Here is a 41357-nt window from a genome sequence, read left to right on the forward strand (position 1 = left end):
TAGTTCAAAAAAAATCCCCAAGCGTGGCTTAGGGATTTGTGTATAAGAGACAGGCCTCTGTGCAGCCTTTTTTGTATCTAAGTTACAGTGACGAGTAATCGAGATTCGAAGAGCAGAGAAATCATATGCTGTGTGATGCTTTATGTTACTCGTATACTCTCAACGCGCATTGGCTCTTTCTCTTCGATACTCGCTTACACGAATCCCGTATCTGCTCTTAAAAAGAAAAAGCCCGCAACCTAGGAGGTAGCGGGCTTTGCTATAAGCGATGTTTATTTTGCTATTAAGCGGTAAGAGCTAACACGCTACCAGGCAGTACAAGGAATACCGCAACAAGGTAACCAGCCACTACAGCTTTGTTCTTCACAGCCATGTCTGAAATCATGTCTGCCGCTTTAACTGGAAGTTCACGTAGGAACGGGATACCGAAGATGAATACCGTTGACATGATGTTGAACACCAAGTGCACTAGAGCAATTTGTAGTGCGAATACTGCGAACTCACCAGACACTGCTGTAGCTGCAAGTAGAGCCGTAATACATGTACCGATGTTTGCACCCAGAGTGAATGGGTAAACGTCACGTACTTTAAGAACACCTGAACCTACTAGTGGAACCATCAAGCTTGTTGTCGTAGAAGAAGACTGAACAAGGATAGTCACGATAGAGCCAGAAGCGATACCGTGGATTGGACCACGACCGATTGCGTTCTTTAGAATCTCACGAGCACGACCAACCATTAGGCTCTTCATCAGCTTACCCATTACAGTAATAGCTACGAAGATAGTTGCGATACCTAGAGCGATAAGCATGATGCCGCCAACAGTGTCGCCAAACGTTGATAGTGGTTCTTTAATCGCACTTACAACAGGCTTAGTGATTGGCTTGATGAAGTTAAGACCACCCATGCTCATATCACCTGTTGCTAGCATCGGTGATACTAACCAGTGAGAAATTTTCTCTAGAATTCCAAACGCCATCTCTAGTGGTAGGAAGATAGCAACGGCTAATAGGTTAAAGAAGTCGTGGATTGTCGCACTTGCGAATGCACGTTTGAACTCTTCTTTACAACGAACGTGACCAAGGCTAACTAGCGTATTGGTTACCGTAGTACCAATGTTAGCACCCATGATCATAGGAATTGCTAGCTCAACAGGTAAACCACCTGCCACAAGGCCAACGATAATTGAAGTAACTGTACTTGATGATTGAATAAGCGCTGTTGCTACTAAACCAATCATTAAGCCTGCAACTGGGTGTGAAGCAAATTCGAAAAGAACCTTTGCTTGCTCGCCTGTTGCCCATTTGAAGCCTGTACCAACCATTGAAACTGAAAGTAATAGTAGGTAAAGCATGAATGCCAAGTTAGCCCAGCGTAGCCAACGAGTAGTGCTCGAGATAGGCGCTGCTGCAGTAGTAGCTTGGTTCATAATGTTTTCTCCATTGGACCGTTTAAGTCTGTGTTTGGTCTGTTTGTTTAATCTGAGCGTGATGTTAGAGGGTAAATATTTCAGTAATATTACATTTTGGTTTAGGTGCGACTTTTTTGTGATGATTTACTCTTTAAATATTCCAATTGCTAATGTGGTTGTTTTAAGTTGTTGTTTTAAATTGTTTTTTTAATGGAAATTCTATAGGTGATATAGATCTTAAAAGTTAGAAAAAAATTGAAAATAATCGATGAAATATTACATTATGAAATCATACACTTCGAAAAAATAAGTGGTAAATCTATGTTTGGTTAGGTTTTTCCGAGTTTGTTGAGTGGCGGTGTCATATTTGATATAAAAGGGTATCTACTCTTTTATTACGGCACATCTATGTCGCATCTCAACTACAACCATCTGTATTACTTCTGGATGGTTTGCAAGCAAGGCTCTGTTACTAAAGCTGCAGAAGCCCTATTCCTAACACCACAAACGGTAACGGGGCAGATAAAAGCCTTAGAAGAACGCATGGATGGCAAGTTGACCAAGCGTAATGGCCGAAGTGTTGAGCCTACAGAGCTTGGGCAACTGGTCTTTAAATATGCCGATCGTATGTTTGGCCTGAGTTACGAGATGCTGGACATCGTGAATTACAGCCAGCATTCCAATATTCTGTTTGATGTTGGCGTCGCGGATGCGCTCTCTAAAAGACTCGTCAGTAAGATACTGATGTCGACCATCCCTCCAGATAACAGCATTCACTTGCGCTGTTTTGAATCGACCCATGAAATGCTACTTGAGCAACTCTCTCAACATAAGCTCGATATGATTTTGTCTGACTGTCCGGTGGACTCTAGTCAAAGCCCGGGCCTGTTCAGTAAAAAGCTGGGTGAGAGTGGAATGAGCTTTTTTAGTTCAGGTCAGGTTGAAGGGGTTAATTTCCCTGCTGTATTGGAGCAAAGAAAGCTTTTGATCCCTGGCAGCCGAACCTCAATGGGTCGTAAAGTGCTGCAATGGTTTGATAGACAAGGGCTTAAGCCAGATATTTTAGGTGAGTTTGATGATGCCGCATTGATGAAGGCTTTTGCTCGTTACCATCATGACGCAATATTTTTAGCACCGACGCTTTATATGTCTGAAGTGGAAGACGACACATCACTGCAACTATTAGGCGGTATTGAAGAGTTAAAAGAGGAGTACTACGTCATATTTGCTGAGAGGATGATCCAACATCCAGCAGTTAAAAACGTATGTGACGCAGATTTTAGCAAATTGTTCGAGTGAGATAGTTTGTTAATGAATTGATATCGATTATCATAACTCCGCAATATGCCGGAAATACTGATAGCCCGTAGTTGGCGAAAAGGTTGTAGGGAGCCAAACTATGAACTTAAAAGATATGGAGAAGAACTCAGCACAAGCTGTGATTCTACTCAAAGCCATGGCCAACGAGCGTCGCTTACAGATCTTATGCCTATTACATGGTACTGAACTGTCGGTTGGGGAGTTGTGCGGCAAGTTGGAACTGAGTCAGTCTGCTTTATCTCAACATCTTGCTTGGTTGAGAAGAGATGGTTTGGTCGAAACTCGCAAAGAAGCTCAAACTGTGTATTACACATTGAGTAGTGAAGAAGTAAAAGCGATGATTAACCTACTGCATGGTATTTACTGCAAGTAGCTTATTGCTGGTGGGAGGGGGATTTCTTATCAGCGATAGAATGACACAAGGAAGTGTTAGCATTTCACATTGAACGTTAGTGTTTACCTATCTACCTACCTATCTACCTACCTATCTACGTACCAATTTGCTTCTCTATTTATTTTTCTGATTGTTTGTTTTATCTATCTGCTTAAATTGTTTATCGGTCAGAAAAACGGCTGTTAGCACGTAAAATAAAAGCGTTACTCAAAATTTAGATATAAAAAAACCGGCCTAGGCCGGTTTTTTTCGTTTTGCGTTGTAATCAAATTTCTATTAAAGAGCTTTGATTGCAGCAGCGAAACGAGACTTATGACGTGCAGCTTTATTCTTATGAATAAGGCCTTTAGTCGCCATACGGTCAAGAAGTGGTGTAACTTCTACAAGAGCAGCAGTTGCAGCTTCTTTATTGCCAGCTTCAATAGCTGCAATAGTTTTTTTCATGTAAGTGCGCATCATAGAACGACGGCTAGCATTGTGCTGGCGACGTTTCTCAGCTTGGATAGCGCGCTTCTTAGCAGATTTACTGTTTGCCAAGGGTCTAACTCCCAAAAACTTAGTTCGGTGACAATTTAAGGGCGAGGACTATCCCTCATTAGCGCTTAATTGTCAAATGATTTGTGCAAAAACCAATCGTAGCCAAACAAACTTTGGTATGGAAAGGTCATCGCGGTTAAGATGGCGGGGATTCTAACAGCATTTTTAGACCAATGCTAATAAATATGCTTCTTAGGATAGGATAGTATTTATCCTCGCTTGAAAGTAATCAACCAGTGTCAGAGGTTTCTGTGAGTAAACGACTATTAAAGTCAGGGCTGATTGTCAGTGTAATGACTTTTGTTTCCCGTGTCTTGGGGCTAGTACGTGATGTCGTAGTAGCAAACTTAATGGGGGCAGGAGCAAGTGCAGACGTATTTTTCTTCGCCAATAAAATTCCTAATTTTTTACGTCGGCTGTTTGCCGAAGGTGCTTTTTCTCAAGCCTTTGTACCAGTATTAACGGAATATCACGCCGCAGGTGATAAAGATAAAACTCGAGACTTGATAGCAAAGGTGTCCGGTACTCTTGGGGTGTTGGTTTCTATTGTTACGGTGCTTGGGGTATTAGGCTCTGGGGTTATCACCGCAATGTTCGGTGCGGGTTGGTTTATTGATTGGCTTAATGACGGCCCCTCGGCGCCTAAGTTTGAACTCGCCAGCCTAATGCTGAAAATTACTTTTCCTTATTTATGGTTCATTACGTTTGTCGCTTTATCAGGTGCAATCCTTAATACCATGGGCAAATTTGCGGTTTCGTCATTTACGCCTGTGTTCTTGAACGTAATGATCATAGGCGCTGCATGGTTTATCTCACCTAATTTAGAACAACCAGAAATTGGTTTGGCTATTGGTGTGTTTCTTGGTGGCTTAGTCCAATTCCTTTTCCAAATGCCTTTCTTGATTAAAGCGGGAGTACTGGTTAAGCCTAAGTGGGGGTGGAGAGATCCGGGCGTGGTTAAGATCCGCACGTTAATGATCCCTGCTTTGTTTGGTGTGTCAGTAAGTCAAATCAACTTGTTGTTCGATACTTTCATTGCCAGTTTTCTAGCGACGGGCTCGATCAGTTGGCTGTATTACTCGGATCGACTATTAGAATTTCCACTCGGTTTGTTTGGTATTGCCATTGCGACGGTTATTCTTCCTGCTTTATCTCGTAAGCACGTTGATGCTGAAGGAGAAGGGTTTGCTCACACCATGGATTGGGGTGTGCGCATGGTACTGCTGCTCGGTATTCCTGCGATGTTCGGTCTTATTGTGTTAGCAAAACCGATGTTGATGGTGCTGTTTATGCGTGGTGAGTTTTCTCCTCATGATGTTAATCAGGCTTCAATGTCTTTAGTGGCGTACGCTTCAGGCTTGCTGAATTTCATGCTTATTAAAGTATTGGCTCCCGGCTATTACTCTCGTCAAGACACCAAAACACCGGTTAAGTACGGCATCATTGCGATGGTGACTAACATGGTGTTCAACGCAATCTTCGCTTATTTCTATGGTTATGTTGGTTTGGCAATCGCAACGGCGTTGTCTGCGTTCGTGAACATGACTCTGCTTTATCGTGGTTTGCATCTAGCGGGTGTTTATCGTTTAACCAAGACTACATTGTTGTTTAGCCTTAAATTATTGATCTCAGGTACGGTAATGATTGGCGTGATTTTATGGCAGCTAGACAATATGCAATTGTGGCTTGATTGGGGCTTTAACCAAAGAGCGTTGACACTAACAGGGTTGATCGCACTTGGCGCCTTTGCTTATATTGTGTCGATACTGGTTTTAGGTATCCGAGTAAAACATTTAAAAGCAGCGACAGATTAATACTGATTAGTATATAATCCGTCGGTTTCACACAATAAATGATGTTAATAACAGGTTTTAGCTGATCACAATGGAACTGATCCGAGGTATACACAATATTAAAGCGCAGCATCATGGCTGTGTATTAACCATAGGTAACTTCGATGGTGTTCATTTAGGGCATCAAGAGGTTCTGAGTCAGGTTTCTAAACAAGCTGCAGCATTAGGGCTCCCTTCTGTTGTCATGACGTTTGAGCCGCAACCTATGGAGTTGTTTGCCAAAGGTAAAGCACCAGCACGTTTAACTCGCTTACGAGATAAATACGTGCAACTGAGTAAGCTAGATATCAGTCGTTTATTGTGTGTGAATTTTAATCAGTATTTTGCAAGCTTGTCGGCTGAAGCGTTCATTAAAGACCTTTTGGTTGATAAGCTTGGCGTGAAATTCTTGGTTGTCGGTGACGATTTTTGCTTCGGTAAGGGTCGTACTGGTAATTTCGCTATGCTCAAAGCGGCAGGCGAGAAGTATGGTTTTGAGGTGGTGAGCACCCAGAGCTATTGCTTAAACCAATTACGAGTAAGCAGTACTGAGATACGAAATGCGTTAGCGGCCAATGACTTGGCTTCTAGTGCTACCATGCTAGGGCGTGACTACAGTATCAGTGGTCGTGTTTCTCATGGTCGAAAACTAGGGAGAACTATCGGTTTCCCTACCGCTAATATTCCATTAAAGCGTTGTGTTTCTCCTGTATCGGGAGTGTATGTTGTTGAAGCTTTGGATATCGACGGTGTTCCTGTCGGTGGCGTTGCTAATATTGGACAACGACCAACAGTTAATGGGGTAAGGCAGCAATTAGAAGTGCACTTTTTTGACTTTAAAGCCAATTTATATGGTAAACAGTTAGAAGTACGACTTTTGCACAAACTGCGCGACGAGATAAAATTTGAATCGTTCGACGCACTAAAGAATCAAATAGAATTGGATGCTGAAGCCGCAAGGGTGTGGCTGCTTCAGCTAAAGAATTAATCGGATGATTCCACCGATTAACATAATGTCTAACTTCGCCCAATATAACGGAATTAAGAATCGATGAGTGATTATAAAGATACCCTGAACTTACCAGAAACAGGGTTCCCAATGCGCGGTAATCTGGCAAATCGTGAGCCAGAAATGCTGAAGCGTTGGTACAAAGAAGATCTTTACGGCGAAATCCGTAAGGCAAAGAAAGGTAAAAAATCTTTCGTACTGCATGATGGCCCTCCATACGCGAACGGCGACATTCACATTGGCCACGCGCTGAATAAGATTCTTAAAGACATTATTATCAAATCTAAGACCCTTTCTGGTTTTGATGCACCGTACATCCCAGGTTGGGACTGTCACGGTCTTCCAATCGAGCTAATGGTTGAGAAGAAGAAAGGTAAGCCTGGTCAGAAGATTTCGGCTGCTGAATTCCGCGAAGAGTGTCGTAAGTACGCTGCGGGCCAAGTTGAAGGTCAGAAAGAGAGCTTCAAACGTCTTGGTATCATGGGCGAGTGGGACAAACCTTACCGTACTATGGATTTCGGCACTGAAGCGAACATCATTCGTTCTCTAGGCAAAATCGCAGACAAAGGTCACCTTCTTAAAGGTTTCAAACCAGTTCACTGGTGTACTGACTGTGGTTCTGCTCTGGCTGAAGCTGAAGTTGAATATAAAGATAAAGTTTCTCCATCTATCGATGTGAAATTTACAGCAGCTGACGAAGCGGCGCTGCTAGAGAAATTTACTCTAGCTGAAGGTCATGCGGGTCAAGGCGAAATTTCTATCGTTATCTGGACGACAACACCATGGACTCTGCCGGCGAACCGCGCAGTATGTCTACGTGATGATCTTGAATACGTGCTTATCCAAGTTGAAGCGAATGGCGACCAACCAGCTCAACGTATCGTTGTTGCTTCTGATCTAGCAAAAGACGTAATGGACCGTGCAGGTATCGAGCATTTCCATAACCTTGGTTTTGCTACAGGTGCTGATCTTGAGCTTTCTCAGTTCAACCACCCGTTCTACGATTTTACTGTTCCTGCTGTTCTTGGCGACCACGTAACAACGGATTCAGGTACTGGTGTGGTTCACACTGCGCCTGGCCACGGTCAAGAGGATTTCGTGGTTGGTAAGAAGTACAACCTAGAAATCGCTAACCCAGTTGGTTCAAACGGCGTTTACCTGCCAGATACTGAGCTATTTGCTGGTCAGCACGTATTTAAAGCGAACGACTCTGTTTTAGAAGTTCTAAAAGATAAAGGTGCACTTCTGCATCACCACGCTTACGAGCACAGCTACCCACACTGTTGGAGACACAAAACTCCAATCATCTTCCGTGCAACACCACAATGGTTCATCTCTATGGATCAAGCTGGCCTACGTGCTAAAGCACTAGAGTCTATCAAGAGTGTTGAGTGGTTGCCTGAATGGGGTCAAAGCCGTATCGAAGGTATGGTTGAAGGTCGCCCTGAGTGGTGTATCTCTCGTCAACGTACTTGGGGTGTGCCAATTGCTCTGTTCGTTCATAAAGAAACAGCAGAACTTCACCCAGAAAGCCCAGCGCTTATTGAAAAAGTCGCGAAGTTAGTTGAAGAGAAAGGTATTCAAGCTTGGTGGGATGTAGACGCTGCTGAACTTATGGGCGCAGAAGACGCTGATAAGTACGAAAAAGTAATGGATACGCTAGACGTATGGTTCGACTCAGGTGTGACGCACTTCTCGGTTGTTGATTCTCGTGAAGAGTACAACTTCCCGAACGAAGAGCGTACTCACAGTGCTGATCTTTACCTTGAAGGTTCAGACCAACACCGTGGCTGGTTCCAGTCTTCTTTAATTTCATCTATTGCGATGAAAGACGAAGCACCATACAAGCAAGTACTAACTCACGGTTTCGTGGTTGACGGTAACGGCCGTAAGATGTCTAAATCTATCGGTAACGTTGTTGCACCTAAAGATGTAACCAACAAGCTAGGTGCAGATATCCTGCGTCTATGGGTTGCTTCTACAGACTACACGGGTGAAGTTGCGGTTTCTGATGAAATCCTGAAGCGTTCAGCTGATGCTTACCGTCGTATTCGTAACACAGCGCGTTTCTTCCTAGCGAACTTGAATGGTTTCAACCCTGAAACTGACCTAGTACCTGCTGAAGAGATGGTTGCACTTGATCGCTGGGCTGTTGGCCGTGCTCAAGCTGCACAAGAAGAGATTGTTAAAGCATACGGCGAGTACAACACTCACGGTGTGACTCAACGTCTAATGCAGTTCTGTTCTATCGAAATGGGTTCTTTCTACCTAGACGTAATTAAAGACCGTCAGTACACAGCGAAGCAGGGCAGCCATGCTCAACGTAGCTGTCAAACTGCGCTTTACTACATCGTAGAAGCTCTAGTTCGTTGGATGGCACCTATCATGTCGTTCACTGCAGATGAAATCTGGAACGAGATGCCGGGTGAGCGCGACAAGTTCGTGTTTACTGGCGAATGGTTCGAAGGCCTATTCGGTCTAGCTGAAGGCGAAGAGCTAAGCAACGAATTCTGGGCTGAAATCCAAACGGTTCGTGGCGCTGTGAACAAGCTTCTTGAAGATGCTCGTAAAGAGAAAACGATCGGTGGTGCACTGCAAGCTGAAGTGATTCTATACGCTGACGACGCACTAGCGGCGAAAATCAACAAGCTAGAAGATGAGCTACGTTTCGTACTTATCACTTCTGCAGCTGTTGTTAAGCCATTAAGCGAGAAGTCTGATGCAGCTCAAGAGACAGACGTTGCTGGTCTATTCGTTGAAGTTGCAGCTACTGAAGCTGAGAAGTGTGACCGTTGCTGGCACCACACTCCAGATGTAGGCACTATCGAAGGTCATGAGAAAGTTTGTGGTCGTTGTGTGTCGAACATCGACGGTGAAGGCGAAGTGCGTAAGTTCGCATAACAGCTCAGAGAAAGACTGAACTTTTTGTAAAAATCATAGCCCCAGTATCAACTGGGGTTATTTTTAATTATAGGAAATGTGTTTATACAAGTACGGTAATCAGGTCACTTAAATTGAGTAACAGTGAATACCAACTTCGTAAATACTAGGAATAGAAATGAGTGAAGTTTCGTTAAAACAATCTGGTGTGCGTTGGCTATGGTTGGCCCTAGTGGTCTTCCTTGCCGATATCGGCATTAAACTCTTTGTTATGGATAACATGGGTTATGGCTGGGCAAACCGTATTGAGGTTCTGCCATTCTTTAACTTTTTGTACGTGCATAACTATGGTGCAGCGTTTAGCTTCTTGAGTGATCAAAGTGGTTGGCAGCGTTGGTTATTTACCGGTATCGCATTTGCGGTAACAGGTATGCTGACGTACTGGATGAGCAAACTACCAGCTGCAGAGAAGTGGAATAACATTGCTTATGCGATCATCATTGGTGGCGCAGTAGGAAATGTGTTTGACCGAGTCGTACATGGCTTTGTTGTCGATTACTTAGACTTCTACTGGGGCACTTACCATTGGCCCGCATTTAACTTAGCCGATATGGGAATCTGTATCGGTGCTGCGATGATCATCCTAGATGGTTTCCGTAAGAAAGACGAAAGCAAATAGCTTGCCTCAAAGTCAGTCTATGACTCACAGAATAGAATAGCCCTAAGCGCTGTCGGTTGATTCCGACGGCGCTTTTTTTTATGCTTCAGTCAACAAGGAAGCAAAGCACAATGCATCCTCAAATAATAAAGAAATCTAAGGAAAGTAACGTGGCAGCAATTAAAAATGATTCAGCAGTAACTCTACATTTTACGATTAAAATGAAGGATGGTTCAGTTGCCGATAGCACCGAAAATATGGGCAAACCTGCAAAGTTCGTCATGGGCGATGGCAGCCTAAGTGAGAACTTTGAAGCGTGCTTACTTGGACTTGAAGCTGGAACTGAAAAGTCTATCGAACTGAAAGCGGAAGATGCGTTTGGTATGCCAAACCCTGATCATATTCATTATATGGATCGTGCTAAGTTTGTTGGTGATTCTGAAGTTGAAGTGGGTACTATCATGGCATTCTCTGGTCCTGATGGGATGGAAATTCCAGGTATTATTACTGAGATCGCAGGTGATTCAGTGACGGTTGATTTTAATCACCCACTCGCAGGTCAAGACGTTACGTTTGACGTCAATATCTTAACGGTAGAATAACTCTCTTAACGTTAGAATAAGATAGCCTTACTGCGGTGATGTCACCTAGAGCTTCACTGTCTAGACGCTTCACTGTAGAATGCGAACCTCGCTGACGGCGAACTCTATAGAAACAACCTTAGTACCGCGGTAAATGATGAGCAATGAAATGAAAATAATGTTAGCTAACCCTCGTGGCTTTTGTGCCGGTGTCGATCGTGCGATCAGCATCGTAGAGCGCGCACTTGAAATGTATCAGCCACCGATCTATGTTCGCCATGAAGTGGTACACAACCGCTTTGTTGTTGAGGGGCTCAAGCAACGTGGTGCTATTTTTGTCGAAGAACTGAGTGAAGTGCCTGACGACAATATCGTGATTTTCTCTGCTCACGGTGTTTCTCAAGCGGTTCGTAAAGAAGCGAAGGAGCGCGAGCTAACGGTATTCGATGCAACCTGTCCTTTGGTGACTAAAGTTCATATGGAGGTTGCTCGTGCGAGCCGTAAACATATGGAAGTAGTACTGATCGGTCACGCGGGTCACCCGGAAGTTGAAGGCACTATGGGTCAGTACGCGAGTCAAACAGGTGGTATGTACTTGGTTGAAAGACCAGAAGACGTACAAAAACTAGTGGTTAATGATCCAAGTAACTTACACTACGTGAGCCAAACTACGCTGTCTGTTGATGAAACGGCAGATGTAATTGAAGAGTTACGTCGTGTATTCCCTGAGATTCAAGGCCCTCGTAAAGACGACATCTGTTATGCGACTCAAAACCGTCAAGACGCGGTGCGTGAGATGGCGAATGACGTTGATGTGGTGATAGTGGTTGGTTCTAAGAACTCATCGAACTCTACACGCCTAAAAGAGCTAGCTGAGAAGCTAGGCACACCAGGCTACCTAACGGATTGCCCAGAAGATATTCAGACTGAATGGGTTGAAGGCAAGAAGAAAATCGGCGTAACGGCTGGTGCTTCTGCTCCTGAAGAGTTAGTTAACCAAATCTTAGATCGTATCCGCGAACTAGGTGCGACTGGCGTTGAAGAGATTCAAGGTCGCGAAGAGAACATGTTCTTCGAAGTACCTAAAGAGCTGCAGATCAAGCAAGTAGATTAATCTCTATTGATTCGAGACACTAGCGATTCGCAAACAGTTGATTCGCAAATACTATCGATTTGTAAACAGTAGGAAGCCAACGTTGATGCGTTGGCTTTTTTGATCGTGCTTTATGTCCCGTCCGAGATGTGTTTACTGAAGACCGAGCTGCTCTTTTAAAGTCTTGAGGTAACGACGGCTAACAGGGACTTCAAAGCCAGTCAGGGTAATGATCTCCGCTAATCCATTCTCTAACAGTTTGATCTCTTGGATCGACTTTATGTTGATCAAATACTGGCGATGACAGCGGATCAAATCGGTTTTTTCTTCCAAGATCTTTAGCGTTAACTGTGAAGTCGCGGTTTGCGATGAGCTACGTACATGCACCCCACTGATATCGGAATAGGCGCACTCGACCGTTTGGCTTGCCATGATCACAATGCGGTTATGACCAATACATGGAATCTGCTCTAAGTGACAGGGAGCAATCGCAGAGATGTCTTGTGCTGGCGCTTTCTGATTTTGTTTGATGACCTTATTCAGGCGACAAACGCTCTTGTTTAATCGACAAGGCTCGACTGGCTTAAGTAGGTAATCAAAAGCATTATCTTCAAAGGCTTGAATAGCATATTGGTCGTAGGCGGTGACAAATACCACGTAGGGCATGGTTTCCGGGTCAAGCATACTCAACAATTCAATACCGGTGACCTGAGGCATTTGAATGTCCAAATACACCACATCAGGCTTGAGAAGGTTGATCTGCTTAAGTCCTTCAATTGCGTTACTCGCTTGACCAATGACTTCGACTTCTCCGGTTTCGGTCAGAAGTTCAATCAGTTCTTCGCGAGCAAAAAGCTCATCATCGATAACTAATGCTTTTAACATCCTACAATCTTCATTTTTGTGCCATCCCTGCTTGATTCACGCTTATCTTTTTAATGTCTGCTAAATGTTACTACTGGGGGAGCTAACATCTATGAAAACATCATTATTTTAGTATAGGTATGATAAAGCTCATTCGAGTAAATTGCTGTGGTTGAGATTCTATTTTTAGTGCTGAATCTTGTCCAAAGAAATTAGTGAGTCGTTTATCAACAATCTCCATCCCTAATCCTACATGATCTTGAGATGGCTTCTGATAATTACCCGCGTTGTCTTCAACGGTTAACTTGAACCCACTCTCGAAAGCCTCGCTATAGATCTTCACTGTGCCACCTTCTAGCATGTTCGAAATGCCATGCTTGATGGCGTTTTCAACCAATGGTTGCAGGGTAAAGCTTGGTAGTTGTGACTCGTATAACTGTGGATCTATGTCCCATTCCACTTCTAACCGGTCGGTAAAACGTGCCTTTTCAATGGTGAGATACGCATTGACGTGTGCAAGCTCGTCTTTAAGTTTCACAGTGTTGATGTTCTGCTTAAGGTTGCTTCTAAAGAAGTGAGATAGGTGCTGAATGAGCTCTCGCGCTTTATCAGGGTCACGACGTGTTACTGCACTGATAGTATTAAGCGCATTAAACAAGAAGTGCGGGTTCACTTGAGCGTGCAGTAGTTTGATTTCCGCTTGTGTCAGTAGCGTCTGTTGTTGCTGATAGTTGCTGAACAGGATCTGACTCGACAATAGTTGAGCAATACCTTCAGCCATCGACATGTTGATGGTTGAAAATAGCTTTAGCTTAGGCTCATACAGTTTGATGGTACCGACGACTTCGTTACCGGCACGCAGTGGGATAATAAGCGCAGAACCTAACTTACAATCTTGCGAAAGAGAACATTGGTATGGGTTCTCTTTGCCATCAAGGTAGATGATGTCGTTCTGTTCCATCGAAGTGAGCGTGCTTTGCGATGAAATAGGGGTATTTGGAATATGGTGTTCATCGCCAATGCCAACGAACGCGAGGATTTTTTCTCGGTCGGTGATCGCTACCGCCCCAACATTGGTCTCTTCGTAAACGATACGTACGATTTTTTGCGCGTTATCTGAATTAAACCCGCCATGCAAAATACCTACCGAACGCTCGGCGATGGTGAGTGCGCGGCGCGAGAAGGTCGCTGAGTACTTCTCGAAGATAGTTTTCCTATCTTGAATGATGCTCATGAACAGTGCAGCGCCCACTGAGTTAGCAATGATCATCGGTGCTGCAATGTCGGAAACCAGCGCATAAGATTGTTCAAACGGTTTGGCGACCGCAAGCAGAATCAACATCTGAATGATCTCTGCAAATAGCGTCACAGAGAACACTACCATCGGATTAAACAACTGGCTGGCTTTGTTTTTTCTGACTAAGTACACATGCAGCAAGCCACCAATCAGGCCCTCTGCTGTCGTTGAGATAGCACAAGCTAAGTCCGTAAAACCACCTAATGAATAGCGATGTATCCCGCCAGTAAAGCCCACTGCAAAGCCAACCACAGGACCACCAAACAAACCGCCCATGACCGCACCCATTGCTCGCGTGTTAGCGATGGCATCATTGATTTGCAGTCCGAAATAGGTGCCCATAATACAGAACAGAGAGAATAGAACGTAACAGCTGATCTTATGGCTCAAGCGTGAAGAGATGCTCAACAAAGGGAGAATCAGTGGGGTTTTACTTAGCATGTAAGCGATCACTAAGTAGACACAGGTTTGTTGCAGCAGAGAGAGAATGAGTTCCATATTTTCACCTATTGAGACGCTTGTTAAGTGTAAAGCTCATTGTGTGGTAAGGGTAGTTTTGCTTGTGTTTGTAAGGCTTATATCGAGCGATTAGCGCTTCTCACTGTCTGTTGCTAACCAGTACAGATAACAAAGCCCATCACAGGGGATGGGCTTTAGTCTTAATATCCATGAATCACTGAGTGATTGCCGGAACAAGCGAAGTTGTGTTTGGCTGTTCTTGTCTTTCTATGAAGACTGGTCTTTTACAAAGAGTTTAAAGAACTAGGCTGTTTTAGTTTCACCTTTTGCTTCTTTTTCTTCATCAGCAAGGTCGGTTTCGCCTTTGCCTTTAGAAATCTTGATTACGTAAGCCGCAACACCCAGCGCACTAATCACACCAACGATAGTTGAGATTTGCATTGGTAGGCCGAAACCAAGTTGGCTGTTGTTCAGGATGAATGTGATACACACAGACGTCATGAAGATAGCTGGAACCGTTGTTATCCAGTGCAGTTTGTTGTGACGAAGTAGGTAAGCTGAAGCTGTCCATAACATCATTACTGCCGTTGATTGGTTAGCAAAACCGAAGTAGCGCCAGATGATACCGAAATCTACTTGAGTCAGGATGCCACCAAGAACGAACAATGGTAGAGCCATTAGTAGGCGGTTACGCAGAGTTTTCTGTTCCATGTTGAAGTATTCAGCAAGGATAAGACGGCTTGAACGGAATGCAGTGTCACCCGAAGTGATAGGTAGGATAACCACGCCAAGGAAAGCAAGGATACCGCCGAACACACCCAATAGACCAAATGAAGCGCTGTATACCACGTTACCTGGGCCGCCGTTTGCAATTGCATCAGATAGAGACTCAACTGAACCGAAGAATGACAGAGCAAGTGCACACCAAATTAGAGCGATGATGCCTTCACCAATCATTGCACCGTAGAATACGAAGCGACCGTTCTTCTCGTTTTCCATACAACGCGCCATCAAAGGAGACTGAGTTGCGTGGAAGCCAGAAATAGCACCACAAGCGATAGTGATGAATAGAGCAGGCCAAAGTGGTAGGTCATTCGGGTTCATGTTGGTGAACATGTCTTTCATCTCGAAGCCACCCATGATTTGGTGCTCGTCAGATAAACCAATCGCAGTGATTAGGCCAACAGACATAAAGATAAGCAGTGCACCAAACAGTGGGTAGAAGCGACCAATGATTTTATCGACAGGGACAATCGTTGCGATGATGTAGTAAGCAAAGATGATAACAACCATAGTGCTTGTAGACATTACGAAATCAGTTTGGTCGTTCACTAGGTTAGTGATCATGCCTGCAGGAGCAGAAACGAAAACCACACCAACAAGAAGCAGTAGAACAATGGCAAAGATGTTCATAAAGTGTTTTGCGCCATTGCCTAGGTAACGTCCCGTGATCGTTGGAACCGAAGCGCCACCATTGCGGATAGATAACATACCTGAGAAGTAGTCGTGTACTGCACCTGCGAAGATACAACCTAGCACGATCCAAAGCATTGCAGCTGGGCCGTAAAGGGCACCCATGATAGGGCCGAATATTGGACCTACACCCGCGATGTTAAGCAGTTGAACTAGGTAAACCTTTGGCGTCGACATTGGAACGTAGTCCACGCCATCTTGCTTAGTATGAGCTGGTGTTTGACGCTTTTCATTGATACCGAAAATTTTCTCGATAAAGGCACCGTAAATAAAGTAGCCACCAATGAGTGCTGCAACACAGGTAAGAAACCACATCATAATTTGTTATCCCTGAATGTATTAATTAAGTCAGGGTGTATATTAAAGAAGTCGAAGAGAATAAACTTCCGCTTCTTGAGTGAGTGGTCGAATAGCAAATTTAGTGGTGCTATGACTGATTGAATGGTTTGTTATTGGACGAAAGTGGCGAAGATTAGACTATGAGTGGACATCGACTGGTGTTCAGCGGAGAATCACAAACAAAGCAATGCTTCGTCAGGAAGTGGCTCTGTAAAAATAAAGGATTGAAATGAAAAAAATAATCGCACTATTCACTGTGGCATTTAGCCTTGCAGGATGCAGCGCTAATGTTCAAGATTTAGCCGCTGAAGGCAATTGGCAAGAGATCGGCTACCGTGATGGCATCAAAGGCCACACTCAGCGTTCGTATTCAGATATGACCGCGCTTGGTGCTGTTGATCAAGCCAGTTACACAGAAGGTTACCACCTAGGCGTTACTGAATACTGCAATCCGAACCATGCTTATCAGATTGGTTTATCTGGTCAGGTATATGAAGGTGTGTGTTCTGGTACGGAAGACGCTCAACGTTTCCGTATGGAATGGCAACGCGGCTGGGATGAGTTCTCAAACGACTATTAAGCCCAAGCTAGCAATAAGAAAATTAGATATAAAAAGACCAGTACTTTATGTGTGCTGGTCTTTTTATATGTAGCGAGAGTAACTCTCAACAGCATAAGCATAAGCCGATTATTGATTATTCTCGACGGCTTTTCTCAAGAAGCCATTTTGCTTATCAAGTTGAGCCTTGGCTAACTCTAAATCTAGCCCTGTTAGAATTATCAAAATAGATAACTTCACATCGTAATCAGTCGTTTTAAGTGTCGATACTGCCAGTGCTTTATCACACTCCGTTGCTTGGATAACGATACGAGCAGCGCGGGCAACCAACTTTTCATTGGTCGCTTTTACGTCGACCATCAGATTTTGGTAGCTTTTACCGATACGAATCATGCTGGCAGTCGTTAGCATATTAAGTACTAGCTTTTGTGCCGTACCTGACTTCAGTCGTGTTGATCCCGTTAAGGCTTCTGGGCCAACCACTGGGCTAATTGCGATTTGAGCAATCTCAGCAATTGGAGAACCTGGGTTACAAGACAGCGCAACTGTAACCGCGCCAAGCTGATTGGCATAGTTGAGTGCACCTATTACGTAAGGAGTGCGACCACTGGCTGCTATTCCAACCACAACATCATTTTCTGAAAACTGAATCGCTTTGAGATCTTCAATTCCGAGAGTCAGTGAATCTTCTGCTCCCTCTTTGGCTTTCAAAATTGCTTCTGGTCCGCCTGCAATTAGGCCGATAACCATTTTGTCTGAAACGCCGAAAGTCGGTGGGCATTCTGATGCGTCTAACACACCTAATCGACCACTGGTGCCTGCGCCCATATAAATCAGTCGGCCACCGTTTTGAAAGGCGTAAGCGATCTTATCAACCGCTTTCGCGATCTGTGGCAGTTCCGCCTCGATCGCCTGTGGTACCTGTTTGTCTTGTTGGTTAATCTTTTCAACCACTTCGAGAGAGGTGAGCAGATCAATATCCATAGTGTCAGGGTTTCTCCCCTCCGAAACGAGGTGCGAGAGCGCTGATATGAGAGCGTCGTTACTCATAATGATCCTTAAATGGTGATTCTAAAATGATGGTTCTAGATTTGTTTAGTCAGCACGATATAGAACGCCTAGAGAGGCCGCTCTGCTTGCGCCAGTCACTTCTGGTAAATTGCTTGGCAGTTGATGAACATGACGTTGAGCAAGCCACGCAAAGGCCATCGCTTCCATGTAATCAGCATCAACACCTTTACTGGTTGTCGACTCAACCTCCCAACTTGTAAGCAGTCCAGACAGTCTCTTCATCAACAATGGATTTCGTGTACCACCGCCACACACATACAGTGCAGCTTGGCTACCCAAGCGATAAGTCTCTACTTCATTGGCTATCGTCAATGCGGTGTATTCACAAAGCGTGCGCTGAACATCTTCTGCTGCAAGATCTTTAAATTCTGTTAATTGTTGCTCTAGCCACGGTAGATTAAACAGTTCTCTGCCAGTGCTTTTCGGTGGCATTTGAGATAGATAAGGTTCATTTAGCAACTGTTCGAGCAAGGCTTGATTAAGTTGGCCTTTAAGCGCGAATCGCGCATCACGGTCAAATTTCTCACCGATGTGTTTATCTACCCAAGCGTCCATTAACATATTGCCGGGGCCTGTATCATAACCAAAAGTTGGCTGATTCGGGCGCAGCACTGAAATATTCGAGATACCACCAATGTTCAACACCACAACCGAGCTGTCTTTTGGGTGAAAAATCGTATGGTGAAACGCTGGTACTAACGGCGCCCCTTGTCCGCCAAGCGCCATGTCTTTGCGTCGGAAATCTGCGACTGTTTGAATCTGTGTTTTAGCGGCAATGATATTGGCATCACCCAGCTGCATGGTAAATGGCGAATCACCGGTTGGCTGATGGAATACTGTTTGGCCATGGTTACCAATCGCAGTCACGGATGATGCAGGCGTATCTGACTTGTTGAGAAGTTGTAGAACCGCATCAGCAAATAGATGACCAAGCTGGTGGTCGAGTTCGCCAATGGCAATCAAATCGGTTTTCTGACCAATACAGACTTCAAGCAGACGCGCTTTGAGGTCATCAGGCATCGGGAACTCATCATGAGCAAGCAATGTAATGCTATCGTCTTCAATCGAGACTAACGCAGTATCAACACCGTCCATACTCGTCCCCGACATCACACCGATATACAGTTCTTTATGATCCATTCCTAAGCTCTTACCCTGCATTCTTAAAGTCTTCCACAGATTGTTTTAAAAACATTGTAAAGCAAATTTAAAGAGAATAATCTCGGGAAGTTTATGAAATTAGGTTTAATAAGGAATAAATATGGGACCGTTGTGGGTTGATGTTGCAGGCTACGAACTGACAGCTGAAGACAGAGAAATTTTAGAGCATCCAACCGTTGGTGGTCTCATCTTATTTACTCGAAACTACCACGATAGCAAACAGTTGTCGGCGTTAACTAAAGAGATCCGCAAGGTAGCGAAACGTCCTATTTTGATTGGTGTTGACCAAGAAGGTGGTCGAGTTCAACGCTTTCGCGACGGCTTTTCAATTATCCCTGCCGCTCAAGAATTCGCGACTAAGAATAATGGTGAGCAGTTAGCAGAACAAGCTGGTTGGTTGATGGCTGCGGAATTGATTGCCCATGATATCGATCTGAGCTTTGCGCCTGTATTAGACAAAGGCCATGAGTGTAAAGCGATTGGTAGCCGAGCGTTTGGTGAAGATATTGATACCATTGTTCGCCACAGTAGTGCTTTTATTAAGGGCATGAAATCGGTTGGAATGGCGACAACAGGGAAGCACTTCCCAGGACACGGCGGTGTGATTGCTGATTCGCACCTTGAAACGCCTTACGATCCTAGAGACGACATCTTTGAAACCGACATGGCCATCTTCAAGGCTCAAATTGAAGCTGGAATATTAGATGCGATGATGCCTGCGCACGTGGTTTTTTCGCACTATGATGATCAGCCAGCGAGTGGCTCTGAGTATTGGTTGCAGAAAGTATTGAAGCAGAAGCTTGGATTCAAAGGCTTGGTATTCTCTGATGACTTAACAATGGAAGGAGCTGCCATTATGGGGGGGCCGGCAGACAGAGCGAAAGCGGCCTTGAATGCAGGTTGTGACATGGTGTTGATGTGTAATAAACGAGATGCACAAATAGAGGCTCTGGACAACTTAACGATTCAAGAGGTGCCTTTAGCTAACTCATTGCTTAAAAAACACAGCTTCGATTTATCGACGCTTCACTCGGATAGTCGGTGGAAAGAGACCTCAGAGACGATTAAGCGAATGCTAGGCAGTGAGTGATAAATAAACACATAATAATTTTAGATAAGGCGATATGATAAATATCGCCTTTTTTGTATGTGTGATCCATGGTTTAAACCTATTTATCTCTTAGAGTGAGCTAAATTCAATGTGTAATATAAAATTTACAGTTAATGTTTTTTATTGTTTACACTTGCAATCGTTTTTTTAGATGTTATTGTGTTTTTAAAGATTGTTAGCCCAAATGGAAATGTTGGGTGTAAAAATAAATATACAGGTTGAGTTATGCAGAAAAGTGAATTAAGCAATGTCAATATCATCGACGAACAGGTACTGATTACTCCTGAGGAGTTAAAAGCAAAACTGCCTTTGAGTGATAATGCTCGTCGTTTCATTCAAGAGTCTCGTCAAACTATCGCAAACATCATTCATAAGAAAGATCATCGCATGCTTGTTGTATGTGGCCCATGTTCTATCCATGACATTGAAGCTGCGAAAGAGTACGCGAAACGCCTAAAAGCCTTATCTGAGCAACTTAGCGATCAACTGTATATTGTTATGCGTGTTTACTTTGAGAAACCTCGTACCACTGTCGGTTGGAAAGGTTTGATCAATGACCCACATCTAGACGGCACTTTCGATATTGAGCATGGTCTGCATGTTGGTCGTGAACTACTTGTTGAACTCGCTGAGATGGAAATCCCACTAGCGACTGAAGCATTAGACCCAATTAGCCCGCAATACCTAGCAGATACCTTCAGCTGGGCGGCTATTGGCGCTCGTACGACTGAATCTCAAACTCACCGTGAGATGGCAAGTGGTCTTTCAATGCCAATCGGTTTTAAAAACGGTACCGATGGCAACCTAGGCACTGCAATCAATGCAATGCAGGCGGCTTCTTCTAGCCACCGTTTCATGGGTATCAGCCGCGAAGGTCAAGTTGCACTACTAACAACGCAAGGTAACCCAAATGGTCACGTGATTTTACGTGGCGGTAAGCAGACGAACTACGATTCAGTATCGGTACACGAATGTGAGCAAGAGCTGGGTAAATCTGGCTTAGAGGCCGCGCTAATGGTCGACTGTAGCCACGCGAACTCTCGTAAAGATTTCCGTCGCCAACCTTTAGTTGCAGAAGATGTGATTCACCAAATTCGTGAAGGCAACAAATCGATTATCGGCCTTATGATTGAAAGCCATATTAACGAAGGAAACCAATCTTCGGATATACCTCTCAATGAGATGAAATACGGCGTTTCTATTACCGACGCGTGTATCAATTGGGATTCAACTGAGGCACTATTGAAACATGCACATACGGAATTAGTCCCGTTCTTAGAGAACCGCTTGAAAGGTTAGTCAGAGTTTTAAATTTAAGTGCCTCATCTAATGGGGCATTTTAAGATCTGTTGCTAGCGAACCTACGTGATTGTGGGCTGATAGATTGGCACGGGCTTATAGATTAGTAAGGAATAAAATGGCCGTTGAACTGAACGAATTACGCGACCAAATCGATGCTGTCGATAAACAAATGTTGGATTTACTGGCTCAACGCCTTGCTCTAGTAGAGAAAGTAGGCGAAGTAAAAAGTGAACATGGTTTACCTATTTATGTACCAGAGCGTGAAGCTGCGATGCTGGCATCTCGTCGTCAAGAAGCTGAGAAAATAGGGGTTCCACCACAGTTAATCGAAGATATTTTGCGTCGTACTATGCGTGAGTCTTATGCCAGCGAGAAAGATTCTGGCTTTAAGTGTCTTAACCCAGAGTTACGTTCAGTGGTTATCGTTGGTGGTAATGGTCAACTTGGTGGCTTGTTTGGTCGTATGTTCAAACTGTCTGGCTACGAAGTAAAAATCCTTGGCAGCCAAGATTGGGATAAGGCCGACGAAATCTTAGATAATGCTGGGCTTGTGGTTGTTACGGTTCCAATTCACCTAACGGAAGGTGTGATTGCGAAGCTAGGTAATCTACCAAGCGATTGTATTCTATGTGATTTGACGTCAATTAAATCTAAACCTCTACAAGCAATGATGAACATGCATCAAGGCCCAGTAGTTGGATTGCACCCAATGTTTGGTCCTGATGTTCCTAGCCTTGCTAAGCAGGTGATTGTTTACAGTGATGGTCGTGGTTCTGAAAGTTACCAATGGCTACTGAATCAATTTGGTATTTGGGGCGCGAGCCTTTGCCAGATGGATGCAGCTGAACACGATCACGGCATGACCTTGATTCAAGCACTTCGTCACTTCACCTCTTTTGCTTACGGCTTGCACCTGAGTAAAGAGAACCCGAACATTGATCAACTTCTGAAACTAAGCTCGCCAATCTACCGACTTGAGATTGCGATGGTTGGTCGTCTGTTTGCTCAAGACCCGAACTTGTACGGCGATATCATTCTTTCTTCGGATGAGAATATTGAGATGATTCGACGCTTCCATAGCTGTTTCGGAGAAGCGTTAGAAATCCTAGATGGCAAAGATAAGGCTAAGTTTGTTGAGAGCTTCAACCAAGTGAGTGATTGGTTTGGTGACTACTCACAACAATTCTTGCAAGAGAGCCAAAGTCTTCTAAAACAAGCACATGACTCGATTCATCGTGGTTAATACTGATTTGAAATCATAAAAAAGAGCGACCATCTGGTCGCTCTTTTTGTTTGTGCTGAACGCTATGAAAGCATTTTGCCTACAGTAGACTAAAAGCAATTAGATCATCATAGGCCAAATCAACAGGTCTTAGCTATTAACAACTAGTTAGCCATTAACAACTAGTTAGTCGTGATAGGTTTTTTGCTATCTTCACTCGATACGGTGTCGATGGTCGAGCTAATGTAAGGCACGTTAGTCAGGTTGATCTGCAAGCGAACCACATTATCAATCAGCTGAACTAGTGGGCCCCACTTAACCTTTTTCTCTTTCTCGAACACGTAGTTGAAGTTTTCCGGTGTCCAATCCATCAAGTATTGAGGGTTCAATGAACGACCAAGGAAGCGTACTTCATAATGCAAGTGTGGGCCGGTTGAGTTACCTGAGTTACCACAGCTCGCAATCACATCGCCTTTACTCACAAACTGACCGCTACGTACCTTGAACTTCTGTAGGTGCGCATAAGAACTCATGAAACCAAACGAGTGACGCATAGTAATAAAGTTGCCGAAGCCTTTTTTACTTGGGCGTACCGTTTCAATGACTCCATCTGCGGGCGCGACAATATCTTCACCACGCTTACACGTTAGATCGATACCAGTATGTACATGGCGTTTCCCTGAAATAGGGTTAGTGCGGCTACCATAAGAAGAAGATATACGTTGATAAGCCATCGGACTGTCGTTTGGAATCAAGCGGAACATTGTGGCTCTTACTGCTGAATCGACTGCAGCCGCATCAATGCGATCTTCTAAAGAAATATCATCGGTAAGCAGATCTTCATCAGCAAGACCCAGTACTGATTCCACATCGAATACACGCTTACCAAGTAGCTGAATCGTGCCTTCTTTCTCGGTCAGTGTTTGCGATAGCGAATGGTTGGTTTCTACTTGCTCAGCATAAAGAAATTCTGTTTGTTCTTTTTCAACAATCAGTGTTTCAATCAACTGTTGGGCATCACCCGCTTGCAGTGCGAGTTCTTGTTTACTCTCGAAGTGCATGTACGCCGCTCCGCCAATCAATAGCGGTACTGAAAAAATGGCAGTAGTGCAAATGAGCACGGCTTTACGGCCGAAGTAAAACGTCTGTTCCCCCTGACTAGAGGGAATAGTAATGGACACTTTTTTAGACATGGTTCTGTATTAACTAAATGCTTCTAATAGAAAAAGGGTAATGGAGATATTATTCCTTACCTAAGTCGGTAAGGTGTTCAATCTCTCTATAAAGCAGGTCATCGTCACCAACATTAAGCTCAACAAGGCGCTTAAGGTGGCTGATACTATCAATATCTAAATGCTCTATGCGTAAACGCATTGAGGTATTGATGGTAGAGACTATCGTTGCTTCTAACTGAATATTGATATCACTGTTTTCGAGTTTAAAGCTCACTTGAACAGGGACATCATGGCTAAGTTGTTTTGATTCATTGCATTGAATGAGTAAACCATGGAGTGATAAGTCTTGCACTGAGCCTGATACCTTTACTTGTCCTTGTGAGATCTCAGTCGGGACTTGATAAATAACTCGTGAAAATTGACGTCTTTCAACCATAAGTAATCTCTCTATATCGATGCATTACACGTAAGCCAGATATATCAAAGGCCGCTATTATCGCGGCCTTTGTTCAAAATACAAGCTTATTTACTTAGCTATACGCTTGTACTTGATACGGTGCGGCTCTGCCGCTTGTGCGCCTAGAGTCTGCTTAAGCCACTCAGTGTACTCAGTATAGTTACCTTCGTAGAAGTTAACTTGACCTTCATCACGGTAGTCTAAGATATGGGTCGCAATACGGTCAAGGAACCAACGGTCATGCGAGATAACCATTGCACAGCCCGGGAATTCAAGCAGTGCTTCTTCAAGAGCACGTAGCGTTTCAACGTCAAGGTCGTTGGTAGGCTCATCGAGTAGCAGTACGTTACCGCCCGCTTTTAGCAGTTTCGCTAAGTGAACACGGTTACGTTCACCACCAGAAAGCTCACCGATGATCTTCTGTTGGTCGTTGCCTTTAAAGTTGAAACGAGAACAGTAAGCACGCGCAGGGATTTCGAAGTTGTTGATCTTAATGATATCAGCGCCTTCAGAGATCTCTTGGAATACTGTCTTAGTGTCGTCCATGCTGTCACGGAACTGATCAACAGAAGCAAGCTTAACGGTTTCGCCTAGTTCAACTGTACCTGAATCTGGCTGTTCTGCACCGCTTAGCATCTTGAATAGTGTTGATTTACCTGCACCGTTGGCACCAACGATACCGACGATTGCGCCCTTAGGCATGCTGAACGATAGGTCGTCGATAAGAACGCGATCACCAAACGATTTAGTCAGGTTGTTCACTTCAAGAACTTTATCACCTAGACGCTCACCTGGCGGGATGAACAGTTCGTTGGTTTCGTTACGCTTCTGGTATTGGCCAGTTGTCAATTCTTCAAAACGAGCCATACGAGCTTTAGACTTAGCTTGACGGCCTTTAGGGTTTTGACGAACCCATTCAAGTTCTTTCTCGATTGTCTTTTGACGTGCGCTTTCGCCCGCTTTTTCTTGCTTAAGACGCTCGTCTTTTTGCTCTAGCCAAGACGTGTAGTTACCTTCCCATGGGATACCTTCACCACGGTCAAGTTCTAGAATCCAGCCAGCTGCGTTGTCTAGGAAGTAACGGTCGTGGGTAATCGCCACAACAGTACCACTGTAATCAACAAGGAAGTGCTCAAGCCATGCTACTGATTCTGCATCCAAGTGGTTGGTTGGTTCATCAAGAAGCAGCATGTCTGGCTTTTCAAGAAGTAGACGACAGATAGCAACACGACGACGCTCACCACCTGATAGGAATTCAATTTTCGCATCCCACTCAGGAAGACGAAGTGCATCAGCAGCACGCTCTAGAGCAGTCTCTAAGTTGTGACCGTCTTTTGCTTGAATCAGAGCTTCTAGTTCGCCTTGCTCTTTTGCCAGTGCATCGAAGTCTGCATCTGGTTCTGCGTAAGCTGCGTAAACCGCATCAATACGCTTAAGTGCGTCAGCAACGTCAGAAACCGCTTCTTCTACGATTTCACGAACAGTTTTTGATTCGTCTAGCACAGGCTCTTGTGGTAGATAACCTACTTTAAGGCCTTGTTGTGCACGTGCTTCACCATCAATATCAGTATCAATACCAGCCATGATACGTAGTAGGGTAGATTTACCTGAACCATTTAGACCCAAAACACCGATTTTAGCGCCAGGAAAAAAGCTAAGAGAAATGTCTTTAAGAATTTGACGCTTAGGTGGAACAGTTTTGCTCACCCGAGACATGGTATATACGTATTCAGCCATTGCCGATCGATCCTAATTATTGTTCAAAATTGTCTGCTATTTTATACCAATATCCTCAAAGATGTTACTCCTAGGGCAGAAAAGCCACTCTTGAACTAATCCTTACCTATTATTGTCACATTGGTCATTAAAACTATATTTAATGGGCTTCTGAGGCGAAGTGTTAAATATTAATAATATTTACACTCAAATCCTTTACATTTGATGTGATGTCGGGCGTAAATAGACTTCACGTATTCATACACGCACTAAGGAAAGAGCGAATGTTTTTCCGCATTGGTAATACGAAAATTGCTGTGGCTGCATCGGCAATTTTGTCTTCGGTTTCACTGGCTCCGGTCGCTATGGCTAGCAATGCATCCGAGCTTGAAATGCAGCGTGACGTTTATGACAAAGCGCAAGAGGTTTTAGACAGCCGTGATCTAAAAGCTTACTCCGCGCTGCGTAACAAAATTCAAACATACCCTTTAACACCTTACACCGATTATCGGGCCTTTCTGATTGGCTTAGGTGATCGCACACCTGCTGAGGTCGATGCTTTCATTGAAGAGAACAAGGCATTGCCTTTCTCCAATCGAATGCGCGCACCTTATTTGGACTCATTGGCTTCTCAAAAACAGTGGAAGACGATCCTTGAGTTTCAAACCAAAGAGCCTGTCGGTGAAAAATACCAATGTATTTATTATCGAGCGCATTACGAGCAAGGTAACCAAGAGCTTGCCTTTAAAGGAGCTAAACAACTTTGGTTGAGTGGTAGTGGTGTTGATGACGCTTGTGACCCTTTATTTAAAAGCTGGGATCAAGCTGGGCTAAGAACTGATGAGCTGATTCTGGATAGAATGCTGCTAGCGTTCGAGGGCCGTAACGGTAAGTTAATGAGCTATCTGATTAAGCAATTGGATCATGATGAGTCAATTGCTCAAGCGAAGCAGATGAAGGCGTTGTACAACAAGCCTGAAAATGTACTCGCGTTTGCTAAAAAACATCCAGCGAATGAATTCTACCAAGCTCAAACCGAGTTTGCTTTCGAGAAGCTAGCAAGGAAATCATCAAGCAGTGCTCAAAAGGTGTTTGATGATGTCATCAAGGCTCAGAAGTTTTCGAAAGAGAAATCTCAAGAGCTCGCTGATTACCTAACGTTTCGTCTGATCAACACCGACTCTGAAGAGTTAATGGTGTGGCGCGACAAAATGCTCGCGAGTTCATCAAAGCAAGTTCTGCTGGAACGACGTGCTCGCTTAGCAATTCAACATGCCGATTGGACGGGTTTGAAAGAGTGGATAGCGCGCTTGGATGATAAACATCAGGCTTCGCTTCGTTGGCAATATTGGCAGGGCAGAGCTGAAATCGCGACGGGCGATACTGACAAAGGCAATAAGCGACTGTCAGATATCTTGGGTCAGCGTAATTTCTACAGTGTGGCTGCGGCTAAGCAGTTAGGTAAGCCAGTTCAATATCCAACATCGACACTTAAATACAATGCTGAAACAGTGAAGCCATTCGACACCTCTTTGGTGCGTATTGGTGAACTGATTGACCGAGACAAAATTGCGGCAGCGAAAAGTGAATGGCGCTGGTTACTGACCAATGCAGATAAAGAGCAAAAAGAGATGCTTGCCGCTTACGCTGCGACACAGCGTTGGAATCACTTTACCGTAACAGCGAGTATCTCTGCGAAGATGTGGGATAACATTGCGCTGCGCTTCCCTGTTGCTCATAAGTGGTGGTTTAACTTCTACGCTGAAAAGCACGATCTCGATCCAATCACTTTGATGTCTTTAGCAAGACAAGAGAGTGCGATGGATTCAGAAGCTCGCTCTCCAGTTGGCGCGCGTGGCATTATGCAAATTATGCCCAAGACGGCGCAATACACAGCGAACAAACATAAGATTAAGTATCAGGGCAGCGATGATCTTTATGATGTCGGCAAAAACATTGAGATTGGCAGTCACTACTTAGATGGTTTACTCGCTCAATATGATGACAACCGTATCTTTGCGTTTGCGGCTTATAATGCTGGACCTAGCCGTGTGAAACAGTGGCGTTCACGCAGCGATGAAAAGCTCGATGCCTTTGCATTTATCGAAATGATCCCATTCAAAGAGACACGTGGCTACGTTCAGAATATCTTGATGTTTGAGACCTACTATCGAGATATCTTGGGTGAGAAAGGGACGTTTTTAGCGCCCCATGAGGCAAAAACGAAATACTAAGCCTTCGGCATTTGGCCCGAAACTGAGTAAGAATAAAGGCAGTGAGTGCTAACCATTTCCACTTACTGCCTTTTTACATTGGATCGCATCAAGTGTTTCGGTATAAAGTGTTAAACGCTTTCAATCGTTAAGCGACTCTTTAAAGTCAGAATTTAAAAGTAAGTGTAGAGATATGGCATCACAACCTGAATATGATAATTGGCAACAACTGATGGACTTGGTAAAGACGGCTGTCGAAAAAGATCAGCACGAGCTGTTGTTGACTATGATGATGACACCAGACGAGCGAGATGCTCTGGTTGCTCGAATTAATATCTTCTGTGAGCTGATGAAAGGCGATATGTCTCAACGACAGGTGAGTCAAATGCTGGGCGTAGGCGTAGCGACGATAACCAGAGGCTCAAATGAGCTAAAGGCCAAATCTGAGCAAGAGAAAATCGTGATCGCCGACCTGTTGCTAAAGTAATAATGGAATTAAGCTATCACGCGATAGTATGAATACGAATTCGATAAAAAACGCTAACTGGATGTTAGCGTTTTTTGTTTCTGAAGATTGTTCTCTGAGCTTCGAAATTTAACGAAGTACTAAATAGGAAAGTGCTCAGGATTCACAAATGGGATCAGAGCTAAAATTAAAGCTTGATGATAGACCGAACTGCGTGACAATTGGTTATGTGTCAGTAGGCCAATGGCACCACCTTTCTGTTTGATGTTATCGGTACCAAACACGTCATCCATCACATCCCCTAACTCGTTTGCATGCTCTAGTTTTTCTAGCACGGCTGGTGGCAGCATCAGGCTTGCTGAACGAGACTCGCCACGTTGACCATTCGCTTCGATCACCATCCAAGCAAAGGTAACGTTTGTTTCTATTCCCGCTTCTAGACCAACATAGAAGTCTGCATCAGGCTGAGCTTGAGTTGCGTTGTGAACTCGATTCACCGCACCTTGATAGGTTTCATCATTGCTCATCGGTTGATCGGCGACACCGCTAGGGACGCTGATGCCTTTGAAATCAAATTCAGTATCAGGAAAAGCAGATAAGAACGCACTTTTAACGGCGTTGATTTTAGCTGGGTTCAGCGATGCGATGATTACAGATTTCATGTGTCGGATTCTTTTTGTTGTCGATTAGATTGAGTTGATGTTGTCGGTACCATTCACTCAACTCTTCTAATGGCATGGGTTTACCAAAGTAATAGCCTTGCAGCATATCGCACTGTGCATCCTGTAACCACTGGTGCATGCCTTGAGTTTCAATCCCTTCGGCGGTGACCTTTTTCCCCTGAGCATGACACAACCCGATAACTGGTTTTACGATGTTCTGGTTATCGGTCTCAATCAAGGTATCCAAAAACGCTTTATCCAATTTAATTTTCTGAGTTGGATACTGCACCAGTTGAGTGATAGAGGTGTAACCGGAACCAAAATCATCAATCGCCAGTCGATAGCCCATGCATGACAGTTCGTTCAGCAATGGAAAACCTTCTGAATTTGAGTAAAAGGTTTCAGTGATTTCAAAATCGATCAGGCTTGGTGGAATTCGATTTAACTCCGCGTGTTCTTTAATGAAACCCGCAAGGTGAGTGGTCTCAATGCCAGCAGAAGATAAGTTGATCGACAATTGAATTGAGTGATCAAATTGAGCCTGAAGTCGATGGAATGAAGCAAACGCATTCTGTATTACCCAGCGGTCAACATGTTCAAACAGCCCGGTTTGTTCGGCTATTGGAATGAACTCATCTGGTGGAACCAAACCAAGTTGCTTTGAATTCCAACGCAATAACACCTCAACGCCAATAACATCAGTCCCGGTGGAATCCATGTAGGGCATGTAAACGAGCCTGAATTCATCATCAAAATTCTTACCTCTAAGCGCACGTTCAATATCTGCTTGGCGCTGAATGGCTTTGTCTAAATCCCGTGAATAGTCAGCAAATTGGTTTTTACCGGCACGCTTGGCTTGGTACATCGCGGTATCCGCGTTGGACAGAAGCTTCTCGATTGAGTTGCCATCATTAGGGTAGGTCGCAATACCAATACTGACCGTGATCGGAAAGCTGCCTGATTCGGTGACAAAGCCTTTTTGCAGTGGAGTGAGCAAATCGTTCGAGAATCGATGCGCGACATTTCCTCGGTGACTAGGAGCGTTAATGTAGACAACGAACTCGTCTCCAGAAAGTCGGGCTGGCATACAATGAGCGTCGAATTCCTCTTTATAATGACGACAAATATCTGAAATACGCTGAGCAAAAGAGACCAGAATCGAGTCGCCGATTTGATGCCCGTATTTGTCGTTCACAAACTTGAAGTTGTCCAAGTCAAAATAGAGAACCCAGGTTTCGGTATTCGAACTCGGTTTTGGCAACGATTGCTGAACGAAGGTTTGAAACTGATGCCTATTGGCTATTTGAGTTAACTGATCATTTTCGGCCAAGAGCTTGGTTTGCTGGTAGGTGTTGTCTAGCTCTTGATACATGTCATAAAAACGCTGTGATAGGCGGCCAAGCTCGTCACGAGTGCCTAAGCGTTCAATGTTCTTACGTTGTTTTTTTTCGACTTGCTGTAGCTGTCGATCGAGCCGCGTTATTGGAGTAATCACAGTGCGAGACAGAAGCATGAGTAGCAGAGCGACAGTCACAAACGCAGACAGGGCAAACGACAAACTCAGCTTGTTCCAAATTGAATCGAGCTTGTTTTCTAATAGGAATTGCGCCGGGTCGACCGTGGCGTACAGTTCTGGTGCAAGCTTGACTGAGTGGGTGACATCATTTTCCAAAGAAACCGCTATGGATGTGAAGAACAAACTGGTTTGGTAGTCGAACTCTATCTGTTTTCGCAGCGCATTAAATTTGTCGAGAGAGACAGAGACAACAACAAAGAACACATCGTCGGGTTGATTGCTTGCGGTTGGGAAAATCGCTTTTCTGTCTACCTTGTCATAGTGAACCAACATCCCTTCGCCTTGGGAGTTTTGAATATAGTTGGTACTCGATGTTGCTAGGGTGTCTTGATAGTGCTGGTCAACATACTCCAATATCTTACTGTCGATCTGAGTGCGTGAGTCATTGCTATTATCCGCGTAATAACGCAGTTTTCGAACACCATTAAGAAGTGCTAAACCTGTATAGCTTTCATCGTCATCTTGCAGGAAATGAATGGCTTCTCGAAGGTTACTGACCAGTTCAAGATCGCGAGATAGATTTTGGTCAGTGAGAAAATAACGCTTCACCATATCACTCTGGGTCAAGGTGTAAGAGTAGCTATTGAGGAACGAACGAGATTGGCGAAAGTATCCGGCTAGTTTTTCCATGTTCAGTTGAAGTGCGTTGTCTTCGCGTTTGATGAAACTGCTTTTTTGCGTCGAATAAATAATATAGCTAGAAGCCGCGGTACTGATCAGTATCACAGGGGCTATTAGTAGTAAGATTTTAGTACTTAGCTTCATAGTTAATGACAACACTATTTATAAATTAAGCGCATAAGTTTATGTTACTTAATGCTTACTCGCTATTAATTATACGTAGTTCGATGATTTCCTGTGAAGGGGGTAAGGTTTTGTCTTTATTGATAAAAAAAGCCACTAATGAGTTTTTGTTAGAAAGGCTCAAGTAGTGGAGAGAGTAAGCGTGCCGAATGTGCGAAACAAGTGAATTGTGTTTCAGGCATGCTAGGGTGAGTTTTCTTAGCGAGAATAGTACTCGACTAGAGGGTGATTTAAGTATTTGGCCTGCTGTAGGCCAAATACTTATGTTAGCTAAAAGCTGATACTCACTTTCAGCTATGACAACTTAACTTGAGTCGCTTTGATGTTCTCACTTGGGTAGCAACCCAACACCTTAAGGTGGCGAGTAATGGCTGTTAGTTCCGTTATCGCTTGTTGCATATTATCTGAATCCAGATGCGCCTCTAAATCGACATAGAACATCTCTTCCCAAGGGTTACCCATGATAGGACGAGATTCTAGCTTAGTCATGTTGATGCCTAAGCGTTGCAGGATCAGTAGTGTTTCTACCAAAGAACCCGCCTCTTGAGATGTCGACATGATGAGCGTTGTTTTCGCTGGTATTTGAGTCGATACTTCAACAGGCTTACGCGCCACAACGATGAAACGAGTGTGGTTCTCTGTTTGGTTTGCAATATTGCTCTGGATTGGCTGTAGTCCATAAAGCTTACCGCTCGATGCATTACCAATAGCAGCTACGTCATTACCACCCAATTCTTTAACTTTTTTCATTGCATCAGCGGTGCTTGCGCAAGACTCAAGGTTGACACCCTTAAGGCGGCTCAAGAACTCACTGCATTGTTGATGAGGTTGTGGGTGCGAGTAGAGTGTTTTGATGTCTTCTAAACGGATATCACTTTTAGCAACAAGGCAGTGCTCAATCGGTTGAGAAAGTTCGCCAACAATGTATAGAGTCGTATGCTGTAACAGGTCGTAGACCTCGTTAATTGACCCTGAACTGGTGTTCTCAATCGGCAGGACACCGTAGTCGGCATGGCCAGACTCTACTGTTGATGCGACTTCTTTGAAGTGATTACAGTTCAGCTCAATCAATTCCATATTCTTGCGGCTGAAGTATTCGCGGCTCGCAAGGTGAGAATACGATCCCTTAGAACCTAAGAATGCAACGCGAGCCAATGGTTTACGGCTTTGCGGGTTCGCTAGGTTTTGTAAGTATGACTGTTGTAGTAAAACGGAATCTTCGATGATGGTGTGAAACAGCTTGGTAATGTACTGCGCATCAAGTTCGTATTTATCTTTGCCGTTGTTGATCAGCTTAACTAATAGTTGTTGTTCTCGTACTGCATCACGAACTGGTTTTGATGTCTCTACTTTGCTTTTAGCGACTTCGATACTTAGCTTGCGACGCTCTGAAAGTAACTTCAGGAGTTCGTCGTCTAAATCATTAAGACGAAGGCGGATATCATCCAGTGAAATTGAGCGGTCAGTCATAAATGTGTCCTTATAAAAAAGCCTCCCTAGTGTGGGAGGCTTCTTGTTCGTTTTTGACTTGTTTTTCTAAAACGACTTAGCCTCCGATTTACGGAAGAAAAAAGAAGTCAAAAATAAACAAAGATTGAGTGTGCATAAAAAGTGATTGTTTTATGAATGTTTAAACACAATAAGCAAGCGAGCTACGAGCGTCAAGCAAAAAAATAGCGCCCTGAGGCGCTATTTTTTAATCTGTTCTCTTTCCTTATTCTACTTCAGCTTCTAGCTCTTCGATTTCAGGCTTTTCAGTGCGGCGCGCTTCTGGTTTATGGCGTAGCTTGTTGAGTTGACGCTCTAGTTTTTGTTCTACTTCGTTGATCGCTACGTAGAGGTCGTCATGGATTGATGAAGCAACAAGTTGGCCTTTTGGTACGGTTAGTACCGCTTCAAATTTCTTCTTCTTGTTTGGTTCTTCGCTAAAGCTCGCTTGGCAGCCAATGATGTCTACTTGCCATTTATCTAGCTTTTTAAATTTGCTTTCTATGTGATCACGGATTGCAGAGGTAATGTCGATGTTTTTACCAGTGATGTTCATTTTCATAGAAGTTTTCCTCTGTTGTATCCCTCATGGGTTAACTTCAGATTACGACTTTTAGGAATAAAGAATGTGATCTAGATCTTGTTTTGGTTGGGTAGGATAAGCATTAAAATCAAATGTGATCTTACGCAAGTCTTAGTATCTTTTTGGCGAAAAATGCTTGTTATCCTTATGAAAAACGATAACTTGGAGGCAAGGCTTCGCTAAAAATTAAATCAGTTTTTAGGGGCGTCCTACAGCCTATGGAAAGTGCTTGATTGAAATTTACTCAATAGTGTTTTGTGATATAGGTCTTGTAATATAGGTCGCTACATAAGCTTCTTCAGAATTAGATAAACAAAAGCCGCATAAGTATTCTTATGCGGCTTTTGTGTTTTTTAGCTTTACCTAATACCTTTGGCTCCCCAGCTCTGGGATGGAGGCGATCCTAGTCGTTAGTGTTCAGTAATCTCGCTGTGCCGTCCTCTCGGATAGCATTGATAGCTTGTAATTGTTTATAGATTACGAAGTAACGATTGATGTTGGCAACATAGGTTACGGGTTCTTTACTCACGTATTTGCGAGTGATGATTTCTACGTTTTTAAACCAGATGTTTGGGTTGTAACCTTTCTGCTTGGCAATGCTCCTCATCTTTCTGATCTTAGCAGGACCAGCGTTGTAAGAAGCCAAGGTAAAGTAGATTTGATTGTCGGGTGATATTGCCGGGTCGTCAAAATATCGGTCTTTGATAAAGCGCATATACTTCACACCCGCATGGATGTTGTTATCCACCTTATGGATGTTCTTGATGTTGACGTTTTTATCTTTGGCGGTACTCGGTAATACCTGCATCACACCAATAGCCCCGCGATGAGAAATCCGGCTCTGATCCAGTCCTGATTCTTGGAAACCTTGAGCTGACATCATTAAAGGATCAAATTCATACTTGCTCGAATACTTTTCAAAGACATCTGAGAGTTTAGCTACTCGGTCTACTTTATTGGGGTTGAGTGCTCGGCCTAACCAGCGAGTATTGTCGATGTATTTCTGGTAGATGACATTCCCAAGCAGGGTGCCTGTTCGTGCGGTCTTGACGTATTTGTTTATCTCTTTCTTCAGTTGAGGGCTGTCTTTTCTTAAAGCCCAAGCAATACGACCATTTTCTCGTAAAGGTAAGTCGTTATGGACTTGAATGTTTTCCATTACATCGATCCAGAGCTTGGCTTTATGGTTATCCAGAATTGTGCCTTGTATATAACCTTGGTTAACCAGTTCTATCAGCTCGTAGTCTTGTAATGACTCCTCGATAAAGTGGACATACAGTGGTGGTAAACCTAGCTCGTTAAGCTCCTTATTAACTCTTTGTACACTCTCGAAGTAACTCGAGCTTGCTCGTATCCACACCTCTTTGCCACTCAATTGCTTGATTTCGGTGATAGGTTCGGCCTTTTTCCCTGTGATAATGAGTTCTTTACCATCTTTAATCATCGGATCCGAAAAATCGATGGTTCGTAATCGTTTATCGGTGATCGTTAGGTTAGCGACAGCGACATCACCATAGCCAGACTCTAAAGAGGGAAGTAGATCATCTCGTTGCACGGGGATGACTTGAACATTGAGGTAGGGATGTTTCTTACGAAGGCTTTTCTCAAAGTGGTAGAGCATTTCTGCCACGATGCCTTTTGGCTTGCCATCCTCGATGTAATAGAAACCAAGATCGGCAGACACTAGCACTCTAACCGTTCCTTTGGTTTTGAGCACATCCAAGTCACCCATGTAAGGCTTATTGCTTAATGGAGACAGTTCTAATGCGTAGGATAAGTGGCTAAATAGCGATATCCAGATAAATAATAACAACCTACTCACATCCACACTCCATGTTGATGTTTTGTTAAAAGTTATCTTTTGAAGATACCGTGTATTATGCGTTCCATCAAGTTTGCGATATGTAGATGAAAAAAAGCGCGCTAGTAAATTAGCGCGCTTTTAGGATTGAGATGTAAGAGGTTTGATTAAGGTAGTGGGTTTAACTCAATCAACTTTTCTGTTCTTAACACAGCGTCATCTAGGCCGAGTTGTTGATAAGCTTTTAGCTGGATATCTAAAGACTTACGCGCAGCAATGGTGTCTGGGTAAGTTTTTTGCAGCTCTTGCGTTCTGTTGATCGCAGCAATCCAAGCTTCGCGGCGTAGGTAGAAATCAGCGGTTGCTAAGTCATACTCTGCTAGGCGGTTCTTAAGTGCGAACATGCGTTTTTGTGCATCTTCAGCATAAGGGCTACTAGGGAAACGTTCGAGTAGTCGCTTGAAGTCAGCAAACGCAAGTTTCACTGGTTCAGGATCTCGGTCACTACGGTCGATATTAAAAATATCGTGCATGAAGTTTCGGTCTTGCGCCATGTGCGTTAAGCCGCGCATGTAAAGAACCCAGTCTTGTTTCTCATGCGTTGGGTTCAAACGTAGGAAACGTGAAATGGTAGCGAGGCCAAGTGCCAAGTCATCATTTTTGTAGTAAGCGTAAATCAGATCGAGCTGTACTTGCTCAGAATAGGCGCCGAATGGGTAACGTGAGTCTAGGGCTTCTAGCTTTTCTATTGCTGAAAGCCAGCTACCGCTCTGCAGTGATTCTTGAGCGTCAGAGTAGAGAACCGATGGTGGTACATCTGGCACTATCTCTTCACTACTTGAACAACCAACCAAGAGTGATACGGCTAATAGACCCGATAAAGTAAGGTGTTTCATGTCAGGCGTCGATTCCTTGAATTAAATATTTCGTAAGCTTCCGTTACTTTCTAACCAGTAACAGATACAATGATGCAATTATTCTATTTTATCCATACTAATGGGTATTAGTCTCACGGTTTTTAAAAAAGTTCGATATGGCTCAGCAGATCACATTAACAGACACAGTAAAAAGCAGCCAGTTAGGTCAACGTTTAGACCAAGCTGTCGCTGAACTATTTACCGATTTTTCTCGCTCTCGCATTAAAGAGTGGCTTCTTGACGGCAAAATCCAAGTGGATGGCGAAGTTATTACAAAGCCGCGCGTTAAGGTTTTGGGCGGTGAAGAGATCATCTTGCAAGCTGAACTTGCAGATGAAGAGCGCTGGGAAGCACAAGATATTCCTCTAAACATTGTCTACGAAGATGATGACTTATTGGTTATCAATAAGCCTCGCGATCTGGTTGTACACCCAGGCGCAGGCACACCGGATGGAACCATACTAAACGCATTGCTTTTCCATTACCCACAGATTGCAGAAGTGCCTCGTGCAGGTATTGTGCACCGTCTTGATAAAGACACAACAGGTCTTATGGTTGTGGCTAAAACGGTTCCAGCTCAAACTCGTCTTGTGCGTGCTCTTGCTAAGCGTCGTATTACTCGTGAATATGAAGCAATTGCAATTGGCAAAATGACCGCTGGTGGTGTGGTAGAGAAAGGCATTAGCCGTCATGCAACTAAGCGTACCTTGATGGATGTAAATGAATTAGGAAAGCCAGCGGTAACTCACTACCGTGTTGCTGAGCACTTCCGCGAGCATACTCGTATTCGTCTACGCCTAGAAACGGGTCGTACTCACCAAATTCGTGTTCACATGTCATACCTTCAGCATCCGCTGCTAGGTGACGTTGCATACGGTGGTCGTGCTCGTATTCCAAAAGGTGCATCTGAAGAACTAACAACAATGATTCGTTCTTTTGATCGCCAAGCACTGCACGCCGTTATGCTTAAATTTGTTCACCCAATTACAGGTGAAGAAGTTGAGTTCCACGCTCCTGTGCCAAATGACATGGTCGTGATGGCTGAAGCGTTACGTGTTGATGCGCGCGAAAACTTGGAAGACGACATTTAATCATGTCGATGATCATCCCTAACTGGAATGCACCAAAAAACGTGAAAGCATTTGCTTCGACACGTTTTGATGGTTTTTCTACTGGTGCGTATCAAGGATTAAACCTAGGTACGCATGTTGGGGATGATGCTTCGCTTGTTGAAAACAACAGAGCCTGGCTCAAGCAACACGCTAATATGCCTGCCGCTCCGGTATGGCTACATCAAACTCACTCAACAGATGTCGTTACGGTTTTACACCCTACGGCAGATATTCTTGATGCTGACGGTGCATTTACCACAGCTAAAGATGTTGTTTGTTCTGCGATGACAGCCGATTGCTTACCTGTAATCCTTACTGATACCAAAGGCACTCAAGTTGCTGCAGTTCATGCTGGTTGGCGTGGTCTTGCTGGTGGCATTCTTGAAAATGCCGTCGCAAAGTTTTCAAACTTAGGTTCAGAGAATAAGATCATTGCTTGGCTTGGTCCTGCAATAGGCAAACAAGCTTTTGAAGTAGGCGATGATGTGTTGGAAGCTTTCGTTAGTTTTGACTCTCAAGCTAAGCTCGCATTTGAAGCCAAAGCTGAACCAGGCAAATGGCTAGCGAATATGTCTCAGCTTGCAACGCAACGACTGAACAAAGTTGGTGTAACTTCTGTGACAGACTCTAATCTATGTACCTTCGCTGATGCCGATGCGTTCTATTCTTATCGTCGTGATGGTATTACTGGACGCCAAGCTACTTTTATTTGGTTAGAGTAACCTTTAACTAGTGCAACCAGTCATCCAGCTCATTTATATTTTTATAACAGCTCTATTCTTCATTCTTATCCCTTGAAAATCCGCGTTACCGTATCCATCTTCTAACCATAAGATAAACATATCTAAGAGTAGGAAGGTTGGCATGCGTCTCGATCGATTCACTAGTAAATTCCAAATTGCGATATCTGATGCTCAGTCGCTCGCATTAGGTCGTGATCACCAATATATAGAGCCTGTGCACCTAATGGTGTCTTTGCTTAATCAAGATGGTAGTGCAATTCGTCCATTGCTCACCATGCTGAATATTGATGTGGTTCAATTGCGTTCAAAGCTAAGCGAAATATTAGACCGTGTACCGAAAGTAAGTGGTATCGGTGGTGATGTTCAACTGTCGAATGCAATGGGTACTTTGTTCAACCTATGTGACAAGGTCGCACAAAAGCGTCAAGACACATACATTTCTTCGGAAGTCTTCCTACTTGCCGCAATTGAAGATAAAGGCCCTTTAGGTAACCTGCTTAAAGAACTAGGTCTTACTGAGCAAAAATTATCTCAAGCTATCGAGCAGGTTCGTGGCGGTCAAAAAGTTGATGACCCAAATGCCGAAGACCGACGCCAAGCGTTAGAGAAGTTCACCATCGATCTGACTGAAAGAGCGGAGCAAGGCAAGCTGGATCCGGTAATTGGCCGAGATGACGAAATCCGCCGTACTATCCAAGTACTTCAGCGTCGTACTAAGAACAACCCAGTCATTATCGGTGAACCTGGTGTTGGTAAGACAGCTATCGTTGAAGGTTTGGCTCAGCGCATTATTAACAATGAAGTGCCAGAAGGTTTAAGAGGCCGACGTGTACTTTCGTTAGATATGGGCTCTTTAATTGCCGGTGCTAAATATCGTGGTGAATTTGAAGAACGTTTAAAATCAGTTCTTAATGAATTATCGAAAGAAGAGGGCAATATCATTCTCTTCATCGATGAAATTCACACCATGGTCGGTGCGGGCAAAGGTGAAGGCTCTATGGATGCGGGTAATATGCTGAAACCTGCATTGGCTCGTGGTGAACTTCACTGTGTAGGTGCAACCACACTCGATGAATATCGGCAGTATATAGAGAAAGATCCTGCGTTAGAGCGCCGCTTCCAAAAAGTGCTTGTCGATGAACCAACGGTTGAAGACACGGTGGCGATTCTTCGTGGTTTGAAAGAGCGCTATGAACTTCATCATCATGTAGAAATTACCGACCCAGCAATCGTGGCTGCAGCAACACTATCTCATCGATACGTTTCTGATCGTCAACTGCCGGATAAAGCGATTGATCTGATTGATGAAGCGGCTTCGAGTATCCGTATGCAGATCGACTCAAAACCTGAGTCGCTAGATAAGCTCGAGCGTAAAATCATTCAATTGAAGATCGAGCAGCAAGCTCTTACCAATGAAAATGATGAAGCCAGTGAAAAACGCCTTCGAACATTACAAGAAGAGCTTTCTGACAAAGAACGAGATTTCGCAGAGCTTGAAGAAGTGTGGAATGCAGAGAAAGCCGCGCTTTCTGGCACGCAACACATCAAGTCAGAGCTAGAACAAGCTCGTATGGATATGGATTTTGCGAGACGTGCTGGTGATCTTAACCGAATGTCTGAATTGCAATACGGTCGAATCCCAGAATTAGAGAAGCAGTTAGATCTTGCGACTCAAGCTGAAATGCAAGAAATGACGCTGCTGCGTAATAAGGTCACTGATGCAGAAATTGCAGACGTGCTATCGAAGCAAACAGGCATACCTGTTTCTAAAATGCTAGAAGCCGAGAAAGAGAAGCTTCTTAAAATGGAAGGTGTTCTACATAAGCGAGTTATTGGCCAAGCGGAAGCAGTCGAAGTGGTATCGAATGCGATTCGTCGTAGCCGTGCAGGTTTATCTGATCCAAACAAGCCGATTGGATCTTTCTTATTCCTTGGTCCAACTGGCGTTGGTAAAACGGAGTTGTGTAAAACACTCGCGAACTTCATGTTTGATAGTGACGATGCAATGGTGCGTATCGACATGTCTGAGTTTATGGAGAAACACTCTGTTGCTCGTTTGGTTGGTGCTCCTCCGGGTTACGTTGGATATGAAGAAGGTGGTTACTTAACAGAAGCAGTGCGTCGCAAGCCTTATTCAGTGATTTTGCTAGATGAAGTAGAGAAAGCGCATCCTGATGTTTTCAATATCTTATTGCAGGTGCTTGATGATGGACGCTTAACTGATGGACAAGGTCGTACAGTCGATTTTAGAAACACGGTAGTGATCATGACATCCAACCTTGGCTCTTCGAGAATTCAAGAGAACTTCAATACGCTCGACTACCAAGGAATAAAGAATGAAGTGATGGAAGTGGTAGGTAAACATTTCCGTCCTGAGTTTTTGAACCGAGTTGATGAAAGCGTGGTGTTCCATCCATTGGGTCAAGAGCACATTCAGTCGATAGCCGCTATTCAGCTTAAGCACCTTAAGAAGAGAATGGAAGACAATGGTTATGAGCTTGAAGTTTCGGATAAAGCACTCAAGTTAATTTCTCAAGTTGGTTTTGATCCAGTATATGGTGCACGGCCTTTGAAAAGAGCGATTCAACAAAGTGTCGAGAACCCGTTAGCGAAAGCGATGCTGGCAGGAAAAATTAATCCAGATAAGAAAGTGCAGCTATTAGTAAACAACGACCGCATTATTGCTCACCAATAGTTGAAGTAAGAACGGTAGGTACGATTGGCCGAAATTAAGGCTTAATCGTACCTATTTTAAACGCTTTGTGTGAATAGTGTTCGAACGGTCGCCGGTGGCGGCTTTTTTTCGTTTTTAGCCTTGTACAAAGGATTATTCTCTCTATAATGCGCCTCCGTTGCCAAGGATAACCAAGCGGTTTGAACTGAGTAACAAGACGGTGATAAGCATTTAAGATGCTTTGAAAAATTAGCTGGAAAAAGTGTTTGACACTGGAATCTAATCCGCTAGAATGGCCGTCCACTTCGAGAGGCTCCTTACTAAAAGGAAGGCTCAACAAGTAAAGCTCTTTAACAATTTAAACCTATCAATCTGTGTGGGCACTCGTTGATGAATA

At 43.9% G+C, this 41357-nt stretch carries 33 protein-coding genes and 1 other annotated feature; of the genes, 17 read left to right on the forward strand and 16 right to left on the reverse strand.

The annotated features are described in order from the left end of the window. Window positions 1-283: 283 nt before the first annotated feature. Window positions 284-1429, reverse strand: coding sequence for a Na/Pi symporter (locus AB6F11_RS16865; RefSeq protein ID WP_017059340.1), 1146 nt, complete (start codon window positions 1427-1429; stop codon window positions 284-286). Window positions 1430-1819: 390 nt separating this feature from the next. Between AB6F11_RS16865 and nhaR the strand changes: the two genes are divergently transcribed. Next, window positions 1820-2710, forward strand: coding sequence for a transcriptional activator NhaR (gene nhaR, locus AB6F11_RS16870; protein ID WP_017062869.1), 891 nt, complete (start codon window positions 1820-1822; stop codon window positions 2708-2710). A 100-nt stretch (window positions 2711-2810) separates the two neighbouring features. Continuing rightward, on the forward strand, window positions 2811-3104 hold the full coding sequence (locus AB6F11_RS16875) for a metalloregulator ArsR/SmtB family transcription factor (protein ID WP_017062868.1): 294 nt from the start codon (window positions 2811-2813) through the stop codon (window positions 3102-3104). 297 nt (window positions 3105-3401) lie between these two features. Here the strand turns inward: AB6F11_RS16875 and rpsT are convergent, their stop codons facing one another. Next, the gene (rpsT, locus tag AB6F11_RS16880; RefSeq protein ID WP_012603273.1) at window positions 3402-3662 is read right to left on the reverse strand and encodes a 30S ribosomal protein S20; all 261 of its coding nucleotides are present in this window, start codon (window positions 3660-3662) and stop codon (window positions 3402-3404) included. A 251-nt stretch (window positions 3663-3913) separates the two neighbouring features. Here rpsT and murJ point away from each other — a divergent pair, with 251 nt between their 5' ends. The 6 genes from murJ to ispH all read left to right on the forward strand — a co-directional run bounded on the left by murJ (window position 3914) and on the right by ispH (window position 11736). Next, on the forward strand, window positions 3914-5476 hold the full coding sequence (gene murJ, locus AB6F11_RS16885; protein ID WP_102394043.1) for a murein biosynthesis integral membrane protein MurJ: 1563 nt from the start codon (window positions 3914-3916) through the stop codon (window positions 5474-5476). A gap of 70 nt (window positions 5477-5546) precedes the next feature. Beyond that, window positions 5547-6482, forward strand: coding sequence for a bifunctional riboflavin kinase/FAD synthetase (gene ribF, locus AB6F11_RS16890; RefSeq protein WP_102394040.1), 936 nt, complete (start codon window positions 5547-5549; stop codon window positions 6480-6482). A gap of 63 nt (window positions 6483-6545) precedes the next feature. Then, window positions 6546-9404, forward strand: coding sequence for an isoleucine--tRNA ligase (gene ileS, locus AB6F11_RS16895; protein WP_102394039.1), 2859 nt, complete (start codon window positions 6546-6548; stop codon window positions 9402-9404). Window positions 9405-9561: 157 nt separating this feature from the next. Further along, window positions 9562-10062 carry a signal peptidase II gene (gene lspA, locus AB6F11_RS16900; protein WP_102394038.1) on the forward strand — a complete coding sequence of 167 codons (501 nt, stop codon included), beginning with the start codon at window positions 9562-9564 and terminating at the stop codon, window positions 10060-10062. Window positions 10063-10211: 149 nt separating this feature from the next. Then, window positions 10212-10643 (forward strand): FKBP-type peptidyl-prolyl cis-trans isomerase, encoded by a 432-nt coding sequence (gene fkpB, locus AB6F11_RS16905; protein WP_017062866.1) that lies wholly within the window; start codon window positions 10212-10214, stop codon window positions 10641-10643. Between the two features lie 136 nt (window positions 10644-10779). Further along, window positions 10780-11736: a 4-hydroxy-3-methylbut-2-enyl diphosphate reductase gene (ispH, locus tag AB6F11_RS16910; RefSeq protein WP_102394042.1), complete on the forward strand. Its 957-nt coding sequence runs from the start codon at window positions 10780-10782 to the stop codon at window positions 11734-11736. Between the two features lie 132 nt (window positions 11737-11868). Here the strand turns inward: ispH and btsR are convergent, their stop codons facing one another. From btsR to AB6F11_RS16925, 3 genes are all read right to left on the reverse strand, one after another. After that, entirely contained in the window at window positions 11869-12600 is a 732-nt protein-coding gene (btsR, locus tag AB6F11_RS16915; RefSeq protein ID WP_055319044.1) for a two-component system response regulator BtsR, read from the reverse strand. A 103-nt stretch (window positions 12601-12703) separates the two neighbouring features. After that, on the reverse strand, window positions 12704-14374 hold the full coding sequence (locus AB6F11_RS16920) for a sensor histidine kinase (RefSeq protein WP_102394037.1): 1671 nt from the start codon (window positions 14372-14374) through the stop codon (window positions 12704-12706). A 264-nt stretch (window positions 14375-14638) separates the two neighbouring features. Next, window positions 14639-16126 (reverse strand): carbon starvation protein A, encoded by a 1488-nt coding sequence (locus AB6F11_RS16925; protein WP_102394036.1) that lies wholly within the window; start codon window positions 16124-16126, stop codon window positions 14639-14641. A 250-nt stretch (window positions 16127-16376) separates the two neighbouring features. On the opposite strand from AB6F11_RS16925, the gene AB6F11_RS16930 reads away from it, so the two are divergent. Next, window positions 16377-16727 (forward strand): DUF2799 domain-containing protein, encoded by a 351-nt coding sequence (locus tag AB6F11_RS16930; protein WP_010434845.1) that lies wholly within the window; start codon window positions 16377-16379, stop codon window positions 16725-16727. 108 nt (window positions 16728-16835) lie between these two features. On the opposite strand, the gene murQ is transcribed toward AB6F11_RS16930, so the two are convergent. Beyond that, entirely contained in the window at window positions 16836-17756 is a 921-nt protein-coding gene (murQ, locus tag AB6F11_RS16935; protein ID WP_102394035.1) for an N-acetylmuramic acid 6-phosphate etherase, read from the reverse strand. A 45-nt stretch (window positions 17757-17801) separates the two neighbouring features. Next, on the reverse strand, window positions 17802-18917 hold the full coding sequence (locus AB6F11_RS16940) for an anhydro-N-acetylmuramic acid kinase (protein ID WP_016783942.1): 1116 nt from the start codon (window positions 18915-18917) through the stop codon (window positions 17802-17804). A 121-nt stretch (window positions 18918-19038) separates the two neighbouring features. Here AB6F11_RS16940 and nagZ point away from each other — a divergent pair, with 121 nt between their 5' ends. The 3 genes from nagZ (at window position 19039) to tyrA (ending at window position 22594) form a co-directional block, all read left to right on the forward strand. Next, window positions 19039-20028: a beta-N-acetylhexosaminidase gene (nagZ, locus tag AB6F11_RS16945; RefSeq protein ID WP_102394034.1), complete on the forward strand. Its 990-nt coding sequence runs from the start codon at window positions 19039-19041 to the stop codon at window positions 20026-20028. A gap of 246 nt (window positions 20029-20274) precedes the next feature. Further along, window positions 20275-21348: a 3-deoxy-7-phosphoheptulonate synthase gene (locus tag AB6F11_RS16950; protein WP_017059354.1), complete on the forward strand. Its 1074-nt coding sequence runs from the start codon at window positions 20275-20277 to the stop codon at window positions 21346-21348. A gap of 118 nt (window positions 21349-21466) precedes the next feature. Continuing rightward, window positions 21467-22594 carry a bifunctional chorismate mutase/prephenate dehydrogenase gene (gene tyrA, locus AB6F11_RS16955; RefSeq protein WP_017056144.1) on the forward strand — a complete coding sequence of 376 codons (1128 nt, stop codon included), beginning with the start codon at window positions 21467-21469 and terminating at the stop codon, window positions 22592-22594. Window positions 22595-22755: 161 nt separating this feature from the next. Here the strand turns inward: tyrA and AB6F11_RS16960 are convergent, their stop codons facing one another. From AB6F11_RS16960 to ettA, 3 genes are all read right to left on the reverse strand, one after another. Then, window positions 22756-23766, reverse strand: coding sequence for a M23 family metallopeptidase (locus AB6F11_RS16960; RefSeq protein ID WP_102321445.1), 1011 nt, complete (start codon window positions 23764-23766; stop codon window positions 22756-22758). A gap of 49 nt (window positions 23767-23815) precedes the next feature. Further along, entirely contained in the window at window positions 23816-24184 is a 369-nt protein-coding gene (locus tag AB6F11_RS16965; protein ID WP_017059356.1) for a PilZ domain-containing protein, read from the reverse strand. Window positions 24185-24274: 90 nt separating this feature from the next. Beyond that, window positions 24275-25942, reverse strand: coding sequence for an energy-dependent translational throttle protein EttA (gene ettA / locus AB6F11_RS16970; protein WP_017056147.1), 1668 nt, complete (start codon window positions 25940-25942; stop codon window positions 24275-24277). Between the two features lie 263 nt (window positions 25943-26205). Between ettA and sltY the strand changes: the two genes are divergently transcribed. Both sltY and trpR read left to right on the forward strand, forming a co-directional pair. Beyond that, window positions 26206-28155, forward strand: coding sequence for a murein transglycosylase (gene sltY / locus AB6F11_RS16975; protein ID WP_102321444.1), 1950 nt, complete (start codon window positions 26206-26208; stop codon window positions 28153-28155). A 172-nt stretch (window positions 28156-28327) separates the two neighbouring features. Next, window positions 28328-28621 carry a trp operon repressor gene (gene trpR / locus AB6F11_RS16980; protein ID WP_102394033.1) on the forward strand — a complete coding sequence of 98 codons (294 nt, stop codon included), beginning with the start codon at window positions 28328-28330 and terminating at the stop codon, window positions 28619-28621. Window positions 28622-28740: 119 nt separating this feature from the next. Here the strand turns inward: trpR and yjjX are convergent, their stop codons facing one another. The 6 genes from yjjX to AB6F11_RS17010 all read right to left on the reverse strand — a co-directional run bounded on the left by yjjX (window position 28741) and on the right by AB6F11_RS17010 (window position 36410). After that, entirely contained in the window at window positions 28741-29262 is a 522-nt protein-coding gene (gene yjjX / locus AB6F11_RS16985; RefSeq protein WP_102394032.1) for an inosine/xanthosine triphosphatase, read from the reverse strand. Continuing rightward, window positions 29225-31603 carry a bifunctional diguanylate cyclase/phosphodiesterase gene (locus tag AB6F11_RS16990; protein WP_102394031.1) on the reverse strand — a complete coding sequence of 793 codons (2379 nt, stop codon included), beginning with the start codon at window positions 31601-31603 and terminating at the stop codon, window positions 29225-29227. The genes yjjX and AB6F11_RS16990 overlap by 38 nt, the downstream gene beginning before the upstream one ends. A 333-nt stretch (window positions 31604-31936) precedes the next feature. Next, window positions 31937-33112 carry a prephenate dehydratase gene (pheA, locus tag AB6F11_RS16995; protein WP_017059361.1) on the reverse strand — a complete coding sequence of 392 codons (1176 nt, stop codon included), beginning with the start codon at window positions 33110-33112 and terminating at the stop codon, window positions 31937-31939. Between the two features lie 12 nt (window positions 33113-33124). Continuing rightward, window positions 33125-33246: a sequence feature (Phe leader region), on the reverse strand. A gap of 110 nt (window positions 33247-33356) precedes the next feature. Further along, entirely contained in the window at window positions 33357-33692 is a 336-nt protein-coding gene (gene hpf / locus AB6F11_RS17000) for a ribosome hibernation-promoting factor, HPF/YfiA family (RefSeq protein WP_102394030.1), read from the reverse strand. Between the two features lie 424 nt (window positions 33693-34116). Beyond that, on the reverse strand, window positions 34117-35541 hold the full coding sequence (locus AB6F11_RS17005; RefSeq protein WP_346762957.1) for a lytic transglycosylase F: 1425 nt from the start codon (window positions 35539-35541) through the stop codon (window positions 34117-34119). A 140-nt stretch (window positions 35542-35681) separates the two neighbouring features. Beyond that, a complete protein-coding gene (locus AB6F11_RS17010) occupies window positions 35682-36410 on the reverse strand; it encodes an outer membrane protein assembly factor BamD (RefSeq protein WP_017059363.1) in 729 nt (242 codons plus the stop codon). A gap of 137 nt (window positions 36411-36547) precedes the next feature. Between AB6F11_RS17010 and rluD the strand changes: the two genes are divergently transcribed. From rluD to clpB, 3 genes are all read left to right on the forward strand, one after another. Continuing rightward, on the forward strand, window positions 36548-37522 hold the full coding sequence (gene rluD, locus AB6F11_RS17015) for a 23S rRNA pseudouridine(1911/1915/1917) synthase RluD (protein WP_017059364.1): 975 nt from the start codon (window positions 36548-36550) through the stop codon (window positions 37520-37522). A 2-nt stretch (window positions 37523-37524) separates the two neighbouring features. Next, a complete protein-coding gene (gene pgeF, locus AB6F11_RS17020; protein WP_065584732.1) occupies window positions 37525-38265 on the forward strand; it encodes a peptidoglycan editing factor PgeF in 741 nt (246 codons plus the stop codon). Between the two features lie 142 nt (window positions 38266-38407). Beyond that, window positions 38408-40981 carry an ATP-dependent chaperone ClpB gene (gene clpB, locus AB6F11_RS17025; RefSeq protein ID WP_102394028.1) on the forward strand — a complete coding sequence of 858 codons (2574 nt, stop codon included), beginning with the start codon at window positions 38408-38410 and terminating at the stop codon, window positions 40979-40981. The last annotated feature ends 376 nt before the right edge of the window (window positions 40982-41357 follow it).

Source organism: Vibrio sp. 10N.247.311.14 (genome assembly GCF_041467715.1).
GTDB classification, from domain to species: domain Bacteria; phylum Pseudomonadota; class Gammaproteobacteria; order Enterobacterales; family Vibrionaceae; genus Vibrio; species Vibrio crassostreae_C.

Bases quoted from the DNA above. Each gene is read 5' to 3' on its own strand.
- rluD (WP_017059364.1), top strand. From the start codon at position 36,548: ATGGCTCAGCAGATCACATTAACAGACACAGTAAAAAGCAGCCAGTTA.
- lspA (WP_102394038.1), top strand. From the start codon at position 9,562: ATGAGTGAAGTTTCGTTAAAACAATCTGGTGTGCGTTGGCTATGGTTG.
- AB6F11_RS16875 (WP_017062868.1), top strand. From the start codon at position 2,811: ATGAACTTAAAAGATATGGAGAAGAACTCAGCACAAGCTGTGATTCTA.
- pheA (WP_017059361.1), bottom strand. From the start codon at position 33,112: ATGACTGACCGCTCAATTTCACTGGATGATATCCGCCTTCGTCTTAAT.
- AB6F11_RS16920 (WP_102394037.1), bottom strand. From the start codon at position 14,374: ATGGAACTCATTCTCTCTCTGCTGCAACAAACCTGTGTCTACTTAGTG.
- murQ (WP_102394035.1), bottom strand. From the start codon at position 17,756: ATGAGTAACGACGCTCTCATATCAGCGCTCTCGCACCTCGTTTCGGAG.
- sltY (WP_102321444.1), top strand. From the start codon at position 26,206: ATGTTTTTCCGCATTGGTAATACGAAAATTGCTGTGGCTGCATCGGCA.
- AB6F11_RS16930 (WP_010434845.1), top strand. From the start codon at position 16,377: ATGAAAAAAATAATCGCACTATTCACTGTGGCATTTAGCCTTGCAGGA.
- yjjX (WP_102394032.1), bottom strand. From the start codon at position 29,262: ATGAAATCTGTAATCATCGCATCGCTGAACCCAGCTAAAATCAACGCC.
- btsR (WP_055319044.1), bottom strand. From the start codon at position 12,600: ATGTTAAAAGCATTAGTTATCGATGATGAGCTTTTTGCTCGCGAAGAA.
- ileS (WP_102394039.1), top strand. From the start codon at position 6,546: ATGAGTGATTATAAAGATACCCTGAACTTACCAGAAACAGGGTTCCCA.
- clpB (WP_102394028.1), top strand. From the start codon at position 38,408: ATGCGTCTCGATCGATTCACTAGTAAATTCCAAATTGCGATATCTGAT.
- AB6F11_RS16950 (WP_017059354.1), top strand. From the start codon at position 20,275: ATGCAGAAAAGTGAATTAAGCAATGTCAATATCATCGACGAACAGGTA.
- ispH (WP_102394042.1), top strand. From the start codon at position 10,780: ATGAGCAATGAAATGAAAATAATGTTAGCTAACCCTCGTGGCTTTTGT.
- ribF (WP_102394040.1), top strand. From the start codon at position 5,547: ATGGAACTGATCCGAGGTATACACAATATTAAAGCGCAGCATCATGGC.
- AB6F11_RS16990 (WP_102394031.1), bottom strand. From the start codon at position 31,603: ATGAAGCTAAGTACTAAAATCTTACTACTAATAGCCCCTGTGATACTG.
- pgeF (WP_065584732.1), top strand. From the start codon at position 37,525: ATGTCGATGATCATCCCTAACTGGAATGCACCAAAAAACGTGAAAGCA.
- AB6F11_RS17010 (WP_017059363.1), bottom strand. From the start codon at position 36,410: ATGAAACACCTTACTTTATCGGGTCTATTAGCCGTATCACTCTTGGTT.
- AB6F11_RS16925 (WP_102394036.1), bottom strand. From the start codon at position 16,126: ATGATGTGGTTTCTTACCTGTGTTGCAGCACTCATTGGTGGCTACTTT.
- AB6F11_RS16940 (WP_016783942.1), bottom strand. From the start codon at position 18,917: ATGGATCATAAAGAACTGTATATCGGTGTGATGTCGGGGACGAGTATG.
- tyrA (WP_017056144.1), top strand. From the start codon at position 21,467: ATGGCCGTTGAACTGAACGAATTACGCGACCAAATCGATGCTGTCGAT.
- AB6F11_RS16965 (WP_017059356.1), bottom strand. From the start codon at position 24,184: ATGGTTGAAAGACGTCAATTTTCACGAGTTATTTATCAAGTCCCGACT.
- AB6F11_RS16960 (WP_102321445.1), bottom strand. From the start codon at position 23,766: ATGTCTAAAAAAGTGTCCATTACTATTCCCTCTAGTCAGGGGGAACAG.
- nagZ (WP_102394034.1), top strand. From the start codon at position 19,039: ATGGGACCGTTGTGGGTTGATGTTGCAGGCTACGAACTGACAGCTGAA.
- trpR (WP_102394033.1), top strand. From the start codon at position 28,328: ATGGCATCACAACCTGAATATGATAATTGGCAACAACTGATGGACTTG.
- ettA (WP_017056147.1), bottom strand. From the start codon at position 25,942: ATGGCTGAATACGTATATACCATGTCTCGGGTGAGCAAAACTGTTCCA.
- AB6F11_RS16865 (WP_017059340.1), bottom strand. From the start codon at position 1,429: ATGAACCAAGCTACTACTGCAGCAGCGCCTATCTCGAGCACTACTCGT.
- hpf (WP_102394030.1), bottom strand. From the start codon at position 33,692: ATGAAAATGAACATCACTGGTAAAAACATCGACATTACCTCTGCAATC.
- nhaR (WP_017062869.1), top strand. From the start codon at position 1,820: ATGTCGCATCTCAACTACAACCATCTGTATTACTTCTGGATGGTTTGC.